The 55,094-nt window shown below is 72.8% G+C and carries 58 protein-coding genes and 2 pseudogenes (2 of these 60 only partly in view); 31 read left to right on the top strand and 29 right to left on the bottom strand.

The genetic code is table 11. The features are described from left to right. From AB0C12_RS30745 to AB0C12_RS30730, 4 genes are all read right to left on the bottom strand, one after another. Positions 1-65 carry the start of a histidine kinase gene (locus tag AB0C12_RS30745; RefSeq protein ID WP_360553332.1) on the bottom strand. Its footprint begins 1,207 nt before the window's first position, so 65 of the gene's 1,272 nt are visible here — the first part of the coding sequence; it begins with the start codon at positions 63-65; its stop codon lies off the left edge, out of view. A gap of 5 nt (positions 66-70) precedes the next feature. Next, on the bottom strand, positions 71-811 hold the full coding sequence (locus AB0C12_RS30740) for an ABC transporter permease (protein WP_360553331.1): 741 nt from the start codon (positions 809-811) through the stop codon (positions 71-73). Next, complete coding sequence (locus AB0C12_RS30735; RefSeq protein WP_360553330.1) at positions 811-1,722, bottom strand: ABC transporter ATP-binding protein; 912 nt, start codon at positions 1,720-1,722, stop codon at positions 811-813. Before AB0C12_RS30735 ends, AB0C12_RS30740 begins: the two co-directional genes overlap by 1 nt. Before the next feature lie 81 nt (positions 1,723-1,803). Further along, on the bottom strand, positions 1,804-3,006 hold the full coding sequence (locus AB0C12_RS30730) for a glycosyltransferase (protein WP_360553329.1): 1,203 nt from the start codon (positions 3,004-3,006) through the stop codon (positions 1,804-1,806). Between the two features lie 120 nt (positions 3,007-3,126). On the opposite strand from AB0C12_RS30730, the gene AB0C12_RS30725 reads away from it, so the two are divergent. Together AB0C12_RS30725 and AB0C12_RS30720 are read left to right on the top strand one after the other, a co-directional pair. Then, positions 3,127-3,582, top strand: coding sequence for an SRPBCC family protein (locus tag AB0C12_RS30725; RefSeq protein ID WP_360553328.1), 456 nt, complete (start codon positions 3,127-3,129; stop codon positions 3,580-3,582). After that, positions 3,579-4,583 (top strand): SDR family oxidoreductase, encoded by a 1,005-nt coding sequence (locus AB0C12_RS30720; protein WP_360553327.1) that lies wholly within the window; start codon positions 3,579-3,581, stop codon positions 4,581-4,583. Before AB0C12_RS30725 ends, AB0C12_RS30720 begins: the two co-directional genes overlap by 4 nt. Before the next feature lie 3 nt (positions 4,584-4,586). On the opposite strand, the gene AB0C12_RS30715 is transcribed toward AB0C12_RS30720, so the two are convergent. After that, the gene (locus AB0C12_RS30715; protein ID WP_360553326.1) at positions 4,587-6,176 is read right to left on the bottom strand and encodes an NAD(P)/FAD-dependent oxidoreductase; all 1,590 of its coding nucleotides are present in this window, start codon (positions 6,174-6,176) and stop codon (positions 4,587-4,589) included. A 106-nt stretch (positions 6,177-6,282) separates the two neighbouring features. Between AB0C12_RS30715 and AB0C12_RS30710 the strand changes: the two genes are divergently transcribed. The 3 genes from AB0C12_RS30710 (at position 6,283) to AB0C12_RS30700 (ending at position 8,120) form a co-directional block, all read left to right on the top strand. Then, a complete protein-coding gene (locus tag AB0C12_RS30710; protein ID WP_360553325.1) occupies positions 6,283-7,251 on the top strand; it encodes a YihY/virulence factor BrkB family protein in 969 nt (322 codons plus the stop codon). A 95-nt stretch (positions 7,252-7,346) separates the two neighbouring features. After that, positions 7,347-7,808, top strand: coding sequence for an SRPBCC family protein (locus AB0C12_RS30705; RefSeq protein WP_360553324.1), 462 nt, complete (start codon positions 7,347-7,349; stop codon positions 7,806-7,808). 75 nt (positions 7,809-7,883) lie between these two features. Then, on the top strand, positions 7,884-8,120 hold the full coding sequence (locus tag AB0C12_RS30700; protein ID WP_360553323.1) for a hypothetical protein: 237 nt from the start codon (positions 7,884-7,886) through the stop codon (positions 8,118-8,120). A gap of 122 nt (positions 8,121-8,242) precedes the next feature. Here AB0C12_RS30700 and AB0C12_RS30695 read toward each other — a convergent pair whose 3' ends face one another. Beyond that, positions 8,243-8,896 carry a hypothetical protein gene (locus tag AB0C12_RS30695; protein ID WP_360553322.1) on the bottom strand — a complete coding sequence of 218 codons (654 nt, stop codon included), beginning with the start codon at positions 8,894-8,896 and terminating at the stop codon, positions 8,243-8,245. 172 nt (positions 8,897-9,068) lie between these two features. Here AB0C12_RS30695 and AB0C12_RS30690 point away from each other — a divergent pair, with 172 nt between their 5' ends. Beyond that, positions 9,069-9,266: a hypothetical protein gene (locus AB0C12_RS30690; protein WP_212990676.1), complete on the top strand. Its 198-nt coding sequence runs from the start codon at positions 9,069-9,071 to the stop codon at positions 9,264-9,266. A gap of 73 nt (positions 9,267-9,339) precedes the next feature. Here the strand turns inward: AB0C12_RS30690 and AB0C12_RS30685 are convergent, their stop codons facing one another. Continuing rightward, the gene (locus tag AB0C12_RS30685) at positions 9,340-9,765 is read right to left on the bottom strand and encodes a hypothetical protein (RefSeq protein WP_360553321.1); all 426 of its coding nucleotides are present in this window, start codon (positions 9,763-9,765) and stop codon (positions 9,340-9,342) included. Between the two features lie 116 nt (positions 9,766-9,881). Between AB0C12_RS30685 and AB0C12_RS30680 the strand changes: the two genes are divergently transcribed. Continuing rightward, positions 9,882-10,229 (top strand): DUF6401 family natural product biosynthesis protein, encoded by a 348-nt coding sequence (locus tag AB0C12_RS30680; protein ID WP_360553320.1) that lies wholly within the window; start codon positions 9,882-9,884, stop codon positions 10,227-10,229. A gap of 945 nt (positions 10,230-11,174) precedes the next feature. On the opposite strand, the pseudogene AB0C12_RS30675 reads toward AB0C12_RS30680, so the two are convergent. Continuing rightward, positions 11,175-11,858: pseudogene (locus AB0C12_RS30675) on the bottom strand (hypothetical protein); the annotation flags it as partial. A gap of 98 nt (positions 11,859-11,956) precedes the next feature. Then, a complete protein-coding gene (locus AB0C12_RS30670; RefSeq protein WP_360553319.1) occupies positions 11,957-12,847 on the bottom strand; it encodes a cellulose binding domain-containing protein in 891 nt (296 codons plus the stop codon). A gap of 190 nt (positions 12,848-13,037) precedes the next feature. On the opposite strand from AB0C12_RS30670, the gene AB0C12_RS30665 reads away from it, so the two are divergent. Both AB0C12_RS30665 and AB0C12_RS30660 read left to right on the top strand, forming a co-directional pair. After that, complete coding sequence (locus tag AB0C12_RS30665) at positions 13,038-15,176, top strand: SpoIIE family protein phosphatase (RefSeq protein WP_360553318.1); 2,139 nt, start codon at positions 13,038-13,040, stop codon at positions 15,174-15,176. 53 nt (positions 15,177-15,229) lie between these two features. Further along, on the top strand, positions 15,230-15,910 hold the full coding sequence (locus AB0C12_RS30660; protein WP_360553317.1) for an HAD family hydrolase: 681 nt from the start codon (positions 15,230-15,232) through the stop codon (positions 15,908-15,910). Positions 15,911-15,915: 5 nt separating this feature from the next. On the opposite strand, the gene AB0C12_RS30655 is transcribed toward AB0C12_RS30660, so the two are convergent. After that, positions 15,916-16,353 (bottom strand): hypothetical protein, encoded by a 438-nt coding sequence (locus tag AB0C12_RS30655; protein WP_360553316.1) that lies wholly within the window; start codon positions 16,351-16,353, stop codon positions 15,916-15,918. A gap of 395 nt (positions 16,354-16,748) precedes the next feature. Then, positions 16,749-17,558, bottom strand: a complete 810-nt coding sequence (locus AB0C12_RS30650; protein ID WP_360553315.1) for an SDR family oxidoreductase — start codon at positions 17,556-17,558, stop codon at positions 16,749-16,751. Between the two features lie 80 nt (positions 17,559-17,638). Here AB0C12_RS30650 and AB0C12_RS30645 point away from each other — a divergent pair, with 80 nt between their 5' ends. From AB0C12_RS30645 to AB0C12_RS30625, 5 genes are all read left to right on the top strand, one after another. Then, positions 17,639-18,907: a cation:proton antiporter gene (locus AB0C12_RS30645; RefSeq protein ID WP_360553314.1), complete on the top strand. Its 1,269-nt coding sequence runs from the start codon at positions 17,639-17,641 to the stop codon at positions 18,905-18,907. Between the two features lie 157 nt (positions 18,908-19,064). Continuing rightward, positions 19,065-19,847, top strand: coding sequence for a VOC family protein (locus tag AB0C12_RS30640; RefSeq protein ID WP_360553313.1), 783 nt, complete (start codon positions 19,065-19,067; stop codon positions 19,845-19,847). A 36-nt stretch (positions 19,848-19,883) separates the two neighbouring features. Next, entirely contained in the window at positions 19,884-20,093 is a 210-nt protein-coding gene (locus tag AB0C12_RS30635) for a DUF3072 domain-containing protein (RefSeq protein ID WP_360553312.1), read from the top strand. Positions 20,094-20,198: 105 nt separating this feature from the next. Beyond that, positions 20,199-20,435, top strand: coding sequence for a hypothetical protein (locus AB0C12_RS30630; RefSeq protein ID WP_023560874.1), 237 nt, complete (start codon positions 20,199-20,201; stop codon positions 20,433-20,435). A 1-nt stretch (position 20,436) separates the two neighbouring features. Continuing rightward, entirely contained in the window at positions 20,437-21,066 is a 630-nt protein-coding gene (locus AB0C12_RS30625; protein ID WP_360553311.1) for a Clp protease N-terminal domain-containing protein, read from the top strand. A 242-nt stretch (positions 21,067-21,308) separates the two neighbouring features. Here the strand turns inward: AB0C12_RS30625 and AB0C12_RS30620 are convergent, their stop codons facing one another. Beyond that, positions 21,309-22,442, bottom strand: coding sequence for a hypothetical protein (locus AB0C12_RS30620; protein WP_360553310.1), 1,134 nt, complete (start codon positions 22,440-22,442; stop codon positions 21,309-21,311). A 209-nt stretch (positions 22,443-22,651) separates the two neighbouring features. Here AB0C12_RS30620 and AB0C12_RS30615 point away from each other — a divergent pair, with 209 nt between their 5' ends. Beyond that, complete coding sequence (locus AB0C12_RS30615; RefSeq protein ID WP_360553309.1) at positions 22,652-23,074, top strand: hypothetical protein; 423 nt, start codon at positions 22,652-22,654, stop codon at positions 23,072-23,074. Here AB0C12_RS30615 and AB0C12_RS30610 read toward each other — a convergent pair. Then, positions 23,062-23,592 carry a GNAT family N-acetyltransferase gene (locus tag AB0C12_RS30610; RefSeq protein ID WP_360553308.1) on the bottom strand — a complete coding sequence of 177 codons (531 nt, stop codon included), beginning with the start codon at positions 23,590-23,592 and terminating at the stop codon, positions 23,062-23,064. The two genes, AB0C12_RS30615 and AB0C12_RS30610, sit on opposite strands and share 13 nt — an antisense overlap. Before the next feature lie 17 nt (positions 23,593-23,609). On the opposite strand from AB0C12_RS30610, the gene AB0C12_RS30605 reads away from it, so the two are divergent. Then, entirely contained in the window at positions 23,610-24,335 is a 726-nt protein-coding gene (locus tag AB0C12_RS30605) for a class I SAM-dependent methyltransferase (protein WP_360553307.1), read from the top strand. On the opposite strand, the gene AB0C12_RS30600 is transcribed toward AB0C12_RS30605, so the two are convergent. Continuing rightward, positions 24,318-25,499: an ROK family protein gene (locus tag AB0C12_RS30600; protein ID WP_360553306.1), complete on the bottom strand. Its 1,182-nt coding sequence runs from the start codon at positions 25,497-25,499 to the stop codon at positions 24,318-24,320. The genes AB0C12_RS30605 and AB0C12_RS30600 overlap by 18 nt on opposite strands. Before the next feature lie 51 nt (positions 25,500-25,550). Between AB0C12_RS30600 and AB0C12_RS30595 the strand changes: the two genes are divergently transcribed. The 4 genes from AB0C12_RS30595 to AB0C12_RS30580 all read left to right on the top strand — a co-directional run bounded on the left by AB0C12_RS30595 (position 25,551) and on the right by AB0C12_RS30580 (position 28,975). Beyond that, entirely contained in the window at positions 25,551-26,174 is a 624-nt protein-coding gene (locus AB0C12_RS30595) for an HAD-IA family hydrolase (RefSeq protein ID WP_360553305.1), read from the top strand. A gap of 220 nt (positions 26,175-26,394) precedes the next feature. Further along, on the top strand, positions 26,395-27,471 hold the full coding sequence (locus AB0C12_RS30590) for a hypothetical protein (RefSeq protein ID WP_360553304.1): 1,077 nt from the start codon (positions 26,395-26,397) through the stop codon (positions 27,469-27,471). A 56-nt stretch (positions 27,472-27,527) separates the two neighbouring features. Further along, positions 27,528-27,992, top strand: a complete 465-nt coding sequence (locus AB0C12_RS30585) for a MarR family transcriptional regulator (RefSeq protein ID WP_360553303.1) — start codon at positions 27,528-27,530, stop codon at positions 27,990-27,992. A gap of 11 nt (positions 27,993-28,003) precedes the next feature. Further along, a complete protein-coding gene (locus AB0C12_RS30580) occupies positions 28,004-28,975 on the top strand; it encodes a pirin family protein (protein WP_360553302.1) in 972 nt (323 codons plus the stop codon). A 251-nt stretch (positions 28,976-29,226) separates the two neighbouring features. On the opposite strand, the gene AB0C12_RS30575 is transcribed toward AB0C12_RS30580, so the two are convergent. After that, on the bottom strand, positions 29,227-29,925 hold the full coding sequence (locus AB0C12_RS30575; RefSeq protein ID WP_360553301.1) for a G5 domain-containing protein: 699 nt from the start codon (positions 29,923-29,925) through the stop codon (positions 29,227-29,229). Positions 29,926-29,978: 53 nt separating this feature from the next. Then, positions 29,979-30,593, bottom strand: coding sequence for an NAD(P)H-binding protein (locus tag AB0C12_RS30570; protein ID WP_360553300.1), 615 nt, complete (start codon positions 30,591-30,593; stop codon positions 29,979-29,981). A 94-nt stretch (positions 30,594-30,687) separates the two neighbouring features. On the opposite strand from AB0C12_RS30570, the gene AB0C12_RS30565 reads away from it, so the two are divergent. Further along, positions 30,688-31,074, top strand: a complete 387-nt coding sequence (locus AB0C12_RS30565; protein ID WP_360553299.1) for a helix-turn-helix domain-containing protein — start codon at positions 30,688-30,690, stop codon at positions 31,072-31,074. Between the two features lie 110 nt (positions 31,075-31,184). Next, positions 31,185-31,996: pseudogene (locus tag AB0C12_RS30560) on the top strand (IS481 family transposase). Between the two features lie 55 nt (positions 31,997-32,051). Here AB0C12_RS30560 and AB0C12_RS30555 read toward each other — a convergent pair. Together AB0C12_RS30555 and AB0C12_RS30550 are read right to left on the bottom strand one after the other, a co-directional pair. Continuing rightward, positions 32,052-33,425, bottom strand: coding sequence for a hypothetical protein (locus AB0C12_RS30555; protein WP_360553298.1), 1,374 nt, complete (start codon positions 33,423-33,425; stop codon positions 32,052-32,054). A 79-nt stretch (positions 33,426-33,504) separates the two neighbouring features. Beyond that, positions 33,505-33,633 carry a hypothetical protein gene (locus AB0C12_RS30550; RefSeq protein ID WP_360553297.1) on the bottom strand — a complete coding sequence of 43 codons (129 nt, stop codon included), beginning with the start codon at positions 33,631-33,633 and terminating at the stop codon, positions 33,505-33,507. A gap of 100 nt (positions 33,634-33,733) precedes the next feature. On the opposite strand from AB0C12_RS30550, the gene AB0C12_RS30545 reads away from it, so the two are divergent. From AB0C12_RS30545 to AB0C12_RS30520, 6 genes are all read left to right on the top strand, one after another. Continuing rightward, the gene (locus tag AB0C12_RS30545) at positions 33,734-35,311 is read left to right on the top strand and encodes a phospholipase D-like domain-containing protein (protein ID WP_360553296.1); all 1,578 of its coding nucleotides are present in this window, start codon (positions 33,734-33,736) and stop codon (positions 35,309-35,311) included. A 70-nt stretch (positions 35,312-35,381) separates the two neighbouring features. After that, on the top strand, positions 35,382-36,689 hold the full coding sequence (locus AB0C12_RS30540) for a sensor domain-containing protein (protein WP_360553295.1): 1,308 nt from the start codon (positions 35,382-35,384) through the stop codon (positions 36,687-36,689). Next, entirely contained in the window at positions 36,677-37,330 is a 654-nt protein-coding gene (locus tag AB0C12_RS30535; RefSeq protein WP_360553294.1) for a response regulator transcription factor, read from the top strand. Before AB0C12_RS30540 ends, AB0C12_RS30535 begins: the two co-directional genes overlap by 13 nt. A gap of 51 nt (positions 37,331-37,381) precedes the next feature. Further along, the gene (locus AB0C12_RS30530) at positions 37,382-38,167 is read left to right on the top strand and encodes an ATP-binding cassette domain-containing protein (RefSeq protein WP_360553293.1); all 786 of its coding nucleotides are present in this window, start codon (positions 37,382-37,384) and stop codon (positions 38,165-38,167) included. Further along, positions 38,164-38,925 carry an ABC transporter permease gene (locus AB0C12_RS30525; protein WP_360553292.1) on the top strand — a complete coding sequence of 254 codons (762 nt, stop codon included), beginning with the start codon at positions 38,164-38,166 and terminating at the stop codon, positions 38,923-38,925. The genes AB0C12_RS30530 and AB0C12_RS30525 overlap by 4 nt, the downstream gene beginning before the upstream one ends. Before the next feature lie 14 nt (positions 38,926-38,939). Then, on the top strand, positions 38,940-39,707 hold the full coding sequence (locus tag AB0C12_RS30520; RefSeq protein WP_360553291.1) for a MerR family transcriptional regulator: 768 nt from the start codon (positions 38,940-38,942) through the stop codon (positions 39,705-39,707). On the opposite strand, the gene AB0C12_RS30515 is transcribed toward AB0C12_RS30520, so the two are convergent. Continuing rightward, positions 39,704-40,816: a methyltransferase domain-containing protein gene (locus tag AB0C12_RS30515; protein WP_360553290.1), complete on the bottom strand. Its 1,113-nt coding sequence runs from the start codon at positions 40,814-40,816 to the stop codon at positions 39,704-39,706. The two genes, AB0C12_RS30520 and AB0C12_RS30515, sit on opposite strands and share 4 nt — an antisense overlap. Next, positions 40,809-41,984 carry an aminoglycoside phosphotransferase family protein gene (locus AB0C12_RS30510; RefSeq protein WP_360553289.1) on the bottom strand — a complete coding sequence of 392 codons (1,176 nt, stop codon included), beginning with the start codon at positions 41,982-41,984 and terminating at the stop codon, positions 40,809-40,811. Before AB0C12_RS30510 ends, AB0C12_RS30515 begins: the two co-directional genes overlap by 8 nt. Positions 41,985-42,082: 98 nt before the next feature. On the opposite strand from AB0C12_RS30510, the gene AB0C12_RS30505 reads away from it, so the two are divergent. Beyond that, positions 42,083-42,868: a transglutaminase-like domain-containing protein gene (locus tag AB0C12_RS30505; RefSeq protein ID WP_360553288.1), complete on the top strand. Its 786-nt coding sequence runs from the start codon at positions 42,083-42,085 to the stop codon at positions 42,866-42,868. Positions 42,869-42,919: 51 nt separating this feature from the next. Here the strand turns inward: AB0C12_RS30505 and alc are convergent, their stop codons facing one another. Next, entirely contained in the window at positions 42,920-43,921 is a 1,002-nt protein-coding gene (alc, locus tag AB0C12_RS30500) for an allantoicase (protein ID WP_360553287.1), read from the bottom strand. Further along, entirely contained in the window at positions 43,921-45,234 is a 1,314-nt protein-coding gene (gene allB / locus AB0C12_RS30495) for an allantoinase AllB (protein ID WP_360553286.1), read from the bottom strand. The genes alc and allB overlap by 1 nt, the downstream gene beginning before the upstream one ends. A gap of 193 nt (positions 45,235-45,427) precedes the next feature. On the opposite strand from allB, the gene AB0C12_RS30490 reads away from it, so the two are divergent. Then, positions 45,428-45,958: a hypothetical protein gene (locus AB0C12_RS30490; protein WP_360553285.1), complete on the top strand. Its 531-nt coding sequence runs from the start codon at positions 45,428-45,430 to the stop codon at positions 45,956-45,958. A 12-nt stretch (positions 45,959-45,970) separates the two neighbouring features. Here the strand turns inward: AB0C12_RS30490 and AB0C12_RS30485 are convergent, their stop codons facing one another. The 7 genes from AB0C12_RS30485 to uraD all read right to left on the bottom strand — a co-directional run bounded on the left by AB0C12_RS30485 (position 45,971) and on the right by uraD (position 53,593). Next, complete coding sequence (locus AB0C12_RS30485) at positions 45,971-47,119, bottom strand: aldolase/citrate lyase family protein (RefSeq protein ID WP_360553284.1); 1,149 nt, start codon at positions 47,117-47,119, stop codon at positions 45,971-45,973. A gap of 2 nt (positions 47,120-47,121) precedes the next feature. Continuing rightward, positions 47,122-48,669, bottom strand: a complete 1,548-nt coding sequence (aceB, locus tag AB0C12_RS30480; RefSeq protein WP_360553283.1) for a malate synthase A — start codon at positions 48,667-48,669, stop codon at positions 47,122-47,124. 196 nt (positions 48,670-48,865) lie between these two features. Beyond that, the gene (locus tag AB0C12_RS30475) at positions 48,866-50,338 is read right to left on the bottom strand and encodes a DUF1996 domain-containing protein (protein WP_360553282.1); all 1,473 of its coding nucleotides are present in this window, start codon (positions 50,336-50,338) and stop codon (positions 48,866-48,868) included. Between the two features lie 182 nt (positions 50,339-50,520). Next, positions 50,521-51,873 (bottom strand): 8-oxoguanine deaminase, encoded by a 1,353-nt coding sequence (locus tag AB0C12_RS30470; protein ID WP_360553281.1) that lies wholly within the window; start codon positions 51,871-51,873, stop codon positions 50,521-50,523. Continuing rightward, complete coding sequence (pucL, locus tag AB0C12_RS30465) at positions 51,870-52,730, bottom strand: factor-independent urate hydroxylase (RefSeq protein WP_360553280.1); 861 nt, start codon at positions 52,728-52,730, stop codon at positions 51,870-51,872. Before pucL ends, AB0C12_RS30470 begins: the two co-directional genes overlap by 4 nt. 4 nt (positions 52,731-52,734) lie before the next feature. Continuing rightward, complete coding sequence (gene uraH / locus AB0C12_RS30460; protein WP_360553279.1) at positions 52,735-53,097, bottom strand: hydroxyisourate hydrolase; 363 nt, start codon at positions 53,095-53,097, stop codon at positions 52,735-52,737. After that, positions 53,084-53,593 carry a 2-oxo-4-hydroxy-4-carboxy-5-ureidoimidazoline decarboxylase gene (uraD, locus tag AB0C12_RS30455; RefSeq protein ID WP_360553278.1) on the bottom strand — a complete coding sequence of 170 codons (510 nt, stop codon included), beginning with the start codon at positions 53,591-53,593 and terminating at the stop codon, positions 53,084-53,086. The genes uraH and uraD overlap by 14 nt, the downstream gene beginning before the upstream one ends. Positions 53,594-53,704: 111 nt before the next feature. On the opposite strand from uraD, the gene hrpB reads away from it, so the two are divergent. After that, positions 53,705-55,094, top strand: partial view of an ATP-dependent helicase HrpB gene (gene hrpB / locus AB0C12_RS30450; protein WP_360553362.1) — the 5' portion only. 1,097 nt of this gene lie beyond the right edge of the window; 1,390 of the gene's 2,487 nt are visible here — the first part of the coding sequence; the start codon lies at positions 53,705-53,707; the stop codon falls past the right edge of the window.

The raw sequence follows: 55,094 nt of genomic DNA, 5'->3' as shown, positions 1-55,094 counted from the left end.
GGCAGCAGCAGCAACCGCCGGTCGGCCCGGCGCTGCCGCATCTCCAGCCGCTTCACCTCGGACATCGCTCTCACTCCCAGCGGAACAGTCTGGCCGCCGCCAGCCCGAACACCAGCATGTACGCCACCAGCACGGTAAGCGATCCCCAGGCCGGCCACTGCCCGCTCATCGCGTCCTGCACCGCCCGCTCGCCCGCACCCAGCGGCGTCAGGTCCGCGATCCGCCGCAGCACCTCGGGAAACACCTCGCGCGGCGTCCACAGCCCGGCGAAGAACATGAGCGGGAAGAACAGCAGCGTGCCGATGGTGTTGGCCGCCTTGCCCCCGGGTGCCACCGCGGCCACGAACAACCCGAGGGCGAACGCGGCACCGGCGGTGGCCAGGAAGGCGACCGCGAAACCGGCGCCCTGCCGCGGCAGCGCCACGTCGAAGACCAGCCGGCCGACCAGCAGCAGCAGGACCACCGAGCCGATCGCGGTCAGCAGGCTCATCACCAGCTGGGCGCCGAGCAGCGTGACGGGCCGGACCGGGGTGGTGGCGAGCCGGCGCAGGATCCCCCGCTCCCGGTACGTGGCCAGCACCATCGGCGCCACCTGCAACGCCAGCGAGGCCAGGGTCAGGATGATCGCGATGGCCACGTACAGGTCGACCACCCGTAGGCCGCCGAGGTCGGCGTTCGGCTTCCGGAACGGCGGTACGCAGCCGAGGATGACCACCAGCAACGACGGAAACACGAAGATCCAGAACAGCTGCATCGGTTCGCGCAGCAGCAACCGGAACTCGGACCGGGTCAGTTTGGCGAAGACGTGCATCAGGACTGCTCCCCCGTGCTGGCGCGCCCGGTCAGCCGGACGAACGCGTCGTCCAGGCTGGCCTGCTCGACGCGCAGGTCGTTGGCGATGATCCGGTGCGCGGCCAGGGCCGCCGTGACGGCGTGCAGCACGTTGCCCTCGCCGATCACCTCGAGCTGGGTGCCGTGCCGGCGGACCTCGCGGACCTCGGCCAGGCCGGTGAGCACGCTGTCGTCCAGCGGTACGGACGGCCGGAAGCGGATCCGCTGCTCGGCCGAGACCCGGGCGACCAGCCCGGCCGGGGTGTCCAGGGCCACCACCGCGCCCGCGTCGATCAGGGCGACCCGGTCGCAGAGCCGCTCGGCCTCCTCCATGAAGTGGGTGACCAGCAGCACCGTGACCCCGCGGTCGCGGACGGACTCGACCAGCTCCCAGGTGTCCCGCCGGGCCTGCGGGTCCAGGCCGGTGGTGAGCTCGTCCAGGATCGCGATGGCCGGGTTGCCGATCAGGGCCAGCGCGATGGACAGGCGCTGCTTCTGCCCGCCGGAGAGCTTGCCGTAGCGGGTCGTCAGCTTGCCGCCGAGGCCGAGCTCATCGGCGAGGCGGCGCCAGTCGGCCGGCTCGGGGTAGAACGCGGCGTACAGCTCCAGGGCCTCGCCGGCGGTCATCTTCTCGGCGAGCTGGCTCTCCTGCAGCTGCACGCCGACCAGCCGGCGCAGCTCCGGGTCGCGCGGATCGCGGTCCAGCACGGTGATCGTGCCGGCGTCCGGCGTACGCAGCCCGGCGATCGACTCGACGGTGGTGGTCTTGCCGGCGCCGTTGGGGCCCAGGACGCCGAAGATCTCACCGCGCTCGACGGTGAACGACACGTCCCGGACCGCCACGGTGTCGCCGTAGCGTTTCTGCAGGTGATCGACGGTGATGACTGTCATGAACCCAGCGTCGCAGCGGACGCCGGGCGGCGAATCGACCAGCTCGCGAGTCCACCGGTCAACCGATCGGTGGACCCGCGCCTACACCGTCGCCTCGGCGCCCGTCTCGCTGGGCTTGCGGCCGGAGACCGCCGCGTAGACCGAGCCGACCTGCGCGGCGACCCGCTTCCACGAGTACGCCTGGCGGGCCCGGTCCAGCGCCGCCGTCGCGTACGCGAACCGCCGTACCTTGTCGTTGACCAGCCGGCGCAACGCACCGCCCAGCGCCCGCGGGTCGCGGGCCGGGATCAGGTCGCCGGTGAGGCCGTCGACGACGGTCTCGTTGATGCCGCCGACCGAGGTGCCGATCACCGGCACGCCGCAGGCCATCGCCTCCAGCGGGGCCAGCTCGAACTGCTCCTGCCACGGCGCGGCGACCAGCAGGTCGGCCGAGCGGTACCAGCGGGGCATGTCCGCGCTGGGCACGCTGCCGACCAGCCGCACCCGGTCGGCCACCTGGTAGTGCTCGGCCAGCGCCCGCAGCTTCTTGGCCTGCGGGTCGGTGGCGAGCTGGGCCGCGGACGGGCCGCCGACCACGACGTACTCGGCGCCGGGCAGGTAGCGCATGGCCTGGATGACGTCGCCGTAGCCCTTGCGCTCGACCAGCCGGCCGACGGAGAGGATGCGGGGACGTTCCGGGTCGCGCTCGACCGTGGGGCCCTCCGGGGTGAACCGGTCGCTGTCGACGCCGGCGGGCACCACGGTCAGCTGGGTGCGCGGCACGCCGATGCGGACGAGACCGAGTGCCTCGTTCTGGGTCTGGGCGACGACCCGGTCGACCGCCCGGCCCAGCGCGCGCTCGTAGCCGGCCCGGGTGGCCCCGCCGCCGGCCGGCCCGGCCTCGCCGAGCTCATGGAACGACTGGACGACCGGGATGCCGACCTGGCGGGCGGCGGTGACCGCGGCCAGGCCGCTGGTCCAGAAATGGGCGTGGGCGACCTCGGGGAGCCAGTCGGTGTCGCGCCACTCGGTGCGCAGCCACTGGGCGAAATCGCCCATGTGGGACAGCAGTTGCTCGGGCGGCAGGGCCAGCGCGGGCCCGGCCGGCACGTGCACGACGTGCACACCCTCGCTCATCTTCACGATGGCGGGCAGGTGCGGATCGTCGCGGCGGGTGTAGACGCGCACCTCATGGCCCAGCTCGGCCAGGGCGGCGGACAGCTCGGCTACGTGGCGCTGCTGGGCGCCGGTGGTGTCGCGGGTGGTCAGCGGGCTCGCGTGCTCGGAGATCATCGCGATACGCACGGGGTCCTCCTCCAACAGCTTGATTCCGGGAGAAAGACCGGAGTTGAGGCTGTGATACGCGGCGAGACATGCCCGTCACCCAAAAGCGTAAACATGCCAAGTGCCGGGTACGAGTGCCTCGTGGCTATCGTCAAGCGTACCGTCCAGGCTCCCCCGGAGCAGGTCTTCGCCGTGCTCGCGGACGGGTGGACCTACAGCGACTGGGTTGTCGGCACGGTGCACATCAGAGACGTGGACGAGCACTGGCCCGAGGTGGGTGCCGAGTTGCACCACAAGGCGGGACCGTGGCCTCTGTCACTGCAGGACAGCTCGACGGTGCTCGCCATGGTGCCGGACCGGCTGCTGAAGCTGCGGGCGGGCCTGTGGCCGCTCGGCTCGGCGGTCGTGGAGATCGTGCTCGACCCGGTGGCCGAGGGCGGCACCCGGATCACCATGAAAGAGGACTTCGAGGCCGGGCCGCTGCTGTTCGTCCGCAACAAGATCAACGACCTGGTGCTGCACCGGCGCAACATCGAGTCGCTGCGCCGGCTGACCGACATCGTGCTGCGCTCGGCCAGCAAGGGGGCCCAGGCATGAGTCAGGTAGTCGTCATCGCCGGTGCCAGTGCCGGTGTCGGGCGGGCGGTGACCGCGGCGTACGCGGCCCGCGGCGCCAAGCTCGCGCTGATCGCCCGCGGCCGGGCCGGGCTCGAGGGCGCCTCGCTGGAGGCCCGCGCCGCCGGTGCCGCCGACGTGCGCACGTTCCAGGTCGACGTGGCCGACGCCGAGGCGGTGCAGGAGGTCGCCGACGAGGTCGTGCGCGCCTGGGGCGGCATCGACGTCTGGGTCAACGACGCGATGGTCTCGGTCTTCGCCCCGGCCTGGGAGATCACCCCGGCCGAGTACAAGCGGGTCACCGAGGTCAACTTCCTCGGCACGGTGCACGGCACGCTCGCGGCGCTGCGGCACATGCGCCGGGCCGGGCACGGTGCGATCGTGCAGATCGGCTCCGCGCTGGCCTACCGCGGCATCCCGCTGCAGGCGCCGTACTGCGCCACCAAGCACGCCATCCAGGGTTTCAACGACTCGCTGCGGGCCGAGCTGCTGCACGACGGCAACCGGGTGAAGCTGTCGATGGTGCAGCTGCCGGCGGTCAACACCCCGCAGTTCTCCTGGGTACGGACCCGGCTGCCCCGGCACCCGCAGCCCGTCCCGCCGATCTACCAGCCGGAGGTGGTGGCCCGGGCGGTGCTCTGGGTGGCCGACCACGGCAAGCGCGAGATCAACGTCGGCGGCCCGACCCTGAAGACCCGGCTGGGCAACATCGTCGCGCCGGGCCTGCTCGACCGGTACCTGTCGCGCGACAAGCAGGGCTACGAGGGCCAGCAGACCGCGGACCCGATCGACCTGGCCACCTGGCAGGACAACGTCGACAAGCCGGCCGACGAGGAACGCGACCACGGCGCCCACGGCGTCTTCGACGACCAGTCCCGGACCAGCTCGTTCGCCCTCTGGGCGGCGATGCACAAGCCGCTGGTCGCCGGGGTGGTCAGCGCGGGACTGGGTGCGGCAGCGGCGGCCCTGGTGCGCCGCCGCTGACCGTCAGCGGTAGATGGCTTTGTGGGCGGTGCTGATCGCCGCCTCGTAGAGCCGGCCGGTCAGCGCACGGTCGCGGGCCAGCGCCGCCCGGGCCGCGTTGGCCCCCGGGGCGCCGTGCACGCCGCCGCCCGGGTGGGCCGAGGCGCTGGCCAGGAACAGCCGGTCCACCGGGGTGTCCGGCCGGCCCAGCCCCGGGATCGGGCGCAGGAAGAGCTGCTGGAACGCGGCCGCCGTACCGCCGCCCAGGGCCCCGCCGACCAGTGACGGATTCTCCCGTTCCAGGTCGGCCGGGGAGAAGACGTTGCGCCCGACGACCAGCCGGCCGAAACCGGGCGCCTGGGCCTCCAGCACGGCCTCCATGCGCTCGACGTGGGCGGCGATGTCCTCGGCGGCCCACTTCTTGCGATGCGGCAGGTGGGTGTACGCCCACACCGACTCGGTGCCCTCCGGCGAGTGCGACGGGTCCGCGGTGGTCATCTGCCCCAGCAGCAGGAACGGGTCCGGCGGCATCTCGTCCACGGCCAGGTGGGCCGCGTACCGGGTCAGGCCGTTCAGGTCCGCACCCAGATGCACCGTTCCCGAGCCGGCCGCGGCCGGGTTCTTCCAGGGGATCTTGCCGTTGACCGCCCAGTCGACCTTGACGGTGGCGCCGTCCCAGCGGAAGAACTCGAGGTCCTCCTGGAAGCGTGAGGGCAGCCACCGCGAGCCGACCATGTCCAGATACAGCGCCGGGGCCGGTACGTCGGCGAGCACGGCCCGGCGGGCGCGCCAGTTGCGGCCGTCCGCCGTGCGTACACCCATCGCCTTGCCCCGCGCGACCAGGATGCGCGTCACCGGGGTGTCGTAGGTGATCCGCCCGCCGCGCGACTCCAGCCGCGCGACCAGAGCGGACGTGATCTGCTGGGCGCCGCCGACGGGGACCGGCCAGCCGTACTCCTGGCCGAGCATGGCCAGCAGCCAGCCGTAGACGCCGCCGCCCGCCTCCTCCGGCGAGAGGTCCGTGTGCAGCGCGCACCCGGCCAACGCGAGCTGAGCGCCCTCGCCCTCGAACAGCTCCGAGCCCAGCTCCCGCACCGACAGCACGAGCCGGCGGGCCAGCCGCAGCGCGCCGCCGACCTTGAGCTGACGAGCCAGCTCAAGCCCGGAACGGACCGGCGGGAACGGGGTGAACAACACGTTGAGCATCTGCTGCGACACGTCGCGCCAGTCGTCGTACGCGTGCCGCCACCGCTCCCCGTCCCCGGGAGCGAATTGCTCCATCGACGCCATGGTGGTCTCGACGTCGCGGTTGACAGTGGCCGCCCGGCCGTCCGGCAACAGGTGGGTCAGCACGTCGGGAGCGTTGGTCCAGCTCAGCCCGTGGTCGCCGAGCTCGAGCCCCCGCATCACCGGCGAGGCGTAGCCCAGCGGGTAGAACGAGCTGAACAGGTCACTCAGGTAGCCCGGGGCCGTCACGTAGCCGGAGCGCACCGCGCCGCCGGGATGCGGCGTGGCCTCCAGCACTTCGACACTCCAGCCGGCGTCGGCCAGCAGGTTCGCGGCCACCAGCCCGTTGTGTCCCGCTCCGATGACTATCGCGTCCGCACGTTCCACGTCACCCGCCGCCTCTCGTCGCGCTCGCCCTACCCCGTCGAGTTTGTCGCAAACAAGGCGCGGGTAGTGCTGTGTGTGCACGGCGTGACGGATGAGGAGCCCCACGATGACTGCCGTTGACGCCCGTACCGAGACAGCTCCGCTGCCGACCCGGTTCCGCCAGTTGCGCTGGTCGACCTGGCGTGGGGTGTTGTGGCGCAGCGCGAACGGCTACCTCGACGACGACTGCGGTGACCTCGCCGCCGCCCTGACCTACAACGCGGTGCTGGCCGTCTTCCCGGTCGGCATCGTCGTGGTGGCGCTGGTCAACCTGGTCACCGACGGCCGCACGGCGGTCAACACCATCCTCGGCATCCTGGAGGACCTGGGGGCCGGTTCGATCGTCGCCGACCAGAGCCTCCGGAGCGTGCTGGACGCGATCATCGTGCAGCAGAGCTCGGCGAAGGTGCTGCTCGGCTTCGGTCTGCTCGGCGCCCTGTGGTCGGCGTCCAACTACATCGGAGTCTTCACCCGGGCCTCGAACCGCATCTACGGGGTGCGCGAGGGACGCGCGTGGTGGAAGCTGCGCCCACTGCAGATCGGCCTGAGTGCGATCGCTCTGGTCCTCATCGCGACCGTGGCCGCGGGCCTGGTGATCAGCGGACCGATGGTGGACGCGGTCGGCAACGCGTTGCACGCGGGTGAGGCGGCCAAGCTCACGTACTCGATCGGTCGCTGGCCGGTGCTGGTCCTGATCCTGATGCTGCTGCTCTCGCTGCTGTTCTGGATCGCGCCCAACGTCAAGCAGCCGAAATTCCGCTGGCTCACCCTCGGCGGCGTGGTGGCGTTGCTGGTCTGGGCTCTCGCCACCTTCGGCTTCGGCCTGTACGTCGCCAACTTCGCCTCCTACGACAAGACGTACGGCAGCCTCGGCGCCGTCATCGCGTTTCTGGTCTGGATCTACCTGTCCAATTCCGCCCTGATGCTCGGCGTCGAGATCAACGCCGAGGTGCAGCGTGGCCGGCAACTCCAGGCCGGCAACGAGGACCCGGACCCGCCGCTGCCGCCCCGCGCGGAACCCGACGACCCGGTTTAGCCGTCCCGAGGCCGGGCACGTTTCCTTCAGACGGGCCGCGAGAGCGACCCGGGCAGCACAGCAAGGCGGGGCAACAACACTGAAGGGGAATCACCGTGAGTACAGTCACCGAGTCCGTTGACGTCAACGTCCCGGTAACCACCGCGTACAACCAGTGGACCCAGTTCGAGGAGTTCCCTCGCTTCATGGGCGGCGTCGAGGAGATCAAGCAGCTCGACGCCACCACCACGCACTGGAAGACCAACATCGACGGGGTCAAGCGGGAGTTCGACGCCAAGATCACCGAGCAGCTGCCCGACGAACGGGTGGCCTGGACCTCCATCGAGGGCTCCAAGCAGGCCGGCGTCGTGACCTTCCACCGGCTCAGCGACACCACCACCCGCGTCACCTGCCAGATGGACTTCGAGCCGCAGGGCGTGGCCGAGACGGCCGGCGACAAGCTCGGCTTCCTCGACCGCCAGGTCAAGGGCGACATGAAGCGCTTCAAGGAGTACATCGAGCAGCGCGGCACCGAGTCCGGCGCCTGGCGCGGCCAGGTGGACCGCCCGGGAGCATGATCGCGTGAACAACGGAACGGCCGCCGGCTCACCGGCGGCCGTTTCGCCGTCCCCGGCCCCGGGTACGCCACAGCCATGACTGATCGCGAAGACGGCGTGTGGCGCGACGAGGAGAAGACCTCGGTGAAGGACCTCAGCGAGGCGATGGCCAGCTGGGACACCGACGGCCAGGGCGACCCGACGGACAACGACGCGGGCGAGGAACAGGCCTTCGGGCACGGGGCCCAGGTGACGACGGAGAACGAGGCGGGCCAGACGGACCCGGACCGCGAATACCGCCCCAGCACCACCGGCCGCGGCGGGCCGCACTGATTTCATGCTCCGGGATATGGGCCGCGACCTGAGTTCTTGGTCGCGGTCTTTTCTCTGATACGCGTCTCGGAGCCCCGTGACACAGCGGAGGACTCGATTGCCGGGCGAACCCGGTGGCCGCGTCAGCCCCAGACGGTGACGCTGCCGACCTCGGTGCCGACGTTCATCGTGTAGCGGTCCGGGGCTTCGGGCCAGGTTGCCGGGGCCAGGACCGCGTCGGCCGGGGCTCGGGTCCGGCCCGCCCACGGGACGGCGACCAGGCCGGCGCCGCCTCGGAGGTGCAGGCGTAGCGGCGTACCCGGGGGGAGCGCGACCGCCACCTCGCCCACGCCGCCGGCCACGATGATCGGGACCGTGCCGCGGGGCGCCGGGAGGCGCATGCTGACCAGGCCGGTGCCGGAGCCGAGTTCCAGGCGGCGCAGCCGGCCCGCCGACAGATCCAGGTGCTGCTCGCCGGCGCCCGCCGGGAGGCGGATGTCCCAGCTCACCGCCCGGTTGAGCAGGATCTGCACGGCATCCGGGCCGTCGGCGCCGGTCGGGCGCAGACCCAGCCGGACCCGGCCGTGGGTGCCGGTGACCGCCGGCGCGAGGCCCGAATCGGCCGGTGTGCTGATCCGGTAGAGCAGGCCGGGCAGGTCCGCGAGCCGGACCTCGACCCGCGACGCGGAGTCCCGGACGATCAGAAACGCACCGGTACGGCCGTGCAACGCACCCGCCAGCACGTGCTCCTGCGGGCCGTCCGCGGCGGGCATCTGCCGGGCGCCCAACGTCGTCACGGGGGCACAACCGGCCCCGAAAAAGCCCACAATCAGGGCGGCGAGCAGCGCGAACACCGGTCGCGAACCGACCGTGGACCGACGATGACGCTGCGCAGTAGGCACCATCGGACAACCCGGGATCGGCCGAAAGGGTGACGGTGAAGCACCCAAATCGGGCCACAATATCCGGATGCGTTCAGCCGGTTTTCTGTCCGAGCGTCAGCGCCGCCTCGCGTGGGTGGGTTTTCTGCTCGCCGCGTTCCAGGCCCCTGCCGCCGCCCAGCTCATCGACGACGCCTCCTGGCTCTTCGCCGTGGTGGTCGCTCTGCTCGTTGCCGCTGTGATCATCGCCGACGACACCCAGCGTCGCCGGCCCACCACGGAGTAGTCCCCGGACCTCTCCGCGTCACCGCCCGGAGTCCCGAGCCCAGCGGGCTCGGGACCTTTCACGCGCGGTCCTGTCAGCGGGCCTCGTGGCCCGCACGCCCCCGGGTCCGTCGGCGTTCCTTCAGTTCGGCCTCGAAGAGGTGGCGGCGCCCGCCGGCCAGTTCGTCCCGGGCGTCCTTCTCGAGCGCGCGGAACTCGGCGTAGTAGCCGTCGTCGAACTCCTCGACCAGCTGGAACGTCCAGTGCCCGGGCACGACGTTGCGCCCGATCAGCTCCTGCGCGATCCGTTCCGCCAGCTTGGGCTGCCCGGCCCGTACAAAGAGCGAGACGGCCTCGTCGAGCTTGAAATCGGCCTCGCCGACCAGCTGATGCAGCGAATACAGGTGCCCGCGCACCCGCTCGACCGTCTCCAGGGCCTCGCTGAGCTTGCCCAGCGCCTCCACCGTGACGTCGTCCACTCCGTCGGGTCGCCGGTGCTCGCTGTCCGGGCCGTCCACCATCCGTGCCTCCCTGGCCGCTGGGTCCGGTTCAGGCTTTCCCCACCGGCGCGAGTTCAACCGAGCTGCACCGATCGGGGACACCGTTGGCTACCCCGCGATCCCTACCTTTGCATCTTATGAATGGCCTGTTCAGCGGCGCTGCCGCCCGTGCTGCCCTGCGTTCCGCCCACGCCTGCCTCGAGGAGCTGATGGCCTCCGTCGGCGCCGACGGCCTCGATGCCGCGACGCAGTCCCCGGGACTGCTCGCCACCGTCGACCAGCACGCCGCGGGCATCCGCGACAGCCTGTCGTCGGACGTCCGCCCGCTGACGGCGGTCATCCTCGCCGCCTACGCGGAGGGTGTCCGCGACGCGGCGTTCAAGCACGGCTGGCGCCCGCCGGCCGGCCCGATCGACTGGACCGAGAACGACTGGGTGCTCAACCGCCTGCTGGCGGTGTGCTCGCTCGCCCGCACCCTGCCCTGATCTATCGCTGACAGGCCACACCGACCATTCGGGGCCGGTACCGGATCATCCGGTGCCGGCCCCCTTTCGGGTCCGCCGTCAGGTGGTCGGCCCGTCGTCCCGGCGTACCCGGATGACCTGGGTCTTCTCCCCGTCGGCGGGGGTGCTCTGCTGAGGCAGCGCCTGGCGCAGCTCACTGCCGGAGATCGCGACCGTGCTGTCCGGATCGGCATCCGTCGGGCCGGTGACATCCGCCGTCGTCTCCGCGTCGCCCGCCGAGCCCGGCTCGTCCACGGCGGCGCTCTGTTTCGCGGGTGCTCCCCCGGTGGTCGCGTCCGACCCGCCCGGGGACGACTCCTCGGCGGCCGCGGATTCCGGCTCGGACCCGCTCCCGGTCCGCGGCGAGCCTGCGGCCGACGCCGAGACAGCTCCGGCAGCGTCCTCGCCCGGCTTGCCTGCCGCGCCCCGCGCGTCGTCCGGCCCGGCACCGGAGCTGTCGGCGCCGGCGTCTTCCTCCGCGTCGCCGGCCGCACGTGCAGCGGTATCCGTGCCGTCCTCCGGCTGACCAGCCGCGTCGCGATGCAACCAGGTCGTCGTCTCAGCCGTTTCCACCGGCTCCGGGTCGTCGAAGCCGGGCACCACGTGCGGCCGATCGTCACTACCCGGCCAGGGCCGCTGCACAGGAATGACCTGCGTCTTCTCCGCCGCCGCAGCCGCTGCCGCCCGCTCCCGCGCGGCCTCCTCAGCCGCCCGCGCCGCCTCCTCAGCCGCCCGCGTCTCGGCCTCGGCCGCCTCCGCCCGCGCCGCCTCGGCCGCCGCGTCCTCCCGCTTACGCCGCTCGGCCTCTTCGGCCCGCGCCTGCTCAGCCAGCCGCGCCTGCTCGGCAGCCAACGCCGCCGCCTTCCGCGCCGCCTCCGCCTCGGCCGCCTTCTTCTCGGCCTCGACCCGGGCCCGCTCGTCCGCATAGCTGCGGGCGTGCTCCCGGATCGCCGCCGATTCCGCGCTCGCCCGCTCCAGCCAGACTTCCCAGCGCCGCTGCATCGGGCGGATCAGCCCGCCGCCGACCCCGACGATGACCACCCCGGCCACGGTCGCCAGCACCGCGATCAGCACCGGCTGGGTCACCGCCGTGGCGATCTGCACCTGCTCCAGCGCCGCGATGACCCCCAGGGCCACGATCAGCCAGTACGCCACCTGCGCCAGCACCCGCCCGTACGCGAGACCGCCGAGCGCGCTGCCGATCAGGTCCCGCACCGCCCCGCCGATCGCCGCGGCCACCACGATGATCACGATGGCCACGAAGGCCCGGGGCAGCCAGCCGATCAGCGCGGTGAGCAGATCGCTGACCGCGTTCGGGCCCCAGATGCCGAAGGCCAGCTGGAGCGCGAAGAGCAGCACCGCGTAGAACGCGATCTTGGCGCAGAGGTCGCTGGGCTCGACCCGGCCGCCCAGCGCCCTGCCGATGGCGCCGCGTTCGACGGCCCGGTCGAAGCCGATCCGCCGCAGGGTCTTGACCACCACCGTGCGGACCAGCCGGGCCAGGACGTAGCCGATGAGCAGGATGGCGAGGAAGGCCAGCGCCGTCGGTACGAACAACAACACGGATCGCCACATGTCGCTCAACGCATCGCTCAGATCGGCGCTGCTCATCTGCTCTCCCTGGAAGGTGTCAGCGGCCGGTGTCGATGCGGCCTGCGCCGACCATAGGTCGCCGGACCCGGATCCGCACCGTCAGCGGGAGGTGAAGCTCAGGAGCAGGGGCTGCCGTCGATCGCGCAGGCGCCGGGCAGGGCGGACAGCAGACCGGCCACCTGGAACGAGAAGGTGACCGCCCCACCCGCGGGCACGGTCGGCTCCCCGGCCGGCGTGAACGTCACCGTCTCGCCGTCCTGCGCGACCGAGGCGCCGGTGGCGGTCACCGCGTTGCCGCCGGGCACGGTCAGGGTCACCCGCCAGCCGGTCACGTCGCGGGAGCCCGGGTTCTCGATGCGGACCGTTCCCGCGTACCCCAGGAGACCGTCCTCGGCCGGGTCCACGACGTGGCTGATCGTCGCGGTCAGCGGCAGCGGCGGGGCCGGCGCGACGGCCGGCTGCGTCGCGGCCGGTTCCGGCGGCGCCGCCGTGGCTGCCGGCGGCGGACTCCAGGGGTCGGGCACGCCGGGCAGTGTCACGGCGTCGGGCAGTGGACGGTCGGTCTCCGAGGTGCCCGGAGTGGTCGCCGCCGCGGTGGTGCTCGTCGGAGCGGGATCGGTGGTGCGGGCAGCGACCGGTTCCGAGCCGGGCAGCGCGGGGTCGAGCGGCAGGAGCCCGGTGGTGGGCCCGTCGGACGGCGCGGCGCCCTGCGCCTGTGCGCGGGGTGCGTCCGCGGAGCCGCCGAGCGCGGCATAGCCCAGACCGGCGCCGGCCAGGATGGCGACGGCCGCGGCGGCGAGGATCGCGGTCTGCGAACGGCGGCGCGGCTGCTGTCTGATGTGCGACACGATCGGCGCCCGGGCGGGCGGGGGCGGTGACGGAACGGGAGCGGCCGGCCCGCCCGGGTGCAACTCGTACACGTACGGCGGCACGGGATCGAATTGCTGCAGCTCAGCGACATATCCCATGACGCCGCGGCTGGGCCGGGGCCGCGGGTTCTCGCTCATCGCGGGACTATAAGCGAGCCAAGATCAGATGAGCCAAGCCCTGTTCCGTACGGCCGGACTACGCACCGTGAGATCACGCTCGATCGGGTCACGGACGGCACATGCCCCTCACCCAGGCGTACCGGGCATAATCGGACGTCCGTATGGTGCCCCCATCGTCCGAACGGCCGAGGCGGGCTACGCTCATCTCATGGTCGGCATGGGGAGCTCTCTCGCGATGACCACGCTGCCCGATCAGACCGGCGTCCCGCCGGAGCGCGCCGTCGACTGCGCCGAGCTCGTCCGCCTGCACCCGTGGGCGGCGACCTCGCTGGGCCCGGCCGAGGCGTGGGACCCGGTGGTGCGCGCGACGGTCGACATGTTGCTCGCCTCGCCGGTGCCGATGGTGCTCGCGTACGGCGACGACCACGTGCTGATCTACAACGACGCGTACGCGGAAGTGCTCGGTGCCCGGCACCCGACGGCGCTGGGCCGCCCGGCCGCCGACGTGTTCGACGAGTTGTGGCACACCCCCGGCGTCGGCGGCGTCATCGCCGACGTCTACCGCACCGGGCAGCCGTTCCTGGAGGCCGAGACCCAGGTGGCGGTGGCCCGGGGCGGCGCCGGGCACGTCGAGCAGGCCTCGTTCACCCGCGGCCATTCGGTCATCCGCGACCTGCAGGGCGCCGTCGTCGGCGTGCTGACCGTGGCGGCCGAGACCACCCAGGTGACCCGCCGGCTGCAGAGCCTCGGTGACCTCACCGCGCGGCTGGCCTCGGCGTTGACCATCGACGACGTCGCCCGGGTCGTCCTGTCCTACGCGATGACCTCGTTCGATGTCGACCACTGCGTCTTCGCCGTCGACGACGGCGCGGAGTTCCGCTACGTCCGGCGGATCCGCGGCGAGATGATGGACGAGGCGGACGAGCGCCTGCCCCCGCTGTGGAAGAGGTTCGCCCCCGACCCCGACTCGCCGATGGTGGCCGCCGCGCAGACCGGCCGTCCCACGTTCCAGGCCGACGGCGCCCCGCTGGCCAAGATCGCCCAGGACCGGCACGAACGCCGGATCCGCGCGCTGGCCGCGATGCCGCTGCGCACTCCCCTGCTGCGCGGCGCGCTGACCATGGGCTACCGCACCGCGCACACCTGGCTCCCGGCCGAGCGCGCCCTGCTCTACGCGGCCGCCGAGCTGGTGGCCCAGGCCGCCGAACGGGCCCGCCGCTTCGAGGCCCAGCACGGCACAGCCCAACTGCTGCAGCGCAGCATGCTCCCGGAGCACCTGCCGGAGCTCGACCGGTTCCGCATCGCCGCGCGCTACGACGTCGGCGTGGACGGCAACGCGGCCGGCGGCGACTTCTACGACGCGTTCGAGCTGTCCGACGGCCGCCTGGCGATGGTGCTGGGCGACGTGGCCGGTCACGACGTACGGGCTGCCGCCGTGATGGGCCAGGTCCGGGCCGCGCTGCGGGCACTGGCGCTGACCGACCCGGCCCCCGGCACCGTGCTCGCCGGGCTGGACAGGCTGGTCGGCTCGCTCGGTGCGGAGTCGCGCAACGAGGAGATCTTCGTGACCGTCGTGTACGGGGTTCTCGACCCCACCGACGGCACCATCACGCTGGCCAGCGCCGGCCACCCGCCGCCGGTGCTGCGCCGCGCGGGCCTGCCGGGCGGCCCGGCCGGCGCCGAGCTCGTCCAGGTGCCGCCGGGTGCGCCGCTCGGGCTGGGCGGCCGATGGCGTACGACGGTGCTGCAGCTGGAGCCCGGCGACTCGATCCTGATGTTCAGCGACGGCGTTGTGGAGCGCCGGGACCGGCCACTGAGCGCGGGCCTCGCCGACCTGGTGGCCGCGGCGGCCGCGGCGACCAGTGGTGACCCGCGCAACCTGTGCTCGCTGGCGACGGCGGCCGTGTCCGGGAGCACCGACGACGACGTGGCGGTGCTGGCCGTGGAGCGGGCGGTGACGCTGAGCCGTTCGGCCACGATGCTGGTCCCGGCCGAGCCGACGGGTCCGAGCCGGGTCCGGCAGTGGATGTCGACCCGGCTGCGGGAGTGGTCGGTGCCGGAGCCGGTGATCGGCGCGGCCATCCTGTGCACCAGCGAGCTGACCACCAACGCGCTCCTGCACGCGGGCACCCCGGCCCAGGTGCACATCGACCTGAGTGCGGAGCGCCTGCTGGTGTCGGTGGCCGACACGGGTACGCGAGGCAGCGTGACCCGGGCCCGGACGGACACCCTGAGCAGCCGGGGCCGGGGGCTGGGCCTGATCGAGGAGCTGAGCGACACCTGGGGCACGGACCCGACGGTGCGCGGCTCCACGGTCTGGTTCGAGATGCTGATCCCACCCCGCTGATCCGGTCCCGCCCCGCCGCGTTTGCCGGCGCCGAACGGGGTAAACGTCCAGGTATGACAGCGAAACCCGGGGTCCTCTTCGACGTCGACGGCACCTTGGTCGACACCACGTACCTGCACGCGGTGGCGTGGTGGGAGGCCCTGCGCCAGTTCAACCACGACGTACCGATGGCGGAGATCCACCGCGGCATCGGGATGGGCTCGGACAAGATCATCGACCACCTGCTCGGCCAGGACCGGGACAAGGGCTCGGACGACGAGATGACCACCGCCCACGACATCCTCTACGGCGCCTGGTGGGAGCGCCTGCGCCCGCTGCCCGGTGCCGGGGACCTGCTGCGCGCCTGCGCCGATCGGGGCCTGGCCGTCGTCCTGGCCTCATCAGCCAAGGAAGCGGAGCTGAACATCCTGCGCAAGGTCGTCGACGCCGATGAAGCGATCACAGCGGCGACCTCGTCGTCCGACGCGAAGCAGAGCAAACCGGCGCCGGACATCCTCGAGGCGGCGCTGGACCAGTCCGGGGTCGACCCCCGGCAGTCGGTCTTTGTCGGGGACGCGGTCTGGGACGTCAAGGCGGCGGCGAAGCTCGACATCCCGTGCATCGGCCTGGCCTGCGGCGGCACCAGCGCGGCGGAGCTGAAGCGGGCCGGTGCCGTCGCCACCTACAAGGACCCGGCAGACCTGCTGCGCGACCTGGAGAACTCGCCGATCGCCGAGCTGCCGAAGCAGGCTTGAACGGCTCAGCGCGGGTGGTCGGCGGTCCGCGGTCGGTCACCCGCGAACAGTGAGAACAATGCCAACACGACGGCCAGCCCGGCCGCGACCGAGATGACGAAGCCCCGGTCCATGCCCCGCGGCGCGAGCATCCACCCGGCGATCACGGCGACCACGGCCGCGGCAGTCATCGCGAGGCGGACGGTCCGCTGCGCAGCGTCGTTCACGGTGCCACCGCCCGGGCGGACGCCGGCCTGCTCGCGCTGTAGGCGCCACACGGTCACAGCGATGACCGCGGCGCCTGCCGCACCGGCGACGCCGGTCACGATGAACGGAACCGCCAGTCCGTAGCGGCCCGGCCCCGCGGCACCGACGCCGGACAGGGCGAGCATCGCGAACACCACGACCGCGATGCCGTGCTGCACCGCGCTGCGGCGCAGCCGCCGCTGTTCGGGATTCGTCATCGCGTCCTCCGCCCGCTCAGCGTCATCGTCGCACGCGGGCCCGCCCGGACCCACCCGCTCCGTCGGCCGGTCCGCGACGACCGAGCACCGGGCCCCGCGCCAGGTCCTGTCTCTCAGATCATCGTGGCGATCATTCGATCGTCGGACCGGGTGTGGCGCCGTGGAAAACGCGCTCGGCGGTGCCGAAACACAGGCACGCGAAGGCATCGGACGCTCCCGCGGCGCTCGAGGCGGCGCAACCACATCGAACGCGGCTTCAACCGACGCAAGCACTGGCGCGGACTGGCGACCCGCTACGACAAACCGGCGTCCACTTCCAAGCCACCCTCGACCTCGTCGAAATGCTCGACTGGCTCCGCGCGGTACCCGACGGCCTTGATCCAAGAGACAGAACCTTAAGGCCGACGCCAGTCGTTGCCGGTCAGGTGCGAGCCGGCCTGCGGCCCCATGTTGAGCATCCCGCCGTCGACCGGCCACGAAGCCCCGGTCACATACGTCGCGTCCGCCCCGGCCAGGAAAGCCACCACCGCCGCCACCTCGCGCGCGTCACCCGGCCGGCCCAGTGGCACCCCCGGTCGGCCGACCCCGGTCGGATCCACATCCTCCTGCCCCGTCATCGGGGTGGCGATCTCCCCCGGCGCCACCGAGTTCACCGTGATGCCGTGCTCCGCCAGCTCCAGGGCCAGGACCCGGGTCAGCAGACCCAGACCACCCTTGGCCGCGCAATACGCCCCGGCACCCACGCGCGGCGCCGTCTCGTGGACGCTGGTGATGTTGATGATGCGACCGCCCCGGCCCGCCTCGACCATCCGGCGGCCGGCCCGCTGCGCGCACAGGAACGGGCCGTCGAGGTCGACGGCGAGCACCTGCCGCCATTCGTCCCAGCCGGTGTCCAGCACCGGGGTGGTTGTGCCGGTGCCGGCGCAGTTGACCAGCACGCCGAGGCCACCGAGCGCGTCCGCCAGCTCGTCGATGACGTCCGCCGCCGCGGGCAGCCGGGTCAGGTCGAGGTCGCGGACCTCGGCGCGGCGGCCCGCCCTGCGGACCTCGTCGGCCGTGCGTTGCGCTTGCGCGGCGTCGCGGTAGCTGGTGATGCCCACGTCGTAGCCGTCCGCGGCCAGGGCGACCGCCACCGCCCGGCCGATGCCGGACTCGGATCCGGTCACCACCGCCACCCGGGGATGGTTCGCGTTTCTGCCAGTCATGGCGGCCGGTTACCCGGCGCGGTGCCGACAATCACCCCGCCGACCGCATGTTTTACCCGCGCTACGGGCAGTGCAGAGCGGTGCAGCTGTCCGACCTTCTCTTCGCCCTGCTCGGTGTGGGCGCCCTGCTGGCCGGAATCCTGCCTCGGGTCCTCGAACGCCGTCCCCTGTCCATGCCGATCGTCTTCCTCGCCCTCGGAATGGTGGTCTTCGCCCTTCCGCTCGGGCTACCGACCGCCGATCCGCTCGCCCATCCGAAACTCACCGAGCATCTCACCGAGGTGTGCGTGATCGTCGCCCTGATGGGCGCCGGTCTCAAGATCGACCGGCCGCTGACCGGGCGCCGGTGGTCGTCGACGTGGCGGCTGCTGGCCGTCGCCATGCCGGTCACCATCGCGACGGTCGCCCTGTTCGGCTGGTGGTGGGCCGGGCTGGTGCCGGCCACCGCCCTGCTGCTCGGCGCGGCCCTGGCCCCGACCGACCCGGTGCTGGCCGCGGACGTCCAGGTCGGCGAGCCGACCGACGAGGAGGATTCCGAGGACGAGGTGCGGTTCGCGCTGACGTCGGAGGCGGGCCTCAACGACGGGCTGGCCTTCCCCTTCGTGTACGCGGCCATCGCCCTGGCCACGGTCGCCGTCACCGGGGAGGGCTGGGTCGGCGAGTGGGTCCTCAAGGACGTGTTCTACAAGATCCTCATCGGTGTCGCCGGTGGCCTGCTCATCGGCAAGTCGCTGGGCCGGCTCTTCTTCCGGGCCCGCAACCGCAACCTGCGCCTGGCCCATCACGCCGAGGGTTTCCTGGCGCTGGCCGCGACGTTCCTGGCCTACGGGCTCGTCGAGGTCGCCGGTGGCTACGGCTTCCTGGCCGTCTTCATCGCCGCCCGCGGGATCCGCTCGGCGCAACGGTCGCACGAGTACCACCAGGTGCTGCACGACTTCGCGGAGCAGATCGAGCGGCTGCTCACCGTGCTCCTGCTCCTGCTCCTCGGGGGCGCCGTGGTCGGCGGCCTGCTCGGCTCGCTCACCTGGCCCGCCGCCCTGGCCGGGCTGGCTCTGATCTTCGTGGTCCGGCCGGTGGCCGGCTTCCTGTCGCTGCACGGAGGGCCGGGGCACGCGGCCGAGCACGCGGTCATCGCGGCGTTCGGCATCCGCGGCATCGGCTCCTTCTACTATCTCGCGTACGCGATGACCCACGCCACGTTCCCCGACGTGGATGTCGTATGGGCGACAGTGGGCTTCGTCGTGGTCGTGAGCGTGGTGTTGCACGGCGTGGCGGTCACGCCCGTGATGCGGCTTCTGGACCGATACAACGAACGGTCCCGGACGCCCGAGGAGCGACACGCTCAGTAATCACCGTAACTATGAGTAATCTGCATGCCGCGAAGTCGTAGTTCTTTTAGGACATTGAACCCGGGCATAGTGGCAGAGCGTATTCATGGCTGTAAGGTGATCGGCATCTCCCCCCGGGCCGAGATTCCACGATGGAACGACAGGAAAGGTGCGGCCGATGCGTATTCGGGGCTTTGCGCCGGCGACACCCTGCTGGGTCGAACTGGCGAGTGCTGATCCCGCCCGCGCGGCGGACTTCTACGCCGGGCTGTTCGGCTGGGAACCCGCCGGTGACCGCTTCAAGCTCGGTGGCCGGGCCGCGGCCGGGCTGACCCGCGCCCGCGCCGACCGGCCCGCCGGCTGGCTCACCTACCTGACCGAGCACAATCTCGAAGCGTCGATCACCCGGGTCCGCGAGGCCGGTGGCCGGCTGGTCAGCGAGCCGATCGAGGCCCGCGGCGGACGCTCGGCGCTGATCGCCGATCCGGCCGGCGCCCTGCTGGGCCTCTGGGAGAGCGCGGGCTTCACCGGCGCCCAGGTCGGCGGCGAGCCGGGCACGATGACCTTCCCGGAGCTGCTCACCGACGACGCGGAGGCCGCGGCCCGGTTCTACGGCCAGGCGTTCGGCTGGCTGCTGCGCGACGAGTACGGCAGCGACGGCACCCGCGGCGAGTGGATCACCACGGCCCACGACGCGATGGCCGGCCTGGCTCCGAGCCGGGGCGGCAGCTGGTGGCGGGCGGCGTTCCAGGTGGCCGACTGCTCGGCGACCATGCGGGCGTGCCGCGACCTCGGCGGCGACGTCATCTCCGGCCCGACCGACATGGGTTTCGGCAGCTACGCCGAGCTGCTGGACCCGTGGGGCGTGCCGTTCGCGGTGGCGGCCCCGGCGGCCCTGCCGGTGGAGCTCAGCATGTCGTTCACCCCTACGGCAGGCATGGAGTTGACATTCGGGGGGTAGTAGCACGCCTGTTCGAGAATTCGAGGAGGCAAGGCCATGGCGAATACCGACCAGGATCCGGCGTCGAACACGATCAAGGATCCGGCCGACTGGACCACCGGTGACGAACCGGCGACCGGCGCCCAGCAGTCGTACCTGCACACGTTGGCCTCGGAGGCCCACGAGGACGTGCCGGAGGACCTGACGAAGGCCGAGGCGTCCCAGCGCATCGACGAGCTCCAGGAGAAGACCGGCCGCGGCCAGTAGGCCACCGCCACCAGAAAGGCGCCGGGCAGTCCGCCCGGCTCCTTTTCTGCACCCTGCGTGTCAACCAAGGTTGACAGAGACGTCGTGTCAACGTAAGTTGACAGCATGACCGAAGCAACCGATCTCGCCGCCGCCGCCGGCAGCGCCGATCCTCGGGTCGGCCTGCGGGCGGTCGTGGCGCTGCGCCGCCTCCTGGAGGGCCTGGAGCACCTCCAGGTGGCCAACGCGCGACGCAAGGGCTGGTCCTGGCAGGAGATCGCGGACGCCCTCGAGGTGACCCGCCAGGGCGTTCACAAGAAGCACGCCGGTCGCGTGCCCATGCAGGATCCACGGGAGGGCTGAGATGTTCGAGCGATTCACCCACGCCGCACGTGACGCCGTGATGCGGGCCCAGGCCGAGGCCCGGGAGCTGCGGCAGAGCCCGATCGGCACCCAGCACGTGCTGATCGCCCTGCTCGCGGACGCCACCGGCCCGGTCGCCGCAGCCGGCGCGCTGACCACCAAGGGGGTCGACGCCCGGTTCGTCCGGGCCGAGGCCCAGCGTCTGGTGGGGCCCGGCCCCGAGCCGAGCGTCCCGGTCAGCGACACCGACGCCGAGGACGCGGCGGCCCTGAAGGCGATCGGCATCGACCTGGACGCGGTCCGCCGGGCGATCGAGGAGAACTTCGGCCCCGGCGCGCTGCGGCTGCCGCTGGCCACGGCCCCGAAGCGCCGGGGTCTGCTGCGCCGCGCCCGTCCGCGCACCCGCACCAGCGGGCACATCCCGTTCTCGCCGCGGAGCAAGAAGGTGCTCGAACTCTCCCTGCGCGAGGCGCTCCGGCTCAAGCACAACTTCATCGCGCCGGAGCACATCATGCTCGGCATCCTGCGCGAAGGTCAGGGGCTGGCGGTGCAGATCCTCAGCGGTGCCGGCGTGGACCAGGAACGGCTCCGCGAGGAGGTCACCCGTTCCCTGAAGAACCAGGCCGCCTGACGGCTCACCATCGCGGCGCGGGAGGTCCGGGCGCACCGGGCCAGCGGCCGGGCGACGGCCAGACAGCACGGTACGGCGGGTGGGGCGGCACCGGTCCGGATCTCATCGGCTCCGGCGCGTTACCCGCGGCCGCCCGCCACCCGCCGGAGCAACCGGCCGGCGCTGCCCAGCGGCAGGAGAGCGGGGTCGACGTGGATGGAGCACAGCCGCTCACCCGGCCACCCCCCAAGCCGTTCGGCCGGTCATCGGCGGGTGTACCAGACGGTCGCCCGGGTGGGCTGGAACGGGTCGACGGCGGTGAGCCCCACCGCGAGGCCCCGGTCGTTGAGATCGTTGCCCTGGCTGGTCTCCCGGCCGAGCGCATCGAGCTCCAGCGTCGCGCCCCGCCGCCAGACCACTCCCCGGGTGGCGCTGGTCCCGGTCCGGGACCCGACCACGTCGCCCCGCTCGTTGATCGCACTGCCCCAGGTCTGCGCCTGCGTCCCGGCGGCCGCGTCCAGGTCGGTCATGACGCCGTTCTCCCAGCGGAAGGCCCGCTCGGAGCTGGTCGCACTCGCAGCGGTCCCGGTGATCTGGCCCCGGTTGTTGATGTCGCTGGCCCGCGACTCGGCCCCGCCGAGCGTGCCCAGGTCGGTCATCCGGCCGTTGCGCCACCGGAAGGCGTGGGTGTCGCCGGTGGCGGTGGTGGCGAAGCCGACGACCTCACCCCGGTCGTTGAGATCGGTCACGGTGACCCGGTCGCCGCCGAGCGTGCCGAGGTCGGTGACCACCCCGCGGTCCCAGAAATACGCCCGGCTGGAGAAGGTCTCGTCGGAGACGTGATGCGCGGCGATCTGGCCCCGGGCGTTCACGACCATCCCGCCGGTGAAGCCGCTCGGGATGCCGGTGTCGGTCAGCACGCCCGCCCGCCAGTGGAACACGTGCTCGGTGCCGTCGGGCAGTGTGCTGCGGCCGGCCACGTCACCGTTGGCGCCGACCGAGCGGGCGTTGCTGGTCGGCCCGCCGAGCGTGCCGAGGTCGACCATCCGGCCGTGCCGCCACCGGAACGCGTGCGTGGCGCCGTCGGGCCGGTCACTGTCACCCACCACGTCACCGGCGTCGTTGAGATCGAACGCGCCGGTGAACGCGCCGCCCAGCCCGCCGATGTCGGTGTAGCGGCCACCCTGCCAGATGGTGCCGCTGAGGAAGAGCAGCACCTGGTCGCGGTTGTTCACCCGCCAGGCCAGGGTGGCCTCCCCGCCGGGCGGCACGATGTCGATGCCGGGCACCACGCGGCTGGGTGGAGCGGCGGTCGCCGGGCCGGCCGTGGCCGCGAGCACCAGGCACGCGACGGGCAGGATGCAGACTGTCAAGCGGCGCGCGATCGAACCGGCCATGACCCCACCTTCCGGTGACCCGCCACCGGCGCTACCGGCGGCCCGGACTGCCACCAGAGCACACATCCCATCCACAGGCAACGACATTGCGCCAACCCGACTCCGGCAGCTGCCCGGCGGTGCGCCGGTGACCGAGGTCCCCCGACTGAAAGGGGGCGCGCCTGGGTAGAGACACCCCGCTGATCGGCTGTTCGACGCGCGGAGGAAACGTGAACTATCGGGTCGAATACAACGGCGAGGATCTCGAGCTCGCCACCCTGGATGCCGCGCTGGACAACGCCAAGCAGGCCATCGCCGCCGATATCGGGCCGGTCAGCGGGTGGACCGTCGAGCACGACGAGTCGATCAACGACTGGTTCGTGCAGGGGGTGATCAACGGTGAGGCGGTCGGGGCGACCGCGGTCATCACCGGTCCCGAGCCGACGATGACCGCGCAGACCTACCCGCGGCACGCGCCGGCGCACAGCGACGATCTCGCCCGGCGGCGGGTGTTCACCGGATCGACGCCGGCCGACGCGCTCGGCATGGCGGCGAACTGGCTGGCCGGCCGCCCGGAGGTCGTCGCCGTCGACGACCTGGGCTGGCGTCAGAATCGCGACGGTTACGAGCTGCGGGTCTACTACCGCAGCTGACCCAGCGCGGCGTAGAGCAGGCGGTCGCGCCACGCGCCGCGGATCAGGAAGTGGTCGCGCAGGCGGCCCTCGCGGGTCATGCCGATCTTCTCCAGCACCCGGACCGAGCCGGCGTTCTCCGGATCGCAGGTCGCGGTGATCCGGTGCAGGCCGCCGCCGGTCAGGCCGAAGTCGAGGACCGCGCGCGCCGCCTCGGTCGCGTACCCCTGGCCCTGGGCCGCCGGGGCGATCAGATAGCCCATCGTGCCGCGCCGGTGCTCCGGGCTCTCGATGTGCAGCTCGGCCGAGCCGATGAGCGCCTGGTCCGCCCGGCGCACCACCGCGAACTTCCAGGTCCGGCGCGGCGTCTCGGTCTCCGAGGCCAGGGCGTAGGTGAGGAAGACGCCGGTCTCCTCCGGCGTGTTCGGACCCCAGTCCATCCACCGCACGACCTGCGGGTCGCCGGCGATCACGTGCAGCGCCGCGTGGTCGTCGGCGCGGAACGGGCGCAGCAGCAGCCGCGCGGTGCTGAGCTCCATCGCGCGATTATCGCCCGGTGGCCGCGTTCAGCGCAGCGCGTAAGGCCTGGACCGGCCGTCCCCGCGGCTGGCTGAATGAGGTGATGACGCGCGCCGCCTACGACGAGATCGCCGACTGGTACGAGTCCGAGTTCATCCGCCCGCAGTCCGGTGCGGACGATCCACTGGGCGTGCACGACGCACTGCGCGAGCTGCTCGGCCCCGGCACCGGTCTCTGCCTGGAGATCGGCTGCGGGACGGGCGTGTACGCCGCGGCGGTCCGCCGGCTGGGCCGTACGCCCATCGGTGTCGATCTCTCCGCCGGCATGCTGCGGCACGCCGCCGGCCGGCTCCCGGTCGCGCGGGGCGACGCCACCCGGCTGCCGTTCGCCGACGCCTCGGTGCCCGCGGTCATTGCGATGATGGTGCACACCGACATGCCCGGCTACCCGGCCGTGCTGCACGAAGTCCGCCGGGTGCTCGCGCCCGGCGGCGTCTTCGTGCACGTCGGCGTGCACCCGTGCTTCTGCGGCGCGTTCGCCGACCGCGCCGACCCGGCCGCCACCGTCATCCGCCCCGGCTACCGCGAGCGCGGCTACAGCCGGGACTCCTGGACCAGCCAGGGGGTGCGCGACAAGGTCGGCGCGATGCACTTCCCGCTGGCCGAGCTGCTCGGCGCGTTCGTCGCCGCCGGGCTGACCGCGGACGGGTTCGTCGAGGGTGGCGAGCCGACGCCGATCACCTTCTCAGTGCGGGCCCGCTGACCACTCGGCCAGCGCGGTCTCGCTGGTGACGTGGTCCAGCGCGAGGATCGCCGCGCCGTGCAGCGCGCCGTCGTCGCCGTGCACCGCGTCGACCACCGGCGGCGGCTGTCCACGATGGAACGCCATGAGCCCGTCGGTGTAGGCGCTGTCGAAGACGTCCGGGGCGGCCGCGCGCAGCGGAGCGGCGAGCCCGCCGAGCGTGACCATGTCCGGGTCGTGCACGTTGACCAGGCCGCCGATGCCCGCGCCGAGCGCGCCCGCGACAGCCGCCAGGGCCCGGCGGGTGGCCGGGTCGCGCGGCGAGCGGTCCAGGACCTGCCGGGCGAACCCGCGGGGGTCGGCCGGGGCGGGCACGCCGAGGTGCCGGGCCAGGGCGCGGCCGTCGATCTCGAGATCCCAGCAGCCGCGCGCCCCGCACGGACAGGGCAAGGACCGGTTCCCGTACGGCTGATGGCCGTACTCACCCGCAGCACCGTGCGCACCGGTCGATGGTTGCCCGTCCACCGTGAAGGCCCCACCGATGCCGACCTCGACCATCAGGTGCAACGCCGCCCGCGCCCCCACCGCGGCCCCGGTGCGGGCCTCGGCGAGCCCGGCGAGCGTGGCGTCGTTGCCGGGCAGCAGCGGGACGGTGCCACCGGCGGTGAGCGCGGTCAGGTCCACGTCCCGCCAGCCCAGCGTCGCGGACTGGGCGAGCCGGCCGTCGTGGATCGACCCGACGACGGCGAGGGCGATGGCGCGCAGCCGGTGCCCGTAGCGGTCGCGCACAGCGTCGATCACCCGGCGGATCTCCACGAGCACGGTCGCCGGATCCCGGCTGACGTGCCGCGAGCCGGTGACGTCGCGCAGCTCCCCGTCGACGCCGGCCACCGCGTACCGCCAGTCGGCCATCCGGAGGTCGATCGCCAGCACGACCGGCCCGCCGGGGTGGGCGCCGAGCACGGTGGTCGGCCGGCCCCGGCCCTGCGGCGGCGCGGGCGTCTCGGCGAGCAGGCTCAGCGCCCGCAACCGGCCGGTGAGCTCGGTGGCCAGGCCGCTGGTGAGCTGCAGGTCGTGGGCCAGGGCGGCGCGGGTGGACCCCGGGTGCAGCCGCAGCCAGGCGAGCACCTGGGACGCCGTGTGCCAGCGGGTCTCCTGGGCGCGGCGACGAACGGGACTTGCCATGACGGGGGTTCACCACCTTATGCTCGTACGACGAGGATAATGGAGGACGGCGTGGACCTGACCATCATCGAGGCGGTGCTCTTCGACATGGACGGCACCCTGGTCGATTCCGACGCGGCCGTCGAACGCGCCTGGCGGGTGTGGGCGGCGGAGTACGCCGTGGACCCGGCCGCCGTCCTGGCTGTCGCACACGGGGCCCCGGCCGAGCGTACGGTCCGGCTGGTCCGTCCCGACCTCACCGGGACCGGCGTCGCCGAGGCCGCGGCCCGCCAGCTGACGTTGCAGTACGACGACCTGTCCGACGTCGTGGCCACACCCGGCGCACCCGAACTGCTGGCGGCACTGCGCCTGCCGTGGGCCATCGTGACCAGCGCGGACGTCCGGCTGGCCAAGGCCCGGCTGGGCGCGGCCGGCATCGCGGCGCCGCTGCTGGTCACGGTCGAGGACGTCCGGGCCGGCAAGCCGGACCCGGAGGGCTACCTGCGGGCCGCGGAGCTGCTGGGCGTCGCGCCGGAGCACTGCCTGGTGGTCGAGGACGCGGAGGTCGGCGTGGCGGCGGGCCGCGCCGCCGGCGCTCAAGTGGCCGCCCTCAAGGGCGTCGACGCCGACCTGCCCATCCCCGATCTGGGCGCGCTCACCCGGCTCCTGGCCGCCGCCGGCCAAACGCACGCCTGATCAGGCCACCGCCCGGCCAGGCCACCACCCAGGCCAGGCCGCGCCGAACCGGGCCACCGCCCGGACCGGGCCACCACCCGTCCAGCCCCCGCCCGGCCAGGCCCTGCCGGACCGGGCCACCACCCGGCCAGCCACCGTCGGAGCCGTTTTCCTCGGCCGGGCTCGCCCTCTCCCCGCGCGCCGGTGACCGCATCACCCGAGCCGGCCAGGAAGTGGTCACATGGACAGCAATGTCAGGCAGGCCGGGATCGCGCAGGCGGCGCTCGGCTACGCGATCACCGCGCTCGGCGCGTGTCTCGTGCTGCTGGCCGGCGACTTCGGCGTATCCCCGGAGGCACTGGCCTGGCTGCCCGCCACCTTCGGCTTCGGCCTGCTCACGATGGCCCCGGCCGGACCGCTGCTGCTGCGGAGCAGCCCGCGTCCGGCCCTGGTCGGTGGCTCGCTGGCCGTCGCGGGCGGATCGACTCTGCTCGCCCTCGCACCCGTCCCCGGCGTGGCGGTCGCCGGCGCCCTGCTGCTGGGCGCGGGCGGAGCGGCGTTCGCCCTGGTCACCCCGGCGCTGCTGGCCGGGGCCCAGGCGGCCGTGCAGCTCACGAAGGTCAACGCCGCGTCCAGCACCGCCTCGGTCCTCGCCCCGGCGGCGATCGGCGGCCTCAACGCCACCGGTGTCGTCAGCGGGCGGCTGGCGCTGCTGGCCGTCGTACCCCCGCTGCTCTTTCTGGCCGTGACCGCCCGACCGACCGCGACCGGATCCGGGCCGCCTCCGGGTGCCCGACCCGCGGCCGGCGCGGTGTCGCGGCGCTGGGGCGTCGTGGTGCTGGCCGTGTCGGTCGAATTCTGCTTCACCATCTGGGCCGTGGCCCGGCTCGCCGCCGCGGGTCTGACGCCCGGAACCGCCGCCGCGCTCGGCACGGCCTTCCCGATCGGCATGGCGCTCGGCCGGCTGGCCGGTCCGGCCCTGATCCGCCGGATCCCGGTGGTGCCGATCGGCGCCGCGGTCACCGCGGCGGGCGCCATCGTGGTCGTCGTCGCCGGCGGCGCGGCCGCGATCACCGCGGGTCTGGTGGTGGCCGGGGCGGGCGTGGCGACCCTCTACCCGGTGGCCCTGGCCGGGCTGGTCGCGACACCCCGGTTGAGCGCCGCGCACGCCGCGTCCTTGGGCGCGCTCGCTTCGGGTACGGCGATCCTGGCGGCCCCGGCGGCGCTGGCCCGACTGGCCGACGTGGTGGATCTGCGGCTCGCCTTCCTGATCACACTGCCGCTGCTGGCCGCCCTGCTGCTGTTGCGCCGCCAGTGACGATCGACACCGCCGTACCCCTGTTATTTCAGATTTGAAGGAGTATGGTTCTGGGCATGACCGAACCGCTCAGCGCCACCCAGCAGGCCGCCTGGCGCGCCTTCGTGGAGAGCAGCTGGGCGCTGCACAACCGCCTCGAGGACGATCTGCGGGCCGGCACCGGCCTGAGCATGGCGGACTACCACGTGCTGGTCGTGCTCTCCGAGGCGCCGGAGCACCGGCTCCGGATGGGTGAGCTGGCCGGCCGCCTGGTCTTCTCGCCCAGCCGGTGCACCTACCAGATCACCACGATGGTCAAGCGCGGCCTGGTCCGGAAGCAGAGCTGCTCCGACGACGGCCGCGGCCAGGAGGCCGTGCTGACCGACGCCGGGCTGGCCGCGCTGACCGCCGCCGCGCCGCTGCATCTCGCCACCGTGCGGGAGACGTTCATCGACGACCTCGACGATGCCGAGCTCGCCACCATCACCCGCGTCTTCGGACGCCTGGGCCCCCGACTGCGCACGCAGCCGGTCGCAGTCTGAGGGAGAAGATCATGCCAGCGATCACCGTCGACGACGTCCTGGTCCTGCCGCGCCTGCCGCGGCTCGACCCGGCCACCACCAGCTACCGGCCGGTGCGCCGGCTGACCACCGCCCCGTCCGGCTTCGAGGGCGAGGGCTTCCCGGTCCGGCGTGCCTTCGCGGGCGTACCGGTGAACGAGCTCGACCCGTTCATCCACCTCGACCAGATGGGCGAGGTCGACTACGCGCCGGGCGAGCCCAAGGGCACTCCGTGGCACCCGCACCGCGGCTTCGAGACCGTCACCTACATGATCGACGGCACCATGGACCACCAGGACTCCCTCGGTGGCGGCGGCACGATCACCAACGGCGACACCCAGTGGATGACCGCGGGTGGCGGCATCCTGCACATCGAGGCCCCGCCGGAGAAGCTGGTGACCAGCGGCGGGCTCTTCCACGGCCTGCAGCTGTGGGTCAACCTGCCCCGCGCGGCCAAGATGATCGCCCCGAAGTACCAGGACATCCGCGGCCGCGAGTCGGCCCTGCTGACCACTCCCGACGGCGGCAGCCTGATCCGCGTGATCGCCGGCGAGGTCGCCGGGCACGCCGGCCCGGGCTCGACGTTCACCCCGATCAACCTGGCCCACGTCACCCTGCAGCCGGGCGCCCAGCTCGACCTGCCCTGGCAGCCGGACTACAACGCCCTGGTCTACGTGCTGGCCGGCCGCGGCACGGTCGGCGTGGAGCAGCGCCCGATCCAGATCGGCCAGCTGGCCTCCCACGGCGCCGGCGACTCGATCCGGGTGAGCGCGGACCAGACCCAGGACAGCAACATCCCGGCGATGGAGCTGTTCATCATGGGTGGCCGGCCGATCCGCGAGCCGGTGGCGCACTACGGGCCGTTCGTGATGAACACCCGCGAGGAGCTCATGCAGGCGTTCGAGGACTACCAGAAGGGCCGCCTGGGAGTGATCCCGGCGGAGCGCCTGCCGCACACGAGCTGACAGCGGGCGTCCGGCTCAGCGGGGCGACGAGCAGCGGCCCAGCCACTGCTCGGCGCCCCAGGCTTCGAACCGCTCGACCTCCACGAACCCCAGCTTCGCGGCGAACCACACCGAGGCGACGTTGGCGGTCCGGCTGTGAGCACGATCGGCCTCTCCCGCGGTAGGCGAGCGGCGGTGGCTTGTCGCCATCCGGAGCAGGACCCGGCCGATGTCCCGGAGACGGGTCTCGGATCCTGCAACCCGCGCACGGCTCAGTCGCAACCGAAGCCGTCGTTGTCCCGGTCCAGGTCGTAGATGTCGGTGCCGATGACCTTGACTACGCCGTCGACATAGGACGGGCCGTTGCCGCTGCCACCGGCGCAGTCCACATCGCTGTCGACCGGCACGCAGCCGCCGCTGTAGTTCGGGTCGCAGTCGGGCTCGCTCCGGGTCCCGATCACTGTCACCTTGGTCACGGGCTTCTTGGTGACGACGGACTTGATGAGCCGCTTGCCGGACTGCACGCCGTCGGTCACGGTGATCTCGTAGGTCAGCGTTCTGACTCCGGCGACGCCGCGTACCCGGGTTTCGGTCGTTCCTTCCGGCAGCGAGGAATCCTTGACCCTGCGGGTCTTGAACGCGATCTTCTGTGTCTCGCGCACCGTCCGCTTCTGCACTACGGGAGCCGCACTGGTCGCGCTGGTCTCACTGGGCAATGCAGGCGGGGCACTCGCCGCGACCGTTGCAGCGGCCGCCGACGGCACGGCGGCCGCCCGTTCCGGCTGCTCATTCGCCGGGCGGGCGTCTGCCGCCTGCTTGATCTCCGGAGTGTCGATGGCTGCGCCGATGACCGCGAGCCCGGACAGTCCACCGCAGCACAGCAGGACGACAACGCCCACAATGGCGCCGGCCCGGGCGAGCGGACTCATCCGGGTCCACAACCGCAGCAGCGGATTTTGTTGGTATGTCACCGCCTCACCCTGCCGGACTCCTATGTGACCGGCATCACCCATTCATCTGCTCCTCAGCCGGTGACGGACGAGGGGGCCTCCTCCACAAGCCGGCCGACTCCGATGTGCTCCCGATGGTGGCTCGGCTGCTCGACCTCGTCGATCAGCGCGATCGCCAGGTCGGCATAGGAGATCCGCGACCCGGCGTCCGCGGGCATCACCCGGTAGCCGCCGAGGCGCGGACCGCCGTGGTCGAAGTCGCCGGCCGGGCTGACCACCACCCAGTCCCCGTGGAGAGCGGCGACCCCGGCCGCATGGGCAAGGTAGAAGTCACGCCACTCCTGCGGATAGCCGTCGGTGTCCATCAGCAGGGTGCCGTCGGCCGTGGGCAGCACGCTGGCCAGTCCGACCACGACGATCCGTCCCGCCCCGGCGGTGGACAAGGACTTAGCCGCTCGTACGAAGAAGTCCGGCCCACTCTGATAGACCGCGCTGATCACCGCGTCGGCGCCGTCGGCGTGGGCTGCGGCGTCCAGCACGTCGCCCGCGACGACCCGCGCCTCCGGCGGACCCGAATAGCGCGAGACGTCCCGGACGACCGCGGTCACGTCATGGCCGCGGCCCACGGCCTCGGCCACAGCGGTACGCCCGGCCCGGCCGCCCGCCCCGAAGATCACGATTCTGCTCATGCCGGGACGCTATTCCGATCCCTGATGTCCGCCCGGATACGAAGGTCCGCTTGGGTATCCCCCGGGATACCGGCCGGGCCGTTACCGTGGACCGATGCGTGCGCCGCTCGAGCCGGACATGTTCGACCCGGTCTGCCCGACGACTCTCACCCCGATCCGCTTCGGGGACAAGTGGGCGGGCATGATCCTCCGCTGCCTGGAGGGCGGGCCGCGACGCTTCTCGGAGCTACGGGTGCCGCTGCCAGGGGTCACCGCACGGACCCTCACCCGCTCACTGCGCGGCCTCGAACGTGACGGTCTCGTCTGCCGGGCCGAGGGTCAGGGCTACGCGCTGACGCCGCTGGGCGTCAGCATGCTGGAGCCGATGAACGCCGCCTGCGCCTGGGCCCGCGAGCACTGGGACGAGCTCATCGATGCCCGCGAAGCCGGCTTCGGCCTGGACGCCCATACCCCGCACCAGCAAACGCACCGGCCCGGCTAGCTGTACTGACCACAGACGTTGTTGATGTTCGGCGTGGTGTCTTGATCGAAAGGGAGACCTCCGGAAGGAGTGGCGGTGCTTGACGTCGCCGTTTCGATCCGGAGGTCTCGGTGGGACGCGCCGAGGGTCCGGCCGGTCTGGTGGACCGCTCGTCGCGACCGCATCGCCTGGCCCGGTTGACCTCCTCGGAGGTGACGGCGCGGATCGTGGCGGCGCGGATCGGCGAGCATGCCGGTCCGGTGCGGCTGGCGGGCCTTCTGGGGCTGACGGCGTCGACCATCGGTGCGGTGATCCGCCGGGCCGGACTACCGCGGCTGGTCGATGTCGACCGGCTCACCGGTGAGTTGGTGCGCAACCGCCGGCACAGCGAACGCCGCTACGAACGCGCGTGTCCGGGCGAGTTGCTGCACGTGGACGTGAAGAAGCCCGGCCGGGTGCCCGACGGTGGTGGCTGGCGGCTGCACGGGCGCAGTGAGCAGGTCCGCGGCCGTAGTAACGGGTTTGACTATGTCCACGTCGCAGTCGATGACCACACCCGGCTGGCCTACGCCGAGGTCCTGCCTGACGAGCGCGTCGCCGCCTGCGCAGGATTCCTGACCCGCGCCACGGCCTGGTTCGCCGAACACGGCGTGGTCGTGCAGCGGGTCCTGACCGACAACGCCAAGAGCTACCGCATCGGCCGGGGCTGGATCACCGCTTGCGAGCAGCTGGGTATCGGCCTCCGGTTCATCCAACCCGGCAGACCCTGGACCAACGGCAAAGCCGAACGCTTCAACCGCACTCTGCAAACCGAATGGGCCTATGCCCGCGCCTGGGCCAGCAACGCACCCACGCCCTGGACACCTGGCTGGAGTACTACAACACTGCCCGCAGCCACTCAGCCCTCGGAGGACGCCCACCGATCAGCCGCCTCACCGCCTAGAACAACGTGTCGTGTCGCAACAGCTAGCGCGGGCCGGCAGGGCCGGGAGCGCCGGTCAGTTCGGGAAGGACTTCGGGTCGACGTCGCTGGTCGAGGCGTTGCCGCCGATCACCGGGGTCAGGGTGATCGTCCAGATCGAGGCCGAGAACGACGTCGTGCTGAACTTGAACGTGTCGTCGAACTTGCTGAATGAGCAGTCCCGGGTGAAACCCTTCCTGCCCTTGTCCCAGTCCTCGCCCGACGCCGTGTAGACGCGGTACGTGCCGTCGCGCACGCCCTTCGCCGTGAAGGTGCCGCCGCCTCGGACGTACACGGTCAGGACCGGCTTGGGCTTCTTGCCCTTGGCCGGGACCAGGCTGACCGTGGTGTCGTCCGCGCCGTTCTTGATCTTCAGGTGGCCGGAGCCGCCGGTGCTCGTGCGGGTGATGAACGTGCCGTTCTTGAGGCGGCGCTTGCTTTCCTTGGGCGCCGCCGGCAGGAACGTGCCGAACTTGAACGCCGGGTCCGCGGCCGCCAGCTTCTTCGCGTCCTCGCGGATGCCGTCGGCCCAGCCGGACTGCAGGACCGTCGCCCACGGGGAGGCGGCCGGGCATTCCTGCTTGGCCGAGGCCGACTCGTCGACCATGTCGCCGAGGCTCTGCAGCTCCAGGGTCAGCTGGCCGTGCGCGGCCGCCGCGGCGGCGGGTGGCTGGACGGCGCGCAGCTTGTCGGCCTCGGCGCGGATCGTGGTCACGGCCGCCGGCGCCGCCTTGGCGAAGGCCGCGCTGTCGGCGGTGGCGAGCTTGCGGAAGCTTGTGCCGATCGCCGTGTCGGAGGCCGCCAGCACCTGGGCGTACTGCTCCGGGGCGAGCGGGGTGGTGGACTTCGGGCCCGTGCTGCCGGCGGTCGCGGCCACGCCGTTGCGGCTGCCGGCCTGCGGGCTGTCGTCGTCGCCCCCGCTGAAGACGCGGACGATGCCGCAGCAGCCCAGGGCGAGCAGCACGACGAGGCTGCCGCCGATCACGGCGTTGCGCTTGTTGTTACGCGGCGCGGCCTGCGGCGGCCCGGCGAAAGCCTGGGGCTGGCCGGGGAAGGGCTGGGGCTGGCCGGGAAAGGGCTGGCCGGGGAACGGCTGACCCGGGAAGGGCTGGCCGGGATGAGGCTGGCCGGGGTAGGGCTGGCCGGGCGGCGGCGGGTAACCCGGACCGGCCGCGGGAGCACCCGGGTAGGGCTGCGGCGGCGGGAACGGTGACGACACCCGGATGGTCACGGCGACGTTGCCGGCGGTCGGGCTCTGCACCCAGACCACCGCCCCGTCGACGGTGCCGGGGGGCACCACCACGTTGAGCGGGCCGTGCGTCGGCGACCAGACGGTCCGGCTGGTCCCTGCTGCCGCCTCCGCCTGCGGGACCTCGATGACTGCGCTGCTGTACCCCGGATCCCCCGTCATGCCGACGAGTATGGGCCAGGCGCGCCAACCGGCGCTGCCCCATATCCGTCACATGCCACAACGGTTCGGTATCGGCAGCTCAGGACATCAGCAGCATCGCGCCCACGCCGGCGAGCACCAGCAGCAGCATGGCGATGAGCAGGCCACGCTCCGAGGCGGCGGCCGCGTCGGCCGGGGTGGCGGTCGTGGTCAGAGGCTCAGTGGTCATGGAGTGTTTCCCGTCTCACTCGGGGACGCGTGCTTCAGCGTGCGTTCCGCCGTCCAGGGGCCTACGGTGAGGGCGTCGTCGACCTCGGAAGGGCTGCCCCGTGCCACTGGAGGACTGGTTCCTGACCGCGGACGAGCGTGGCAACCCGGACTCCGACATACCCACCTGGTGCACGGGAAACACCGCCGAACCGCTTATTCACGGAAGAACGTATTTCGACCGGCTGGTGGACGAGGTGGAAGCGCTGCGTGAGGGCGACCACCTGTTCTTCACCGACTGGCGGGGTGACCCGGACGAGCGGATGCGTGACGACGGGCCGACCATCGCCGAGCTGTTCGCCGCGGCCGCCAAGCGCGGTGTGGTGGTCAAGGGCCTGCTCTGGCGCTCGCACGTCGACAAGCTGGCGTACAGCGAGGAGGAGAACCGCAGCCTCGGTGACGACATCGCCGCCGCGGGCGGTGAGGTGCTGCTCGACCAGCGGGTACGCCGCGGCGGCTCGCACCACCAGAAGCTGGTGATCATCCGTCACCCGGACGAGCCGGAGCGGGACATCGCCTTCGCCGGGGGCATCGACCTGTGCCACAGCCGCCGCGACGACGCCGACCACCACGGTGACCCGCAGCCGATCGCGATGGCCAAGGCGTACGGCAAGAACCCGCCCTGGCACGACGTCCAGCTGGCCCTGCGCGGCCCGGTGGTCGGCGCGCTCGATCTGACCTTCCGTGAGCGCTGGACCGACAAGGTGCCGCTGGACCAGCACGGCCCGATCTCCACGATCGAGGACAAGCTGCGCGGCGCCGATCTGCACGCCGACGAGCTCCCGCCACAGCCGCCGGATCCGCCCGAGTGCGGTCCCTACGACATCCAGGTGTTGCGCACCTATCCGGCGATGCGCCCGCCGTACGGCTTCGCCCGGCTGGGTGAGCAGAGCATCGCCCGGGGCTACACCAAAGCCATCAAACGGGCCCGCCGGCTGATCTACCTCGAGGACCAGTACCTGTGGTCCAAGGAGGTCGCCCAGCTGTTCGCGGACGCGCTCAACGACAACGAGAATCTGCACCTGGTCGCGGTCGTCCCCCGGCACCCGGACGTGGACGGCCGGTTCGCCCTGCCGCCCAACCAGGTCGGCCGCGAGGAGGCCATCGAGCTGTGCCGCAAGGCCGCCCCGGACCGGGTGCACGTCTTCGACGTGGAGAACCACGCGGGCACCCCGGTCTACGTGCACGCCAAGGTGTGCGTGGCCGACGACGTCTGGGCCAGCACGGGCAGTGACAACTTCAACCGTCGTTCGTGGACCCACGACAGTGAGCTGTCGTGCGCGGTGCTGGACAACACCCGTGACGAGCGGGAGCCGCTGGATCCGGCCGGTCAGGGTGAGGGCGCCCGCCGGTACGCACGTGACCTGCGGCTCGCCCTCATGCGTGAGCACCTGGACCGCACCGACGACGACGGGCTGATCGACCCGGACGACGCGGTGCGCACGATCAGCGCCGCCGCCGACGCGTTGCGGGACTGGCATGCGAACGGCGAGCGGGGCCCCCGTCCCCCGGGCCGGCTGGTGCCCCACGAGACCGAGCGCCTGCCCTGGTGGCAGCGGTTGTGGGCCGTCCCGGCGTACCGGCTCATCTATGACCCGGACGGACGGCCGTGGCGGGCCCGCCGGGCCGGCACCTGGTAGTGCCAGGCATACCCCGGGTGTAGCCGTGGACGGCTGGGAACGACCCCGCGGCGGTCATTACCGTGACGCTGTGTCAACAATCGAGACTCCCTGGCAAGCCCTCCGCAGCCGTCACTACCTGCTCTCGTCCGGCCCGTGGCGCGCGATCCTCTACGGATTGACCACCCTGCCCCTCGCCGGCGTCGTCGGCGTCGGGCTCGGCACGCTCATCCTGCCCTGGCTGGCCGCCGGCCTGCGGTTCAACGACGGCCGGGTGATCGACGGCCCGCTGCTGTTCGTGATGGTCACCGCCCTGGCGATGTTCGCCGGGGCGGGACCGCTGGTCGCGATCCCGCTCGCCGCGATCGAACGGGGCCGGCTGGCCCTGATCGACCAGCGGCCCGTGCAGTCGGCCCACCGGCCGCTGCGCACGGACCCGATCACCTGGCTCCGGGTCCGCTACACCGAGGCGGCCACCTGGCGCGAGGTCCTCTACGGCGCCTTCCTGGGCCTGATCGTCCCGGTCGTCTACGGCATGTACGCCTTCCTCGCCCTGATCGACTTCGCGTTCCTGGTGAGTCCGTTGTTCGCCGCCTCCGGCACGGACAGCTGGCAGTTCGGTGTGTTCCGGGTCAGCACCCTCGGGCAGGCGATCCCGCTGGCGATCGTCGGGCTGCTGCTGATCCCGGTGCTGATCTATCTGCTCGGCCTGATCGCCGCCGGTCAGGCCGCCACGGCCCGGGCGCTGCTGGGCGACCGGGACGGCACGGCGTTGCGGGCGGTGGCCCAGTCGCGGGCCCGGCTGGCGGACGCGTTCGAGGCGGAGCGGCGGCGCATCGAGCGGGATCTGCACGACGGCGCCCAGCACCGGCTCACGAGCCTCACCCTGCAGCTCGGCATGGCCCGGCTGGACGTGCCCGCGGACTCGCCGGCCGCGGCGCCGCTGGCCCAGGCCCACGACGAGGCCAAGGAGCTGATGGTGGTGCTGCGGGAGCTGATCCACGGCATCCGGCCACAGTCGCTGGCCGATCTGGGTCTGCCCGCGGCGCTGCGGGAGCTGACGGTCCGCTCGCCGCTGCCGGTCACGGTCACGGTCGCCGAGGGCTTGCACCGTCCGGCTCCGCACCTGGAGAGCACGGCCTACTTCGCGGCCTCGGAAGCCCTGGCCAACGTGGTGAAGCACGCCGCGGCGAGCCGCGCCGATCTGCTGCTCGCGCAGGCGGGCGACATGCTGGTCCTGGAGGTACGCGATGACGGGCACGGTGGCGCCGACCCCGCCCACGGCACCGGGCTGACCGGGCTCGCGGACCGGGTGGCCGCCGTCGGTGGCCGCCTGCTGCTGGCCAGTCCCGCGGGTGGTCCTACCCTGATCCGGGTGGAGCTTCCGTGGCAGAGCTGATCCGGGTGGTGCTGGCCGAGGACGGTGTGCTGCTGCGCGAGGGCCTGGTCGGGGTGCTGTCCCGGTTCGGCTGCGCGGTGGTGGCGGCGGTCGGTGACGGCCCCGGGCTGCTCGCGGCGGCCGCCGAGCACCGGCCCGACCTGGTGATCACCGACATCCGGATGCCACCGACCTTCGCCGACGAGGGCCTGCGGGCGGCGGTCACTCTGCGCCGGGAGCAGCCGGGCCTGGCGGTCGTCGTGCTGAGCCAGTACGTGCAGGAGGAGTATGCGGCCGCGCTGCTCGACACCGGTGACGGCCGGCGGGTCGGTTACCTGCTCAAGGACCGCGTCGTCGACGTGCAGGAGTTCATGACCTCGCTGCAGACGGTGGTCGGCGGCGGCACGGTGGTGGATCCCGAGGTCGTCCGCCGGTTGCTGCGCCGGCCCAAGGACCCGCTGGCCGCGCTGTCCCCCCGCGAGCGGGAGGTCCTGGGGCTGGTCGCCGAGGGCCACTCGAACTCGGCGATCGCGGCCCGGCTGTTCGTGACCGAGGCGGCCGTCGGCAAGCACGTGGGCAGCATCCTGGCCAAGCTGGATCTGCCGCCGGCCGAGGACACCAACCGCCGGGTGCTGGCGGTCCTGGCCTATCTGCGCGCCTGATCCGCGAAACGCTTGACCCTGACGCTGCGTCAACCCTGGACCCTGGGCGCCATGAGCACCTCACCCATGAACGAGCCCGCGATCCGGCTGCGGGGCCTGGAGAAGTCGTACAAGGAGCTGCGCGTGCTGCGCGGCGTGGACCTCGACGTGGCGCGGGGCAGCATCTTCGCGCTGCTCGGCTCGAACGGGGCCGGCAAGACCACGGTGGTGCGGATCCTCTCCACCCTGCTCAAGACCGACGCCGGCAGCGCGACGGTCAACGGGTTCGACGTCGCGACCCAGGGCGGCGACGTCCGCCGGTCGATCAGCCTGACCGGGCAGTTCGCCGCGGTCGACGAGATCCTCACCGGCCGGGAGAACCTCGTCCTGGTCGCCCGGCTGCGGCACCTCAGGAATCCGGGGACGATCGCGGACGACCTGCTGGCGCGGTTCTCGCTGACCGAGGCGGGCGCCCGGCGGGTGGGCACGTACTCCGGGGGCATGCGCCGCCGGCTGGACATCGCGATGAGCCTCATCGGCGACCCGCCGGTGATCTTCCTCGACGAGCCGACCACCGGGCTCGATCCGCAGGCCCGCCTCGAGGTGTGGCAGGCCGTGCGCCAGCTCGCCGCGGGCGGCACGACCGTGCTGCTCACCACCCAGTACCTCGACGAGGCCGAGCAGCTCGCCGACCGGATCGCGATCCTGCACGAGGGCCGGATCATCGTGAACGGCACGCTCGACGAGCTCAAGCGGCTGCTGCCGCCGGCCAAGGTCGAGTACGTCGAGAAGCAGCCCACGCTCGAGGACGTCTTCCTCACTCTGGTCGGCACCGCCACGAAGGGCGAACAGCGATGAACAAGCACTTCTTCGGCGACACCGCCGTCCTGCTGGGCCGTTCGCTGCGCCACATCGTGCGCAGCCCCGACACCATCATCACCACGGTGGTCACGCCGATCGCCATGCTGCTGCTGTTCGTCTACGTACTCGGCGGCGCGATCAACACCGGAACCGCCTCGTACGTGAACTACCTGGTGCCCGGCATCCTGATCATCACGATCGCCTCGGGCATCTCCTACACCGCGTACCGGCTGTTCCAGGATCTGCAGGGCGGCATCTTCGAGCGGTTCCAGTCGATGCCGATCGCCCGGGCCTCCGTGCTGTGGGCCCACGTGCTGACCTCGCTGGTCGCCAACCTGATCTCGCTCGTGGTGGTCCTGCTGGTCGCCCTGGTGATGGGCTTCCGGTCGGGTACGGGGGTGCTGGGCTGGCTCGCGGTCGCCGGCATCCTGGTCCTGTTCACCCTGGCGCTGACCTGGCTCGCCGTGATCCCCGGCCTGACCGCGAGCTCGGTGGACGGCGCCAGCGGGTTCGCCTACCCGCTGATCTTCCTGCCGTTCATCAGCTCGGCCTTCGTGCCCACCGAGTCCATGCCGGGCCCGGTACGCGCCTTCGCCGAGAACCAGCCGGTGACCTCGATCGTCGACACCCTCCGGGCCCTGTTCGCCGAGCAGCCGGTGGGCTCGGACATCTGGACCGCCCTGGCCTGGTGCGTCGGCATCCTGGTCGTGACCGTGGCCTTCGCGATGCGCACCTACCGCCGCCGGATCAGCTGAGCGAGGATCGGACCATGCTCACGATCGGCCAGCTGGCGGCGTACGCCGGCGTCACGGTGCGGGCGGTGCGGCACTATCACCAGATCGGGCTGCTGCCCGAGCCGGAACGGGACGCGTCGGGTTACCGCCGGTACGGCGCGGCGGCAGTCGTGGCCCTCATCAAGATCCGCACTGTCGCGGACGCCGGCGTACCGCTGTCGCAGATCGGGCTGATGCTGCGGGCCGACGCCGACACCCTCGCCGACGCCGTCGAGAAGATCGACAACGACCTGCGCGAGGAGATCGAACGGCTGGAGCGCAGCCGCAAGCGGATCGCCCAGCTCGCGGCCGGGGACAGCCTGGTGCTGTCAGCGGACGTGACCTGCTACCTCGACCGGCTCCGCGAGATCGGGGTGTCCCAGCGGATGCTGGAGGGTGAGCGGGACGGGTGGATCCTGATCGCCGCCCGCTGGCCCGAGTACATCCCCGGGGCCATCGCCGCCAAGCTGACCGAGCTGGAGAATCCGCAGTTCGTCCGCCTCTACCGGGTGCTGTCGGAGGTCGCGGACGGCGACCCCGCCGACGAGTCACGCCTGCCGGAGATCGCCGACATCATGGCCGGGCTGCTGGACCGGGCGTACGCCGCCGGCGAGGGTGATCTCGGCGAGACGTGGCGGGACGAGGTGCCGTTCGACCTGATCGACAATCTGGCCGCGGAGTCCGATCCGCGGGTGCCGCGGCTGGTCGAGCTGATGCGCGAGCGGGGCTGGGACGGCTGGACCCGGCTCAGGCGAACGGACTAGCCGCCGGCGGGCGCGGGACGCAGCGACCACGACGCCGGGGCCCAGATCGGTGCCCCGGGGTCGCCGGTCAGCTCGAGGGTGATCTGCCACGCACGCATCGACGGCCGGCCCGCCGCCTCCCAGCGGTCGATGATCGCGACCGCCTGCTCGCCGTACCCGATCGCCTGGTCTCCCCCGGCCAGGACCGAGCCGTCCGGCAGGATCGCCGCGCCGCCGGTGCCCGGCTCGTCGAGCAGAACCACGCCGCTGACGTCCCGGTCGGGCAGCGCCGCGTGGGTGGCCCGGCTGCTCCACACGCCGGCCGCGTACCAGAGGTCACGGTAGGCGTACGAGCCCAGCGGCGGGTCCCAGCGCGGCGGCGCGAACGGCGCGAACGCGGTCAGCGCGCCGGTCGGCACCGGATGCGGGTGGGAGCGCGGATGGGCGGCGGTCAGCGGGCCGGCGGCGCTCATGAACCCGGACGGGCAGATCACCGTCGCGGTGACCGGGCCCTCCCCGGCACCGTGGACCGCCAGCACCGGGTGCGTGCCGGCGTGCTCGACGGGCACGACGATCGGGCCCGGCCGGGTCTGCGCCAGCCACTGCGGCGAGACCCCGGCGACCCCGACGGTCACGATCGCCCGGTCGAAGGTCTCGCCCGGCGCGCCCGCGTAGCCGTCACCGGTGAGCACCCGTACGCCCTCGACCCCGGCCGCGGCCAGCGCGGCCCGGGCGCGTTCCGCGACGTCGGCCTGCACGTCCACGCTGGTGACCCGGGCACCCAGCGCCGCCAGCAGCGCGGCGTTGTAGCCGGTGCCCGCGCCGACCTCCAGCACCCGGGCGCCGGGCCGCACCTCGAGGCCCTCCAGCATGATCGCCATCAGCGACGGCTGGCTGGACGAGCTGACCGCCACCCGGTCGTCGACCTTGGTGACCAGCACGTCGTCGCGGTAGACGGCGTCGCGGAAACCCGCCGTGCCGGGCCGGGCCCACGAGCCGTCGCGGCGCTGGAAGCCCTCGGCGACGAACAGCTCCCGGGGCACCGCGGCGAACGCGGCGGCCAGCTCGGGCGTCAGCGGGGCGCCGTTGCGACGGAGCTGCTCCACGAAGCGTCGCCGCAGGTCAGTCACCCCACCACCGTACGGCCGCGGCGGCCGCGGCGCTCAGTCGCGCCGGCACGTCGGCCCGGTGGTACGGCCACTCGGCGGGCTCGATCCGGTCCAGGAACTCGGCGTACAGCGCGGCGGAGCGCAGCTCGGCGACCGGCCTGATCAGGTCGAGGGCCCGCTCGGGGTCGGCGCCGGGCACATCCGAGCGCCACCGCTGCGCCCACTCCTGCAGCACCTTGCCGGGCTCCTCCAGCCCCTCGCAGAGCCGCAGGATGTCGTACGCCGGATGGGCGACCGTGGAGTCACCCCAGTCGACGATCACCCGGGTCTCCCCGTCGGCGCGTACGTTGCCGGGATGCAGGTCGCCGTGCACCAAAGTGTCGGGCAGTCCGCAGGCCTCGATCGCGGCGATCCGCCCCGGCAGCGCGTCGAGCACCGCCGCCAGCCCGTCGATCTCGTCCAGGAACGGCTCGGCCACCCGGGCCAGCCGGTCGATGTCGAAGCGCCGGTCGGGCACGCCGGCCGCCAGCAGCTCGGCGACCCGGCCGGCGAAGTGCACCTGGGCCGGGTGCCAGTCCGCGGCGACGGCCGCGCAGAATTCCTCGCCGGCGTCGTACCGGTCCTCGCCGGGCACGTGGGCGAGCAGCATCCGGCCCGGGGCGGCGGACGCCAGCACCGTGGGCACCAGCCCGGGCGCGAAGCCGGCCAGCAGCGCCAGCACGGCGGGCTCGTGCGCGAACATCCGCGGGACCTGCTTGAGCCAGGCCACCGGGGTGCCGGCGGCGTCGAAGTGCCAGATCATGGACAGGTTCCAGGTGCGCTGCTGCACGGGGGTCACGTCGTCGCGGCCGAGCGCGGCCAGCGCCCAGGCCACCGAGGCGGCCGGTCCACCGGGTACGGCGTACGGGGCGCGCAGCGGGTGCGGTGTCAGGTCGGCGTCGGCCGGCGCGAGCGGCACACCGGGCGGCTCGAAGACCTGGGCCAGGTACGTGACGTGGCCGCCGGGCTGGGCCGGACGATCAGCCGTGAGCAGCCGCAACACCTGCACGTCGAGGCCGTGCCGCTCCCGGGTGGCGGCGACCACGTCGGCGGCCTCGGGCCACCAGGGCAGCTCCACCTCGACCGGTGGCAGGGCGCCGAGCATCGCACCGGCGGCATCAACGAGGACAAGCGTCACGGTTCGGCCCACGCCAGGACGGTAACGGCCGGGCCGGCATCGGGCGACCGCGTTTCCGCCGCCCCGCGCCGTAATCCGGACGACATCCGGATCCGGCTACCGTGACGTCCGTGAACAACTCCCAGGTCGGTGCCACGCTCGTCTTCGACGTCACCGCGCCCGCCGAGCTCGTCCTGCTGATCGCCGCCGCGGATCCGGTGTCGGAATCCCTGTCGCTGTCCAGCGACGGCCGCAGTGTGGAGGCGGTGGAGCTGCCCGGTCGCCAGCACTACGTGCGGGCTCCCAAGGGCCGGCTGACCGTCACGTACGCGGCGGAGGTGGCCGTCGCCCGGCCGGTCCCGGCGGACGTCACCGAGCTGGACCGGATCGTCGCGCTGCGGCCGAGCCGGTACTGCCCGTCGGACAAGATGGCCGGCTTCGCGGGCACGCTGTTCAGCGGCCTGCCGGACGCCACCGCGACCGTCCGGGCGATCCGCGACTGGGTGCACGACCACCTCAGCTACGAGGCCGGCAGCAGCGGGCCGAGCACCGACGCGGCGGACACATTGCTCGACGGCCGGGGCGTCTGCCGCGACTATGCCCACCTGGTCACCACGTTGTGCCGGGCGATGAACGTGCCGGCCCGGGTCGCGGCGGTCTACGCGCCGGGGCTGTCCCCGATGGACTTCCACCTGGTGGTCGAGACCGCGCTGGACGGCCGGTGGCAGGTCTGGGACGCGACCGGCCTGGCTCCCCGGCCGAGCCTGATCCGCATCGCCACCGGCCGGGACGCGGCGGACACCGCGCTGGCCACCACCCTGTCCGGTCTGCTGACCATGCCGGAGCTGGTCATCACCGCGGTGGCCGGCGGAGACCTGCCGCTGGACGACCACACCGGCCTGGTCGAGCTCGCCTGACGAGGCCGGTCCACGCCGCGAGGCTGCCGCCCGACAGGCACGAGGCAGCCCCTAGGTCACGGCCTCGAAGCGGGCGCGCAGGACAGCGCCGTCCGGGCGGCCGTGCAGGCGCAGCCGGGCCATGCCGCCGTCCGGGAAGATGTCCAGCCGCACGTGGGTGGCGACCGGGACCACCGACACCCCGAAGCGGTGCCGGGTGTCCGGGGACAGCCGCACCTGGGGCAGCAGGTCGAACCAGTCGGTCGGGTCGTCGAGCAGCCCGGTGCGGGCGTCGATGCCGCGCAGGGTGGCGCTGCCCGGCGCGTTGCCCTTGAAATGGCTGGTGTCCAGCTCGGCCAGCTCGATCACCGACGGCACGGCCAGCTGCACCAGCACCCAGTCGTTGCCCTCGTCGCGGCGGCGGGAGGTCTCCCAGCCGTCGCCCATGGACCGGGCCAGGCCCGGGTAGATCATGTTCTGCGGGTGGCCGTAGAACATGTTGCTGCAGCCGGCGATGCGGGCGCCGTACTCGGCCGCGGCCACGTCGAAGACGCTCGGCAGCAGCCGCGGGTCGGGCACGACCTCGCCGTGCACCCGCAGCCGGGCCACCCCGCCGTCCGGGTAGATGTTCAGCCTGATGTGGGTGTAGCGCTGGCTGGAGTCGACCGGGAACAGGTTCTGGCTGTCCCCGACCAGCGGCGAGCGCGGCACCAGCGGCACCCAGTGCGCCTCGGCCAGCTGGACCGGATCCGGGTAGCCCTCCAGCGCCGCGCCCTCGACCGAGGCGTACGGCGGGTAGTTGCCGGTGAAGAACGCGGTGTCGACGTCGATGCCGTGCACGATGCCGGGCGCGCCGAGCCGGATGATCGCGGTGTCGTGCCCGGGCTCGCGCCGCCGCCGGGTCTCCCAGCCGTCGTACACCTGGCCCTTGTGCCCGAAGGTCCGCGGCGCGAACACCGGCCGGGCCGGCTCGACGAGATGGTCGGCGGCGGCGAAGAACTCGTCGTTGGCGAACACCACCCCGCCGCCGAAGGTGCGCGACGCCAGGTCGGGCAGCAGCGTGAACTCCTCCATCAGGAACCCTCCCGGGTCAGGAAGACGCCGCGGGGGGCGTCGCCGGTCACGGTCCGTCCGCGCAGCCAGGTCGTGCGGACCACCCCCGTCAGGACCTTGCCCGCGTACGGCGTGACGGGGTTGCGGTGGTGCAGCCGTACGGGATCGACGGTGAAGTCCGCGGCCGGGTCGAAGGCGACCAGGTCGGCGTCCGCGCCCACCGTGATCCGGCCCTTGCCGGTGAGCCCGACCAGGTCGGCCGGGCGCCGGGCCATCCAGCTCACCACGTCGGCCAGGGTGTGTCCCCGCGTGCGGGCGGCCGTCCAGACCACCGGCAGGCCGAGCTGCACCGACGCGATGCCGCCCCACGCCGCCGCGAAGTCGCCGGTGTCCTGCCGCTTGAGCTCGGGGGTGCACGGCGAGTGGTCGCTGACCACGCAGGTGATCAGGCCCTCGGCCAGCGCGGCCCAGAGCCGGTCGGCGTTGGGGGCGTCGCGGATGGGCGGGCAGCACTTGAACTCGGTGGCGCCGGCCGGGATCTCGGCGGCGTCCAGGGTCAGGTAGTGCGGGCAGGTCTCGGCGGTGACCCGCAGGCCGTCCGCCTTGGCCCGGGCGATCAGCGGCAGGGCGCTCGCGGCGGACAGGTGCAGGATGTGCACGCGCCCGCCGGTGAGGCGGGCGGCCTCGATCGCGGTGGCGACGGCGGCGTGCTCGGCGTCCGGCGGCCGGGAGGCCAGGAAGTCCGCGTACGCCGGGGAGGCCACCGCGGCGTGCAGGTGGTCGGGATCCTCGGCGTGCACCACGAACTGGGCGTCGACCGCGCGCAGGGCCTCGCCGAGCTGGTCGGGGGTCAGCGGCGGGAACTCGGGCACGCCGGAGTCGGCCAGGAAGGCCTTGAAGCCGTACACCCCGGCGGCGTGCAGGCCGGGCAGCGCGCCGGTGTTGCCGGGGATCGCGCCGCCCCAGAAGCCGACGTCCACGTGGATCTGACCGCGGGCGGCGTCCTGCTTGACCGCCAGCGCGTCAGCGTCGACGGTCGGCGGCAGGCTGTTGAGCGGCATGTCCACGATGGCGGTGACCCCGCCGGCGGCCGCGGCCCGGGTGGCGGTGGCGAAGCCCTCCCACTCGGTGCGGCCGGGCTCGTTGACGTGCACGTGGGTGTCGACCAGCCCGGGCAGCAGGGCGAGGTCGCCCAGGTCCACGTCCTCGGCGGCCTCCAGCACGGCCGCGTAGTCGTCGACGGCGACGATCCGGCCCCCGACGACGGAGACCGCGGCGGGCTGCTCGGCGCCACCGACGACGGCACGACGGGACCGCACCACCAGATCGACCATGGGCCGAGCCTAACCGCCAACTGTTGCCACACGGCTACGTCGGGTGAAGCCGCGCCACAAGATCACAATCGGGTGTCCGGTTCCCGACCGGGCGGATCATCGGGGCTGAGCGGCGCGCCGGCGGCCGGTATAAAGATCGCGCAGCGGGCGCAGCCCCCGACGCCTGACCCGAGGGGGACGTGGAGTGCCGACCGTGCCGACCCGCCGTATGGCCTCACGCAAGGTGGCCCTGACCGCCGCGTTCCTCGCTCTGGCCGCGGGCGGCACCGCCGCCTGCGACACCACCTACGACGACTCCGACGACTCCGGCTACACCTACGACGGCTACGCCGCGGGCCCGGGCTCGGACGCGGTGGCGGACACCGGCGAAGTGGACGACGAGGACGAGTACTACGAGGAGGAGGAGGAGGAGGAGGACCAGGGGCCGGTCGACGAGGTGTTCTACTGCGCCGACGAGGACGGCGAGATCGTCGACGAGGACAACTGCGCCGACGCCGACGAGACCTCGTCGTTCTTCCTGTACCACTCCTCCAGCTACGCCCGGGGCCTCAAGCCGGGCACGTACCTGGACGGCGGCGACTCCTTCTCGGCCGGCGACCGGGCGGCCCGGCGCGCGTTCAAGCTGCCGGCGACCGGCAAGGTCGGCAACGGCACCGTCAAGACCAACGTCGTCGGCCGCGGCAGCACCGGCTCGGGGCTGTCCAGCGGCACCTCGGGCGGCTGAGCCCCCGGCCGCTCAGAGCAGTGCGGTCAGCTCCTCCCGGGTGAAACCGGCGTCGTCCAGGGCCCCGCAGTCCAGCCCGCGCAGCAGGTAGCCGGCCAGCGCCCGGGCCGTGGCCGGCTCGTCGAGGATGCCGCCCGACTGCCGGTCCAGATACCGGCGCAGGCGGATCGAGGCCGCGTCGACGCCGTCGGCGAAGAAGGCGTAGGTGGCCGCGAAGCGGGTCGGCAGCTGCGCCGGGTGCAGATCCCAGCCCTGGTAGAAGCCGCGTTCCAGGGAGCGGCGGACCAGGCGGTGGTGCAGCGCCCAGGCGTCGTGGACGGCCACGTCCGAGCCCACCGGGAGGATGTTGGTCGAGCCGTCGGAGAGCCGGACGCCGGTGCCGGCCGCCGCCGCCTGGATGACCGCCTTGGCGTAGTCGGCGACCGGGTGGTCCATCGCCTGGTACGCCGCCGCCACTCCGGCCGCCGCGCTGTAGTCGTACGTGCCGTAGTGCAGGCCGGTGCACCGGCCACCGGCCGCGGTGATGAGGCGGGCCACGGTCGCTGTGCCGTCCGCACCGAGCACCGCCGCCGGCAGCTCGATCTGGATCTCGAACGTCAGCGCGCCGGCGGCCAGCCCGTACCCGCGTTCCAGCGTCTCGCACAGCGCGACCATCGCGGTGACCTGGTCCGGGCCGCTCACCTTGGGCAGGGTCACCGTGAACGGCTCCTGGTGCAGCGCCAGGAACAGGTCCAGGGTGCGCAGGCAGCGGTGCCGGGTGGCCGCCTCCAGCGACTTGATCCTGATCCCGACGAACGGCGGGCGCGGGCCCTCGGCCAGCACGGCCACGGCCGCCTTGACCGCCGCGTCCTCCTGGTCGTCGTCGCGGACGCCGTAGCCGTCCTCGAAGTCGATCCGCAGGTCCTCGATCGGCTCGGCGGCCAGCTTGGCCCGGACCCGGTCGGCCAGCGCGGCCGGGAACGGCAGCGGCGGGCACTCGTCCAGCGCCGCCAGCGCCTGGGCGCCCCACTGCCGGAAGCCGCCGATCCGGTCGGCCGGGATGTAGACCGTGTGCACCGGCTGCCGCCCGGTCCGCTCCCCCGGATACCGGGCGGCGAGGAACCTGTCGTGGGCGGCGAGCCGGTCGTCCAGGGCGGCGTAGTCGTCGTCGCTGAGCCGCATCGTCAGTCGATCGAGTCGTAGGCGGCCGTCGTCAGGAAGTCCGCGAAGTCGTCGGCGAGGGCCACCCGCTCGAAGAGCTTGCGCGCGTCGTCGAAGCGGCTGCCCGCCCAGGCCTGGTCGCCCAGCGCCGCGCGGATCCGGGCGAGCTCCTCGTCCTCGATCCGCCCGACCAGGTCGGCCGTGATCGTGGTGCCGTCGTCCAGGCGTACCCCGTTGTGGATCCACTGCCAGACCTGGGAGCGGGAGATCTCCGCGGTGGCCGCGTCCTCCATCAGGTTGTTGATCGCGACCGCGCCGTTGCCGCGCAGCCAGGCCTCCAGGTACTGCAGGGCGACCGAGACGTTGCCGCGCAGGCCGGCCTCCGTCACCGCGCCGCCGGTGGCCGCCACGTCGAGCAGCTGTGCCGCGTCGACGCTGACGTCGTCGCGCCGGCGGTCGAGCTGGTTGGGCCGGTCGCCGAGCACCCGATCGAAGATCTCCCGGCAGACCGGCACGAGGTCGGGGTGGGCCACCCAGGAGCCGTCGAAGCCGTCGGCGGCCTCGCGTTCCTTGTCCTCGCGGACCTTGGCCAGGGCGACCTCGTTGACCGCCGGGTCGCGGCGGCTGGGGATGAAGGCGGCCATGCCGCCCATCGCGAAGGCCCCCCGCCGGTGACAGGTCGAGACCAGCAGCTCCGTGTACGCCCGCATGAACGGCGCGGTCATCGTCACCGCGGCCCGGTCGGGCAGCACCATCGCCGGGTTGTCCCGGAAGTACTTGATGATGCTGAACAGGTAGTCCCAGCGCCCGGCGTTGAGCCCCGAGAGGTGCGGACGAAGGCTGTGGATTATCTCGTCCATCTCGAACGCCGCCGGGATGGTCTCGATCAGCACGGTGGCCCGGATGCTGCCGACCGGAATGCCCAGCGCCTCCTGGGCGTACGTGAACACGTCGTTCCAGAGCGCCGCCTCTTTGTGCGACTCCATCTTGGGCAGATAGAAGTACGGCCCGCTGCCCCGGCTGAGCAGCTCGGCGGCGTTGTGGAAGAAGTAGAGCCCGAAGTCGACCAGCGCCCCGACGGCCGGCTCGCCGTCCACCGGCAGGTGCCGCTCGTCCAGGTGCCAGCCGCGCGGCCGCATCACGATGGTCGGGTACGGCCCGTCGCCCAGCTCGTACGTCTTCTTGTCGGTCTCGAGCCGGATCGTTCGGCGGATCGCGTCGTACAGGTTCTGCTGGCCGTCGACCACGTTCGACCAGTGCGGGGTGTTGGCGTCCTCCAGGTCGGCCAGCCACACCTTGGCGCCCGAGTTGAGGGCGTTGATGGTCATCTTGCGCTCGGTCGGCCCCGTGATCTCGACCCGCCGGTCGGTGAGGTCGGCCGGTGCGGCCGGCACCTGCCAGTCACCCGCGCGCACGCCGGCCGTCTCGGCCAGGAACCCGAGGCTGCCCCCGGCGGCGATCTCGGCGCGCCGGGCCGCGCGGGCGGCCAGCAGCTCGTTGCGCCGCGGGCGGAACCGCCGGTTCAGGTCAGCTACGAACGCCACGGCCTCGTCGGACAGAATCTCGGTCACGGTCGGCGACTCCCCTCACTGCGATGGCTGGCCCGGAACGCACCCCTCTCCTCGTACCGTATCGGTCTGCGCGCCGGCCGCACGGAACTCGGCCCGGACCTGGCAACGGCCCCCGCGGGGAAACGGGGGCCGTTGCTTTTCTCTATCTGGGGATGAGGGCGCCCCCTGGGGATCGGGGGCGCCCGGTGGTGCCGACCTAGAAGTTGCCGAACGAGTCGCACTTGGCTTTCTGGACGATGCAGTTCTTGACCCGGCTGCCCAGCGCCGCGTCCTCCCAGGCGAAGAACGCGTCGCCGTGCATCGAGGAGGCGTTGCCCGACGACAGCTTGAAGCCGGCCGTGCTGCCCGAGGTCGGGTAGCCGATCACGAAGGACAGCGACGGGATCGCCACCGGGAACTTGCCGCTCGCGCAGGTGCCGTCCGGGCCGGTCCCGCCGACGTGCGACTTGTGGTCGGGGCTGTCCAGGTGCACGCCGTCCCAGCAGTCCGGGAAGGTCAGCTGGAAGGTCAGCTCGGCGGTCTTGGCGCAGACCGGCCAGTTGCCGTCGGCGCTGCGGCCGACCTCACCGCCGGCCCCGGCGCACCAGAACTGGCCGGGAGCGCCCTTGGGGGTGTCCACCTGCCGCTTGGCGTCGCCGACGATCATGCGGAAGCCCTGCGGGAAAGGCACGGTCCTGGTGGGGTCCTTGAGGCGCGAGCCGTAGTAGACCGTGACGCCGTGCGGGTTGACGGCCTTGCCGTTCTCCTGCAGCTCCGGCACCCAGTACGCGGAACGGTCCTCGCCGGGCTTGCAGCTCGACCCGGCGTTGGCCAGCAGCGTCATGGTCGTGGTGTTCGCGTCGGTGCTGTCGTTGCCCAGGAACGTGTGCATGTGCGAGGCGCCGGACATGCCCGGGAAGACGATCGGGTCGTCGGGCTTGGAGTGGCTGACCGTGCAGGAGGCGTTGAACTCGGGCACCCGTACGTTGCCGGCCGGCACGGGCTTGGGCTTCATCGCGTCGAACGCGGCCAGCTGCGCCTTCCACTTGGCCTGGTCCATGGTCACCCAGCCGTCACCGGAGGGCGTCCCACCCGGGGCGGAGGTGGTCGGGGCGGGTGCGGGCGTGGAAGGCACCGGCGTAGCGGTGGCCGCCGCGCCGAACGTGAACCAGTTGACGTTCACGAAGTCACCGGCCTGCGCGCTCTTGAGCACGGCGAAAACGGTCTGCTGCCCCGCGGGTACGGACTTCGCCGTCGCGGTGACCGTCGTCCACGTCTGCCAGCCACCCGTACGGGCGACCGGGAACGTCGCCAGCAGCGCGCCGGTCTGCGAGCCCAGGTGCAGCTCGATCGCGCCGCCCGCGGCGTTGTCCGAGGCGATCCGGGCGGACAGGCCGGCGCCGGTCACGGAGACGTTGTCGTAGCGCAGCCAGTCCCCGGCGGCGAGCCAGCCGACGTTCTTCCCGCCGTCGGCGTCGCCGGTCCCCTCGACCTGCGCGCCGGACTGGGCGGCGTACGCCTCGGCCTGCACCCGGCCCGGCACCACGGTCTCGGCGGCGCTCGCGTTGGCGATGTAGATGCCACTTCCGCCCAGCGCGGCGGCGACCGCGGCAGCCAGGGCGACCCGGGTGGTGCGCCGGCGCCGCTTGGCGACCTCGCCGGGCGCGACGTGGGCTCCAGTTGTTCGCATAACCATTCCTTCACTGAGGCCGTACCGAAGCGGTGAAAGCTATTCGCCACGGAGTATGCACAGCTCAGGAGGCTTGTATCAAGGCGCGAAAGAAGATTTAGGAATTGCCCGACAATGGCCCGCAGGTCGCGGCGTTACCGCTGGCCGATAACAATTAATCGAGGCGGCTTCCTTAAGTTTTCCTAAAATCCGTCGAGCAGCCGACGGTGGGCCCGGCGTGCGCGCAGCGTGAGCGCGTGGGCGTCCGCGTTGACCAGATGCCCGTGTTCCACGACCGGCCGGCCACCGACCAGGGCCAGCTCCACCGGCGCGGCCGGGCCGAGGACCAGCGCCGCGACCTTGTCGTCGATGCCGTCGTGGCCCAGCCCGTCCAGGCGCCAGAGCACCAGGTCCGCGAGCTTACCCACCTCGATGGAACCGAGGTCGTCGGCCCGGCCGAGACAGCGGGCGCCGCCCATCGTGCCGAGCCGCAGCGACTCGCGGGCCGACAGCGCCGTCGGGCCGCCGCGCAGCCGGGCGACGTACAGCGCCTGGCGCAGCTCCTCACCCAGGTGCGCCGCCTCCTGCGAGGCCGAGCCGTCCACGCCCAGGCCCACCGGGGCGCCGGCGTCGAGCAGGTCCCGGACCCGGGCCAGACCGGCTCCGAGGCGGGCGTTCGAGCTCGGACAGTGCGCGACCCCGGTGCCGGTCGCGCCCAGCTTGGCCACGGCCGCGTCGTCCAGGTGTACGCCGTGCGCCAGCCACACGTCCTCGCCCAGCCAGCCGAGCTGTTCCGCGTACTCCACCGGGGAGCAGCCGAACCGGGACCGGCAGAACTCCTCCTCGTCGTCGGTCTCGGCGAGGTGGGTGTGCAGGCGGACGCCCTTGCGCCGGGCCAGCGCGGCGGCCTCGCTCATCAGCTCCCGCGTCACGGAGAACGGCGAGCAGGGCGAGACACCGATCCGCAGCATCGACCCGGGCGACGGGTCGTGCCACCGGTCGATCGCCGCCTCGGTGGCCGCCAGCGCCGCGTCCGTCTCCTCGACCACGTTGTCCGGCGGCAGCCCGCCCGAGGAGCGGCCCAGGTCCATCGAGCCGCGGGTCGGATGGAACCGCAACCCGATCCGCGCCGCGGCCTCGATCTCGGCGGCCAGCACGTCACCGCCGTCGTGCGGGAAGACGTAGTGGTGATCCATGCTGGTCGTGCAGCCGGAAAGGGCCAGCCAGCCCAGGCCCGCGCCCGCGGCGGCCCCGACCGCCTCGGCGTCGATGCGGCCCCAGATCGGGTAGAGCGTGGTGAGCCAGCCGAACAGGTTGTCGTCCTGGGCCAGGCCCCGGGTGACCCACTGGTAGAGGTGGTGGTGGGTGTTCACCAGGCCGGGGGTGAGCAGGCAGCCGGTGCCGTCGATCCGGCGCGGAGACCCGGGCCGGGCCCCCGCGCCACCCGCACCGACCGCGGCGATCCGGCCGTCGTCGCCGACCACCACGTGGCCGTCGGTGTGCTCGGTGCCGTCCGCGTCCACCGTCGCGACGGTGACGTTCTCGATCACGATCACAGGTACCACTCCGCACTGGCCGGGGACACGTCGTCGCGGGTCACGGTGCCCTCGATGAGACCGTACGGGCGGTCGCCGGCCTGGAACACCTCCTGCGGGTTGTCCAGCCCGAACGGCGACAGGTCCATCAGGTAGTGATGCTTGTTGGGCAGGGCCAGCCGGATCTCGGCGATCTCCGGCCGGCTCTCCAGCACGCGCTGCCCCATCGCGTACAGGGTCTGCTGCAACGAGTGGCTGTAGGTGTCCACGAACGCCTCGACCAGCGCCTGCCGCGCACCGGCGAAGGACTCGTCCCAGTCGGCCGCGTCGCCTCGGTGCCGCCAGCGGGCGTCGACGGCCGTGGCCAGGATCCGGTCGGTGGTCTCCGGCAACGTCGTGTAGCGGTCGCGGGGATAACCGTGGAACTCCGAGTCGGTCGTGTTCAGCAGGACCAGGTCCTTGAGGCCGGAGACCACCTGCGTGCCCTGCTCCGCGACGGTCACCGCGGCGGTGCGGACGTGGTCGCCCGAGCGGCGGAACGAGTGCGGGCCGAGGCGCTCCCAGCCGTACGACTCCAGCGCGACCTCGGCCGCGGAGACCTGCGGCTGCGTCGTCACGAAGTGCCGGGCCAGCAGCAGGCCGAAGGCCTCGGGGGCGCCGACGCCGTGCTCGCGGGCGAACGCGTACACCGTGTTCTTCATCGTGTCGGTGGGCAGCACCCCGGCGTTGTCGCCGCTCAGGTGGGTCGCCGCGAGATCACCGGAGAGCGCGACACTGACGTTCAGATCCATCAGGTCATGGCGGTCACCGCCGCGGCGCACGTGCACCAGGCGGGTCTCCGCCTTGCCGTACCGGTTGCGGCCCAACACGATCGCCACGGGGTCAGCTCCCTCGGTAGGTGGTGTAGCCGTAGCGGCTCAGCAGCAGCGGCACGTGGTAGTGCCGGTCCGGGTCGTGCACGTGGAACGCGACGGTGATCTCGGGGAAGAAGGCCTGACCACCGAGGTACGGCTCCACGTAGAACACCAGCCGGTAGCCGCCGGCCTGCCAGTCGTGCAGCGGGACCCGGTGCCGCAGCCGGCCGTCGTCGTCGGTGCGGCCCTCGGCGATCAGCTTCCAGCCGTCGGAGTCGCGGCGCTCGAGGCGCACGTACACGTCGCGGGCCGGATCGCCGGTGACCGTGTCGAGGATGTGGGTGGAGATCCTGGCGTGCGACGTGGCCGCCGTGCCGTCATTCGAGGGCATCGAGCAGCCTCTCCAGTCGCAGCAGGGCGATCTTGCGCAGCTCATCGGCGACGACGGCCCGCTCGGTGGCCTCGTCGTGGCCGATCCGCCCGCGCGCCGCCGCCAGGATCTCCTCCTGCGTCCGGCCGCTGGCGAAGATCAGGAACACGTGCCCGAACTTGTCCTCGTAGGCGTGGTTCGCCGCCGTCAGCGCGGCCCTGGTCTCGTCGTCGCCGCTGCCCGCGGCCGTCGACTGCTCCCGCCGCGACCACGCCGCCTCCTTGGAGTCGCCTTGCGCCCGCTCGCCGATCCGCGGATGCGCCGACAGCCCCTGCAGGACCTCGGGCCAGCTCAGGCCGCGGGCGGCCGCATCGGCCGCGGCCAGGACAGCTTCCTTCGACGGGTACGGCCGCAGCGCCGCGACCGCCCGGCCCCACGCGGGGACGGCACACACCGCGAGCAGCTCCGCCTCGAGCCGGCCGGTGGGCAGGGAGTTGAACGTCTCGACCCGGTCCACCCGTTCACCCCCTGTTGCCGACGGACAGTCAAGCAGGACACCCCGATCTTGCACCAGTATCCCCGCGCCGGGGGCGTTGTCGCGGCCGTGCGCGAGACTGGTCCGGTGCTGATCGCCGCGGACGCCCTGCCCGACCTGCCCATCCGCGCGGTCCTCCCGGAGGTCACCGCCGCCCTGGCCGCGGCGGGCGCCGCAGTGCTGGTCGCGCCCCCGGGCACGGGCAAGACGACGCTGGTGCCGCTGGCCCTGGCCGGCGCCGCACCCACCGCCAAGGTGGTGGTGGCCGAGCCCCGCCGGGTCGCGGCCCGCGCGGCGGCCCGCCGGATGGCGGCCCTGCTCGGCGAGCAGGTGGGCGAGCGGGTGGGTTACACGGTGCGCGGTGACCGGCGCGTCTCGGCCCGGACCCGGGTCGAGGTCGTGACCACCGGTGTCCTGGTACGCCGTCTGCACCGCGACCCGGAACTGGCGGGCACGGCGGTGGTGATCCTCGACGAGTGCCACGAACGCCACCTGGACTCCGACCTGGCGCTGGCCTTCCTCATCGAGGTCCGCGCGGCCCTGCGCCCCGACCTGCACGTCCTGGCCACCTCGGCGACGGCCGAGTCGCAACGCCTGGCCGAGGTGCTGGGCGACGCACCCGTCGTAGCGGCCGAGGCCGCGCTGTACCCCGTCGAGGTGCACTGGTCGCCGCCGCCGCAACCGATCACCCCGCCGCACGGCCTGCGCGTGGACCCGAAACTCCTCGACCACGTGGCCACGACGATCCGCCGGGCCCTGGCCGAGGGAGACGGCGACGTCCTGGCGTTCCTGCCGGGCGCCCGCGAGATCGAGACGGTCGCGACCAAACTCCGTGGCATCGACGCCGAAGTCGTCCCCCTGCACGGCCGCCAGTCCGGCTCCACTCAGGACGCCGCGCTGCGCCCCAGCCCCGTCCGCCGGGTCGTGCTGGCCACCGCGGTCGCGGAGAGCAGCCTGACGGTTCCCGGCGTACGCGCGGTGGTCGACGCCGGCCTGAGCCGCGTCCCCCGGATGGACCACAGCCGCGGCCTGGGCGCCCTGGTCACGGTGCCGGTGTCGCGCGCGTCGGCGACCCAGCGGGCCGGCCGGGCCGGCCGTGAAGCGCCCGGCCGGGTCTACCGCTGCTGGTCCCAGGCCCAGCACGACCGCCTGCCGGCCCAGCCGGAACCGGAGATCGCCGCCGCCGACCTGACGGGATTCGCCCTCGACCTGGCGGAATGGGGACACCCCGACGGCACCGGCCTGAGCCTCCCGGACCCCCCACCCACCGGCGCGATGCAGGTGGCCACGGCCACCCTGCGAGCCCTGGGCGCCACCGACGCCGACGGCCGGATCACCTCCCGGGGCCGAGCCCTGGCCGACGCGGGCCTGCACCCCCGTCTGGCCCGAGCCCTCCTGGACGGCGCCCCCACCATCGGCCCCCACCGAGCCGCCGAAGTGGTCGCCCTCCTGGACGCCGACCGCACAGCCGACGACCTGGCCG

The organism is Actinoplanes sp. NPDC048967, from assembly GCF_040649415.1.
In the GTDB taxonomy this organism is placed as follows: domain Bacteria; phylum Actinomycetota; class Actinomycetes; order Mycobacteriales; family Micromonosporaceae; genus Actinoplanes.
The sequence above is the reverse complement of the archived record's forward strand: the minus strand, read 5'-3'. Positions and strand labels throughout refer to the sequence as shown.

What these genes read in the sequence shown, in the direction of transcription:
- AB0C12_RS30610 (WP_360553308.1), bottom strand. Translation starts at nt 23,592, where the DNA reads ATGGAGCTCAGCACCGCGCGGCTGCTGCTGCGCCCGTTCCGCGCCGAC.
- AB0C12_RS30690 (WP_212990676.1), top strand. Translation starts at nt 9,069, where the DNA reads ATGCGTTCAGCCGGTTTTCTGTCCGAGCGTCAGCGCCGCCTCGCGTGG.
- AB0C12_RS30685 (WP_360553321.1), bottom strand. Translation starts at nt 9,765, where the DNA reads ATGGTGGACGGCCCGGACAGCGAGCACCGGCGACCCGACGGAGTGGAC.
- uraH (WP_360553279.1), bottom strand. Translation starts at nt 53,097, where the DNA reads ATGCCCTCGAATGACGGCACGGCGGCCACGTCGCACGCCAGGATCTCC.
- AB0C12_RS30530 (WP_360553293.1), top strand. Translation starts at nt 37,382, where the DNA reads ATGAGCACCTCACCCATGAACGAGCCCGCGATCCGGCTGCGGGGCCTG.
- AB0C12_RS30520 (WP_360553291.1), top strand. Translation starts at nt 38,940, where the DNA reads ATGCTCACGATCGGCCAGCTGGCGGCGTACGCCGGCGTCACGGTGCGG.
- AB0C12_RS30565 (WP_360553299.1), top strand. Translation starts at nt 30,688, where the DNA reads ATGCGTGCGCCGCTCGAGCCGGACATGTTCGACCCGGTCTGCCCGACG.
- AB0C12_RS30735 (WP_360553330.1), bottom strand. Translation starts at nt 1,722, where the DNA reads ATGACAGTCATCACCGTCGATCACCTGCAGAAACGCTACGGCGACACC.
- AB0C12_RS30635 (WP_360553312.1), top strand. Translation starts at nt 19,884, where the DNA reads ATGGCGAATACCGACCAGGATCCGGCGTCGAACACGATCAAGGATCCG.
- AB0C12_RS30700 (WP_360553323.1), top strand. Translation starts at nt 7,884, where the DNA reads ATGACTGATCGCGAAGACGGCGTGTGGCGCGACGAGGAGAAGACCTCG.
- AB0C12_RS30650 (WP_360553315.1), bottom strand. Translation starts at nt 17,558, where the DNA reads ATGACTGGCAGAAACGCGAACCATCCCCGGGTGGCGGTGGTGACCGGA.
- AB0C12_RS30630 (WP_023560874.1), top strand. Translation starts at nt 20,199, where the DNA reads ATGACCGAAGCAACCGATCTCGCCGCCGCCGCCGGCAGCGCCGATCCT.
- AB0C12_RS30550 (WP_360553297.1), bottom strand. Translation starts at nt 33,633, where the DNA reads ATGACCACTGAGCCTCTGACCACGACCGCCACCCCGGCCGACGCGGCC.
- AB0C12_RS30600 (WP_360553306.1), bottom strand. Translation starts at nt 25,499, where the DNA reads ATGGCAAGTCCCGTTCGTCGCCGCGCCCAGGAGACCCGCTGGCACACG.
- AB0C12_RS30625 (WP_360553311.1), top strand. Translation starts at nt 20,437, where the DNA reads ATGTTCGAGCGATTCACCCACGCCGCACGTGACGCCGTGATGCGGGCC.
- AB0C12_RS30580 (WP_360553302.1), top strand. Translation starts at nt 28,004, where the DNA reads ATGCCAGCGATCACCGTCGACGACGTCCTGGTCCTGCCGCGCCTGCCG.
- AB0C12_RS30670 (WP_360553319.1), bottom strand. Translation starts at nt 12,847, where the DNA reads ATGAGCGAGAACCCGCGGCCCCGGCCCAGCCGCGGCGTCATGGGATAT.
- AB0C12_RS30660 (WP_360553317.1), top strand. Translation starts at nt 15,230, where the DNA reads ATGACAGCGAAACCCGGGGTCCTCTTCGACGTCGACGGCACCTTGGTC.
- AB0C12_RS30525 (WP_360553292.1), top strand. Translation starts at nt 38,164, where the DNA reads ATGAACAAGCACTTCTTCGGCGACACCGCCGTCCTGCTGGGCCGTTCG.
- AB0C12_RS30665 (WP_360553318.1), top strand. Translation starts at nt 13,038, where the DNA reads ATGGTCGGCATGGGGAGCTCTCTCGCGATGACCACGCTGCCCGATCAG.
- AB0C12_RS30640 (WP_360553313.1), top strand. Translation starts at nt 19,065, where the DNA reads ATGCGTATTCGGGGCTTTGCGCCGGCGACACCCTGCTGGGTCGAACTG.
- AB0C12_RS30720 (WP_360553327.1), top strand. Translation starts at nt 3,579, where the DNA reads ATGAGTCAGGTAGTCGTCATCGCCGGTGCCAGTGCCGGTGTCGGGCGG.
- AB0C12_RS30655 (WP_360553316.1), bottom strand. Translation starts at nt 16,353, where the DNA reads ATGACGAATCCCGAACAGCGGCGGCTGCGCCGCAGCGCGGTGCAGCAC.
- AB0C12_RS30620 (WP_360553310.1), bottom strand. Translation starts at nt 22,442, where the DNA reads ATGGCCGGTTCGATCGCGCGCCGCTTGACAGTCTGCATCCTGCCCGTC.
- alc (WP_360553287.1), bottom strand. Translation starts at nt 43,921, where the DNA reads ATGGAGGAGTTCACGCTGCTGCCCGACCTGGCGTCGCGCACCTTCGGC.
- AB0C12_RS30555 (WP_360553298.1), bottom strand. Translation starts at nt 33,425, where the DNA reads ATGACGGGGGATCCGGGGTACAGCAGCGCAGTCATCGAGGTCCCGCAG.
- AB0C12_RS30585 (WP_360553303.1), top strand. Translation starts at nt 27,528, where the DNA reads ATGACCGAACCGCTCAGCGCCACCCAGCAGGCCGCCTGGCGCGCCTTC.
- AB0C12_RS30740 (WP_360553331.1), bottom strand. Translation starts at nt 811, where the DNA reads ATGCACGTCTTCGCCAAACTGACCCGGTCCGAGTTCCGGTTGCTGCTG.
- AB0C12_RS30475 (WP_360553282.1), bottom strand. Translation starts at nt 50,338, where the DNA reads ATGCGAACAACTGGAGCCCACGTCGCGCCCGGCGAGGTCGCCAAGCGG.
- AB0C12_RS30710 (WP_360553325.1), top strand. Translation starts at nt 6,283, where the DNA reads ATGACTGCCGTTGACGCCCGTACCGAGACAGCTCCGCTGCCGACCCGG.
- AB0C12_RS30590 (WP_360553304.1), top strand. Translation starts at nt 26,395, where the DNA reads ATGGACAGCAATGTCAGGCAGGCCGGGATCGCGCAGGCGGCGCTCGGC.
- AB0C12_RS30570 (WP_360553300.1), bottom strand. Translation starts at nt 30,593, where the DNA reads ATGAGCAGAATCGTGATCTTCGGGGCGGGCGGCCGGGCCGGGCGTACC.
- AB0C12_RS30485 (WP_360553284.1), bottom strand. Translation starts at nt 47,119, where the DNA reads ATGCGGCTCAGCGACGACGACTACGCCGCCCTGGACGACCGGCTCGCC.
- AB0C12_RS30680 (WP_360553320.1), top strand. Translation starts at nt 9,882, where the DNA reads ATGAATGGCCTGTTCAGCGGCGCTGCCGCCCGTGCTGCCCTGCGTTCC.
- allB (WP_360553286.1), bottom strand. Translation starts at nt 45,234, where the DNA reads ATGGTCGATCTGGTGGTGCGGTCCCGTCGTGCCGTCGTCGGTGGCGCC.